Source organism: Methylophaga sp. OBS4, assembly GCF_026319305.1.
GTDB lineage: Bacteria > Pseudomonadota > Gammaproteobacteria > Nitrosococcales > Methylophagaceae > Methylophaga.
Window position 1 is genome coordinate 1 of record NZ_JAPDMV010000016.1, and the last position, 57,671, is coordinate 57,671.

Sequence of the window (57,671 nt, forward strand, 5' to 3'; positions counted from 1 at the left end):
CTGCAAGCCTGTATGAACCCCTGCGTAAATGGACCCGTGGCCATCACGCAGCCACACTGGCTGCGGATCGAAAAGCTTTGGGTGAACTCGCATCACGCTTTGATACGTTGGTTAGTAATTTGTTGGCGGAACGCCGTGCGGCCGGTACCAAGAGAGTGGAAGATGTAACCTCACGATTAATGGCCGAAACAGTTGAGGGCAGAAATTTAACGGATGAAGAAATTACCAGCATATTGCGTAATTGGACCGTGGGCGAATTAGGAACGATCTCCGCCTGTGTGGGTATTTTGCTGCATTATCTGGCGGAACATACAGCACTCCAGCAACGCTTACGGGCTGAACCCGAACTGTTGCCTGCGGCAATTGATGAAATACTTCGCATGGACGCACCGTTGTTGGCGAATCGCCGGGTAACGACGTGCCCCACTAAAATAGGCGATCGAGAATTGGATGCCGGTGAACGTCTGACGATTATGTGGGGGTCCGCTAATAGAGATGAGAAGGTTTTTGGTGATCCGGACGAATTCCGGCTGGATCGGAATCCTCAGGACAATCTGCTTTATGGTGCTGGTATACATGTTTGCCCCGGTGCCCCATTGGCAAGAATGGAGCTTCTCTTTTTCGTGGAAGCGTTGCTATCGCAGACGACAGATTTTCAGGCAGTCGCTGATAAACCGGCTGTCCGGGCACACTACCCGACGGGTGGATATTCTACTGTTCCTTTATATGTCAAATGTTAAAGATGTAGAAAGAAATGGACCTTTTCTCAGATGAATACCTGTCCCTCAATGAGAAAATCCTTTCATGCCACCAGTTTTGCAAAAGCAAAAGGCGGCAGATAATTGAACGATCTGTGTGGCCGCTCATGGTTTGATAATGCGGTAATTTCCCCCTTTTTAACTGGAGCTAAAAGTAGCGTGAGCCGCGATTCTCGGCTTTATCTCTGTCATAGCGGCTTATAGGAGGGTGCGAAGTTACAGGACTTCGGTTGATTTGACGCAAGAGTGAGTGCGGATTTGCAGGTTTTATTGTTTTCTATCTTATCAGTATTGCCATTACCTGGTTATCGTATGCAGGACGACACTCACAAGGGTTAAGTACGGATGCTTTATTTAACAGAATCCGGGGAGGAATGCGTCAGCAGTTCCAGCTGGGGAATTAGTTCACATTTATTTAATACGTGAAAGATGTAACGTGGTGAGTCTTGATGAGTGTTGTAACTCATAAAGGGGTCACCCCAAAAGCTCAGCAGTGCTTCGCAGTTGGCCGAGGTCATATTCTCTGCCATGATAAATGAGATCGTGAGGGGCAATGACCGCCATTTTGGCTCGCGCACAATCAGACGTTTATCGACGTTTTTAATTCGCTGGGCGAGATCTTCAGTCCACAGTGATTTTTGCCCCACATCCAGAATGAATTGAATCGAGCTGACATGCCCATTATTGATCGCCGGTAATAACAAGGCATCAAACATCGCCTCTGACTGATACATTCTAAGGCAGATGTTGTAAAAAACGACATCACCACTCATGTTCTTGAGAAACTGCTCATTCACCGAGCGCAGCCGTCGTGGCCCTATGAGAATAATGTCGGGACTATGCAGTGTCGATTGTATTTGTTCGACCTTGCCTCGAATTTCATTGACTACCTCAGCACTGGTTTCATTATTTTTACTGTGTCTGAGAAAGTTGATAAACAGTAGCCCCATTAAAGCCAATATTATCGGTAGTAACACATCGGCATTGGCAATATGCAAAAAATGCAAAATGATCGCAATGATTGCAGCAATGATACCTGCGATTGCATCCCACTCATATTTGAGAAAAAGTTTAGGTCTGACTGACATAGATGAGACTCATGTGTCGAAATTCTCTCAACCCGGCTTCCCGTCAGGCCTTGGCTTGATAAGGATAGGGGAAAACGAGACAAGAAATAGCCCATAGGCGAGAACCCACAGCACAATACTGATCCACAATAGCAGTTGCGTGTCTTCTGGCCAGATGAGTGCGAACAAGACACGGGTGATCGCCGCGGCTAAAATCAAAACAAAACTAACAGTCATGAGAGGCTTGGCAACAATGGGTCTGCCGGTGTGACCCAGCGAAACACGTGTCATCATACTAAGTATCATTCCAGCCATTGCCCCGACGGTTAAGGCGTGAATAGCCGTGGTGATATTGAGGTTGCTCCCGGCATGATGCGCCGCAATAAGGGCCAGACCGACAGGGATGAACCAGTACGCGATATGTAATGACCATAACAGCGGATGCCGAAATGTCAGCCATATCTTCCATTGCAGGGCTCTTGCCAGTAACAGGAGTGCGGCCAGCGCATATAAGCTTGCCAGAAGTGCTTGCGGAATAAGGTTGTTGATGAAAAACAGCTGAAAAATAAAGACCAGCCACAATGTTCCCAAGGCTGTTCTATCTAACCAGCGTATTCGCGGCGCAGCTTTAGATTGGGTCGCATTGGCGGTAAACATTGGTATTACACGACCGCCAATTATCGTCATCATCAACGTGATCAGAAGAACAGCACTATGGAAAGCGTTGGTCTGCAATGCAGGGTTTTCTGTCATAACGCCCGCGTAACTCATAAGGTTACAGATACTGAGAAGTATCAGGACAGCTATCGTGAACAGGTTTCTATATTGCCTTTTCTCAAGCAGTGGCCGGGACAGCAGCCATGCGCTGATGAGCAAAAAACTTAGATCGATCAGGGCCACCAGCCATATGGGCAACGGTGAGCCAAAGAAAACGGCGATCCGCCCAAGCAGCCACAGTGCGACCAAAAAAACCAGTTGCACGCCATGCGGTGCCCTAATCCCTGTCCAGTTTTGCACCGCTGTCAGTAAAAAGCCGACAAGTACAGCGCCCACAAAGCCAAAAATCATCTCATGGCTATGCCAGAAAAGGGTATCGCCAAATGGGGCGAAGCTGAGCAATCCACCAAGGAACAGGCCCCAGATAAGCAAGACAACGATGCTGGTGGCGGCGGCAATCAGAAACAGAGGCCTGAAAGCCAATCCGAATAACGCAAAAGATGGAATCTGTTCTCTCGCCTTCTCTGTCATGAATGCCATGTCCTTACAGCCAGCCTGAGTCTGTCAAGAGATCACCATAATTAAGACTCTAAAACATCCGTTTACACTGGCTGTTTAATTCGATCAAATCAGCTTTCTGGTCACAATAAGCTATAGTTATGAATATGGCAAAGTCAACCGGTGGCGTTGAGTGCAAGGCGGAGCCGTCTGGCCATCATCTCCGTACCGATGGCCAGACAACACCAAAAGCAAAATGCCGGACTTATTTGTCCCGCCAGTAATCATTGGCAATAGCAATAGTTTTGAATTCAATGGCAACCAATTCGGCCGCGTTCATCAGTAGTAAGGGCTCTTCTGCATATTTAGCACGAACACGATGCTTGGCAGCACTGTCAGTTTGAATCGAGCCAATGGTTTTTCGAACAATTTTGATAGCCAGTTGCCGGCCTTCATAAGGTGTTTCTGTGATGAGGCTGGGCATGTAATCCTCGGATGCTTGCATTTCACCGGCTGGCAGGCTGATTGGAGTGAGAAAGAGCGTCATTACAATGCTGGGCAGGATTTTTTTCATGACATGTCTCCGTATTATGTTTGTGTACAAAATGTTCGTATACAAATATAATGTCTGCAAATCAGGTATGTCAAGTGTTATCGGAGTGCGATTATTCTAATGGGGCCAATACTTAAAGATCAGGTGTGTTATGCGTTGTATTCAACGAGTGGTATTGTCACGCAGGCGTACAGTAGCTTATTGAAACGTTTGAAGCTGACCTATCCTCAATTTGTGGTCATGATGGCGCTGTGGCAAAAGGATGGTGTTTCAGTTACCACACTGGCTCACCAGGTGGGAATCAGTAAAGCAACATTGAGCCCTATGCTCAAAAACCTTGAAGCAAGTGGCTTCCTTTACCGAAATACTGTTCCCGGCAATGACAGAGTGAAATCGATAGTTTTGACTGAGTTAGGGACAAAGTCCGTTACAGAGGGGGAAACAATCGCTAAAGCTGCTTTGTGCGCGACAGGGCTGAGTGATGAAGAAGCCGCTACCTTGATTGGATTGTGTAACAAGATAAAAAATAACCTCAGATAACGGTTTTCCCGAAGCAATGTATCTGATTTTTTATACTGTTTCAGACGATCAGACAGGCTTCATTGGCATAGTTCATCAGAGTAGGGCTGTTATCAGCCAATTGGATTAGTACCATTGAAGCATGGCCAAAAAGTTAAAAAGCCTTGGGGTTTATGCCGGGTTGAATGGTGAAAAGTGGCGCACAGTGAGGCAAGACTGTAATGGAGGTTACGATAAATATATAATAAAAACAATAAGATAAACCCAGGCTTCAAGTGCAAAACCCCTTGGCCCCTGGTTCGGTTCCTGCTGGACCCACCAATAAAATCAAAGCCTTAGCATCCAAAAAGATACTAAGGCTTTTTGCTTTTATGGCATGCCAATTCAAATTCATCAGCACAATAATAAGCTACACCTTGCTAGACGCACATATTTTTCAGGATACCGTTACTCCTTAAGTGGTAATTACTAGGAGTAATAGACACCCCTGTTCGTCAGTACTAGAGTCGTTCTTGCCCGGTTGAATTTCACATTCACAATAAATTAAGGAACTTTCCATGGCATTAGATCTCGCAACTCAATTTGCTGAGCAGGTCACACTGAACCAGCTCGTACAAAACCTTACCTATGCTCACGGCACCGTCGGGGCAATATTCGTCGTTATCGGCTTGCTTTTGATTGACGTTGGCGGCGTCCGACGACGAAACGCATTCAACGCAACAGTAGAAAAAATGATCGGCTTCTTTATAGGCTTTGCAGCCTATTTCTTAATCGGGTTCGCATTCTGGGCCTCGCAATATTATATCATGGAAGGTTACACTCTGACCGATACTATCAAGGACTGGTGGGCTGGCGGTGCACTGTCCAACTCGCTTGCCCAAAATGTAGATCCGGCAGTGTTTCCGGGCCTGAATAACTTCCAGATCTTCATTTTCTTCCTGGCCTGCTTCGCCGGTATCATCAACGTGCTGCTGCACTTTGCGGTGTCGGAGCGCATGAAGGCGTCCGCCTATTACATCACGGCGTTCGTTGCTACCATCGTCTCTTCAGTACTCAGCTGGTGGACCTGGGGTTCTGTCGGCCCGCTCACCAATTTGGGCTTTCACGACTTCTTCGGCGCTGGCTTTGTGTATCTGTTCCCGGCTGGTATGGCAATGGTCTTTGCCCGCACGCTTTCCCCTCGCCCCGGCATGTTCTCGGCGCACCCCAAGGTGTCTGAATATCGTGTTCCCAGCCTCGGTCTTGTTACCACCGGCGTCATGATGATCTTTGCCGCGCTGCCGATGGTGATCCTGTCCTGCCTGTTCTTCTTTGATCCTGAAGCACTGGCGGTGAGTGTGACTATGGCTGATACCAGCGTCGGCATCGCCTTCAACAACTACGGTGCAGCCTGGGCTGGCGGCGCGATAATGGGTGCTATCCTCGCTTATTCAACCCGCAAGTTCAGCTATCTGCTGCTCGGCCCGCTGGCCGGTTATGTCTCAGGTGCTTCCGGTTTCGACGTCTATGTGCCTTGGCAGATGTTCCTCGTCGCGCTTGGTTCACCAATCGTAGCTTATGTCATCTATGAGTTCATGCAGAAACGCAATATTGATGAACACAAGCTGCTGCCGCTGTTTGCCGGGGTCGGTTCTTATGGCCTTATCATGGTTGGCCTGCTGCATGCCGGTACACCACGCGGTGGCTATCTGGGCATCGAGGAAGGCGCGTATGCATTCCAGCATGGTGAGATCGGCATAGTGATGCAGCTGGTCGGCATCGTGGTGTGTCTTGGTTTAGGTATTATCACGGCTATGGTGTTGTCTTTCATTCTCAAACACACAATCGGACTGAGCGTGTCGGATGAAGATCAAGCCGAAGGCCTTGATAAAGTCATCTGGGGAATTGAACCGGATGTTGATCTGAATTCTGAAAGCAATGCGCCTTCAGTATCGTCAGCCGCAGCATCGGCCACAACCGCTGCATCATCAGCATCTACCTCAACTTCGTCCTAGTCTAACTAGAACGGCCTCCTTCCAAGGCCTTGGCACAGGGTAAGGTTAACTACCCTGATGCCGGGGCCGCGGACGCGGGTCGACATCATGATACGCTTTCACCGAGTACACCCACCAATAACGTTAAGATCACAGCTTATGGCTGCAATCGTTGACATCAAGCCTGCAGCTTAGGCTCTCCTCTTCAACCTGTTATCCCTTGGCAATCCTGAATCGCCACTTTTTCTCCAGACACTTACCTACCATTCTAACTGCCTTGTATAGCAACCATTAGCTGCTAAAAGATGTGGCAGTATTAAAACCGGATTACCCTTGTTTCCCTGAGGGACTGGCACTTGGTTTTCCCGTTGCCGGCATCGCATTCAACGACAAGTATCAAGTTGCAGCTTTGGTAAGCCCCAGCCAAAAACCGGATCACGGCCCGTCGCACCCAGATCATCACTTATCTGCCGTAACGTCGCGTAGAGCAACGGGCGGGCTATTGACGGGTTGCGGTTTACATAAAATGCCGCTACAGCCAGCGCATAAGGTGCAGCATAGGACGTGCCTGAGTGGTACTGACCCGAGGTTTCCAGATCGGCGGTCCAGACATCTACGCCAGGCGCTGAAAAGTCGACATAATCACCTTGGTTAGCTGCATCATAGACTTTACCCGCGGCATCAATAGCGGTGATGGCAAACACGCCATTTATGGCGGCGGGGTAGGCGGGTTTATTGGTTAAATATTCATTACCGGTCGCGGCAAAAAGCAGCATGCCTTGCTGCAAGCTCAGTCGAACAGTGTGTTCCAGCACGCGGTTAGCTCTGCTGCCTGAGAGTGAGATATTGACCAGCCGGACCTGCTGGCTGATCAGCCAGTCCAGCGCCTGAACGATGGCGGCTGTGGTGGCGACAGGGCCGTATTCTGATTGTTCGATAACTCCTGCAGCGTAAATCGAGGCGCCGCGTATAAGTCCCTCAAGAGCGGGATGATTATTATTGCCAAGCAGGATTACAGCCAGCGCGCTTGCATGGCTGGCGTCTGTGGCCGGCAGCTGACTGACAAAGGACTGCCTTTGGATGTTTGTATCAACAAGGCTGGGGTGTTCTGCTGCCACCGGACCATCAATCAGACCGACTTTGAGCTTATCGAAAAAATGAGCCGGGCACTTGTTTAGATGTGGCCAGTTCATCTGCTTTTTAGCATAGAGTCTGGCGCCTCCCGCCCGGTGGTAATAGTCATTGCGGTCAATGGCAGCATCCGGGAATTGTTGCCGTAAAGTTTCGATAATGCGCTCAAGTGCTTGTTCCGGCCCTTGTGAAGTAATCAAGCTCAGGGAGAGGCTGGCAAGCCGCTGCTGACTGATGATCTGAAGACCCAGCTGGTTTAATGCGCTGATAACCGCATCGCTGTTTGTTTCGTCAACCAGAATGAGGACTTCGCCTGCCCGATAAGGTGTTTGAGAGTTAGCTTGTTCGATAGTTGAGCAGCTGTGGATTTGCAGCCCGGTTTTGGTTAATGGCGAGCTGGGCGTGGCCCTGAAAAACAGCGGGTAGGCCTGAAGTTGATGGAGATAGCGTTTATCCGGCATCGTTAACATGACTTTGTCCGGCACCGGCGTGTGTTGTTGCAGCGGAATAAACGTAGCCTCGCTTTGCAAATACCACTGCGAGTTGAAGAGCAAGGTTTTTTGTCTGCTCTTCACCGTGAATGTTTGTCCGGCAAACAGGCAGCCATTATCAACAAGCGTGAAAAATTGTTGTTGTTCGAGCTGTGTCGGGGCCGGTTGCACGCCAGGGGCAGTCCGTGGCGGCGTTGTTTGCCGGAAAGTCGGTTCACGGGCTTCGGATGCGCCGGTATTCTGCTCGCGGGTCTCCGCCTGTCCCAGGGACAGGATAAACAGGCCAATCAGCGCTGCTGACCGTATCATTTTACGATGTGGGCCGATTCAATAATGGGCTCGGACTTTAATGCTTCCAGGGCCTTTGAGGCCGTCATGCCCGGCGCAATTCTGTAGAGCCCCAGTGCGGAAGGACCGTCAATGATAGTGGCATCAAGCCGTATTAATAAGGCCCGTATTTCCGCTTCGGTGGCTGTCGGCGAGAATGTGACATTGATGATAAGTTCAGGTTTGTCAGCCCCGGATAGCTCATCACCGGCCGGTATAAAAATATCGGGTGTGGGTGATATCAAAGTCACCGTTGTCTGCACCAGCAGTAACAATGAAGCGGCGATGGCGGCATAGCGCCAGGTTTTAACATTGGTTTTGACTGCTTTGTGGTGTTTGAGGTGATGCTGCAGTCGTTGCAGCCCCATTTCACCGGGGCTGTTTTCTTTTTGTGGCTGTCCCTTGATGTTTTGTTGCAGCTGTTGCAGGAAAAGGATTTCATCTGCCAGTTCCGGCTTTGCAGCCAGGGCCTGTTTAACCTGCAATTTCTCTGCAGCGCTCAGCGTACCATTGACGTAAAAAGGCAGCAGTAATTCTATTTCGGCAGTTTTATCGCTCATGGCTGTTTACTCCTCCCAGTAGCCGCTGCAGGCATTTTTTCATCGCCTGTCTGGCATGAAACATTCTGGTTTTGACGGTGTTTTCCGGACATTGAACAATTTGTGCTATTTCCCGGTAGGACATGTCTTCAAAGAAGGTTAATTCCATCACTGCCCGATGATCGGGCTTGAGGGTGCCGATACAGTGATGAACCTGTTCTGACTCTTCTGCCTGAATAAGGCAGGAGATGGAGGCCGGTGAGTCATCTTCCAGAGTGGTTAAGGTTTCGTCCGATAAACTTTCCGGCCGCGTTTTTCTCATGCGGTCGACGGTTTTGAAATAGGCAATGCTGAACAGCCAGGTCGACACTTTTGCGCGTTTTTCAAACCGGGCGGCTTTCTGCCAGACCTCCATAAACACTTCGTTAACGATATCTGCCGCTTCAAACGCATCGGGCAGTTTTGCTTTGATAAAACGAAACAGGCGCGATTCGTAGCGAAGATAAAATTGGGCCAGGGCTTGTTCATCACCTGCTGCTATCAGGTCAATCATGTGGCTGTCTTCCATCGCATCAGCTCCTGATTTATGAGTCATATGCGCTGTGTCCTGACGAAAAAATGACTACAGCGATACAGCTCTTTATGGCGTATTAACACGCTGCAGCGAAGAGACGGCGATAATATTTCCTGCGTTATCAAAGGCTTTAACCTGCCAGACGTAGGAGGTGCCGGCTTCCAGCCAGTTCATCGACATGGCGGACAAGTTCAAGCTTGATTCTGATGCGGGAACAAGTTTTCCGGTGAGCGGTTTGTCCTCACCGATGAGGAATAACTCCACCTGATAGGCGTGGGCTTTTTGAACAGTCGTCCAGGAAAATACCGTCTCGGTACTGAGCATAGCGTCCTGGGCGGGTGTAAACGTCTGGAGTGGCAAAGGGGCGATTACGTGTCCGGTTTCTTCTTTGATGACAAAATAACGCAGAATGGGTACCTCAAATTCTTCTGTTGTTTGTTGAACAGAGAAAGCCAGTAGATAGAGCCCGTTCAGATCCGTGGGTAACTTGGGACTGACCACCCGCGTCCGTCCTTGCCCTGAACTGACAAGACTCTGGCGAATAACCTTGAGAATACGGCCGCTGCCCGCGCCGAGACTGACTGTGGGATCAATGATCCGCCATTCGCCCTGCAGCACGCCGCTACTGGAAAAGGAAATATCTGCAACGGCACGGATATCTTCATTAAGTGCAACAATATTGGAGCGTGAATAGTCTTCAAAGGCCAAATCGATACGTTTGATGGTGAGTGCCTGGGCATTATCGCTGCCGGCATAAACAGCCAGGCTTCCCGAACCACTGGTTTGGGTATCACTGAAGGTTCTGACCAGTTGAACACTGCCGGCGGGGCTTTCGGCTATTCTCCGTAATTGGGCGGTATTGAGGGTGATAGATTCGGTCAATGAGACGGTGCTTGTTTCACCGGAAAGCAACACGGAAGTGGTTGACAAGCTGCCACCCAAGGAAGCTATGGGCGAGCCATTAACCAGTAATGACGCAGAGGGAGAACTTACCAGCCTGGTAAAGGGCCCCGGCCCGGTGCTGTCGGTCTCTGTTCTGTTCACCCGCCAGGTGACACTGAATGAATACGTATTGTTCAGTGGCGCGGTGATGGCCGAAGGGTTACTGGTGACGGAATTAACATCCGCCCGGGCCGTTGTCAGGGCCAGTTGATTAAGCATCAGAGAGAGACTAACGACGACCAGAAAATGGCGCAGTAACCCGTAAAACTGCAAATAGTTGGTATTTGTCTTCATTTGTTGTCTGTGCTGAATTTCCATGATTTCTCTCCATCGCCCCTCGAATTGCAACAGCTATTCCCGGATTATTCTGTGAAGCTGTTATAAACGTCCACCCGATTTCTGCATTAATGAGCTGTCTATCAGGTGAGTCGTTATCACCGCCAGCAAGGTTCAAATTATAGTTAAATCCCAGATCTAATTTGTTCGGAATAAGCAGCGATAGCAGGCCAAAGTTCAAATTGGTTGTATAGGTGGTCTCGTTTTGAGTTTGACTTTCAAAAACACCATATTGCAAATCGGTGTTAACCGACAGCCGTGAAGAGGGACGCCAGCCGGCGCCAACGCTGCTGAAACGGCTGATGGTATCGCCGGAAACCCCGGCATGATCATCAAAGTCAGCGTAGGTATGAGAAGCTGACCAGAACCAGTTTTCGTAATTAGAACCGCCACCGAAGGTGGTCGAGCTAGCGGCATTGTCTGTGTCGAATCCCTGATAATTATCCGGTGTATCGGCTCTATCCAGTCTGGCGATAAAACCGGAAAGCTGAAGATAAGGAGATCCTAACCAGGATAGCTTGCCTTGTTGTGGATCAAAGGCATAACTTCCGCTCCAGGAAGCATTGCGCAGACGATCCGTCGGCAGGCCTTCAAGATCCTCTACATTGTTTGTTTCATGGCTGTATTGCAGGTTTGCCGAAAATTTATTCCAGTAAAAATTGCTGTAGGCGGATGTCATATCTCTATCAGCGGCCATGCCCGGATTCGCCAAACTGGCAAAGAAGGTATCAACCTTTTGATAGGCGATGCCCAGCATCAGATCCGCCGGTTGACTGTTGAAGCTCAGGTTTTCAAAAGGGCGGGTTTCCAGTAAAAAGTTTAAGGCATTGCTTTTGTCTTCTTCGGTCAATCCCGCCTTTCCATCAGCGTCAAAGCTTGCCCGTGCATATTCCCCCATCATTCGGAGCTTGCCGCCAAAAAAGCCTTTATCCAGCCCCAGCGACCAGCCAGAACCTTCACTTTCCACATCAGTGCCGCTGATACCTGTGCCGGCATTTGAGCCCTGTCCTTCGTAGTAGAGACTGGTCAGCTTCAGGGCCTGGGCATCACTGGCAAAAGGTTTAATGCTGGCGGAAAATCCGTCAAGTCGATTATTGTTATCCGACACACCGGTGAAATGACTATTACCCACAACGGAATCCGGCCTGAAAGCAAAAACCCGGGTTGAAACACGGTTGTTGACATCGGCCAGCTTCAAAGAGATACCGCGCCGCTGCTGGGCAGAAAAGAGCTGTGAATTCAGGCCAAGACTGTGATGGCCCATATTAAAGCCACTGTTTAGCAACGCGCCGCTATGTTTAGCGGCAATCTGGTATTCGCCGATATCAATACTTTCACCGGTCAGGCTCAGGCCTTTTTCAGATTGCAGGAAATAGTTTGTCTGCGCGTTCACCTGCCAGTTATTACCACTGAATTGCGCACTGGTATTACCGGCGCCGGATAAGATGGTGTGGCGCGGCGCGGCACCGATATTGGACTGCGCAAAACGCTGGCTCAACTCTACGGAATTGCTGGAACTGAAGGAGCTGGAACGAAGCCACTGTTCGGCAGCAAGGCGCTGCTGCTCGGTCATCGCCTGTGCTGGTTCTGTTTCCGACCGGTGTTGTTGACCATCAATATTCAGCTGCCATTGCGCTTTTTCTTCCACACGACCGTCAGCCTGGAGAATAACTAATCTGACGAGGTGAAGGCCCGGCGCGAGGGGTTCGACAGGCGTATAGGTAAAATTGCTGCCTTCAAAGTCCAGGCCTGCGGTGATATCAATGCCATCAAGCTCCACCGCCAGTCTGGTCAAGACGCTAATATCCAGATCTTCAGGCAGGTCGATAATAAATAGTTTGGATGAGGTGTCGCCGGTAATCAGTTCGGGCTGCCAGTCTTGAGCATTGGCGGCATGAGCAATGAACATCATCAACACGACTGCGCAGAGTTTGGAGGTATGAATTTTCATATTCTGTACCCGTGCATAACAAAAGGCAGAGCACCCTTAGGGTGCCCTGCTGATGAGAAAGCTATTAGTGTTTGAGGAAATATCAACATGCTGTCCTTGCACGTGCATTCACTGCGGAATAGCTCTTAATTGCAGTTGCGCTTCTGGTTCATCCTCGACCGGTTGAATCCTTGTTGGAGAAGGGGCCGGGTCAGGTTTGACAGGTGCCTGAATTTTCTTTAATTCGGGTTTGATTGCTGCCGGTATCACCCTGCTTGGGGAAGGACTAACCGGGTCAGTATTACCGTTTTGGTGCTGGAACCCGCCCACTTCACCTGGTGAATGAAACTGTACTTGTGGCTCACAACGGTGCTTGAAAATGGCGGTGTCATAATCTTGCCATTGGCTCCACTCACCTTCATTGGGTTTAACACGTGCCATAATTTTCATGTTGTGATTCCAAACTTTATTATTTGAAATCGCCATGTAGGAATATTTGTCCTGACTTAGCATCGCATTCAACGGGAAAGTAAAGTTGATATGTTTACTGTACTGGGAATTAACAGGAATGCTGCTAAATTCGTAATAGGTACCATAATCGGCGTAAGTGTTGCTGACGGGCACGACTTTAAGATCCAAGAGCGCGGTATCGTTGCCGCTGAATTGCAGATTAATCTGGATTACTGGACTCTCTTTTGGGATGCATTGACCGTAGTGATGCGGGATATTGGGCTGAAAGTCTGCTTTATCCAATTTCATGGGTAAATTGTTATTGATTTGGTTGGGCATATTGTTCGCCAACTGAGCATTTAAAGTGCCGCTAAGTTTTAATTCCGGATCACCTTCATATTTAACGACCAGGTAAACCGTTGTGCTGGCAAAACCGGCTTTGCTTGTGTTGGAACCTTTAAGCCTGCACCAGCCAGCCATGGAAACCTTCCTCTCGACACCGATGTCTTGATCGTTTTGGTAGAAAGAAAGTTTGGTGCCGCCTTGATTGATATGTTGCTGCAACTTTTTGTTGAGTTCTTCCATGGGGTTGAACCTGACAGCAGGATGGCCTTGTTTGATTTGAGCAAGCGGCACTTTGAAGGATTCGAAGTTGCCGGCCTCAGAGATTAATCTGCTTTTGCCTTTCCCATAAGTGGTCGTAGGACCATAAGTCGCGCTATAAAGCGCCTGGGGTGACTGAATGCTGTCAATAAACAAGGAAACGGGGCCAAAGTAGGCTTTGGCTGTGTCATATTGAATATCATTGTCTTCTATACAACTGACATGGCCGGCCAGGTTGATTTCAATCTCAGTTTGTTGGGGTTGGATCTGAATCGCATCAATATGCTTATTGGCGGATACATTTTTTAAGATGACCTGATGATAATTGATGCCATCGATTCCGAGAGATACAGACTTAACATATTCAGATGTTTGATTGGCAAGTGTCTGAGCGGAAATAAGCAGTGAAAAGCCTATCCCCAGAAAGGTGTGTAGAAATGCTTTTTTCTGGATGTCCATTTTTAAAGTCTCCATATTACGGTTATGAGTTAACAAAAGTGGTTCAACTCGTAAGTCGTACTCAGTCCAGGCCGGGTTCAAAAAATTTCATATTCTAAATAACGAAGGTGAACGATAACCGGGAGGACTTGCCAGTTAGTTAACTATAGTTATGCACTTCTTAATTAAAAGCAAGATATTGATCTGTATGTTTTTTTAACCAGCAACCGATGATGAATTTTGGGAGGGGGGCTTTTCAGATTCAGAAAAATCCTGATTCATAGGGAGAAAAATACGCTATTGCGTGTTGCAGCCATTCACTATCATATGAACCGTAACAGCAAAATAGTTTTTCTCACGACAATTGGAGATGGCATCATGTGGACTAAACCAGAATACTCAGATATGCGTTTTGGCTTTGAAGTAACTATGTATATCTGCAACCGTTAATACATAGCAAAGCCTTAACCACAAAAAAGCCCGGTCATCATGCCGGGCTTTTTTTATGTCTGTGATTCCGCTTTGAAATAAGTTGCTTATTTTTGGGTCATTTTCAGATAAAACAGACCGAAAATCAGAAAAAAGAGGCTGGCGATAAAAAGCCGGAACCCCAGAACCGGATCTGCATGGGCGTAAACCATTAGATAAATAAAGCCGCCCAGGAACACGATGCCGATGGCAATAAAGCTGAGACTCAGGATTAGTCCGATTTTCCGGGGTAATTTTGTATTAACAGCCATTATTTATTCCTGAATATCAGCCCTATTTAAAACTGGTTATATTGTGAAGGGTAGCCTCTGCTTTGTGAACTAATAGCGAAGATCGGTTACCCCGCCCATTTGAGGCCGTGCTTTAAAGTCTGAATTTTTTGTACAGGGTGAGCCCGACGAGGGATAAGGTTGGGGTGTTTTTCTACCTGAAATTTAAAACAGGCAGAAAATATAATGTGGTTCAGTTCACATTTTTCCGATGATCAGGTTTAATAGAAGCCAAAGCTGGCGGCCCAGCTATTTAATTGCTAAGCCGCCGGACTGAAGATCAGAAAAAATGATATCGCTTATAAAAGGTTAGCCATATCGATATCAGCAGTATAAACAAGTTGACAGACGTTTTAATGATGGTGCTGTAAATGGTTGTTAACAAATAACAAAAGTTGACTTGCTTTAAATAAAATCTGATACTTCGGGGTAAAGTTTTTTATCACGCAAGTGAGCCGGCTTTCAGGAAGATTTTTAAATGAAGGATTTGATGCACCATGCAGCCCCCATGCTGGCTCTGTCCCCAAACTCCGCCCCGGCTGTTCCAGGCCTTGCAGCAAGCGGAGTGTAGCTCTATGTGTTTGTTTGTACTCAAACTGTTCCTACAAGGAGAGGCATCAGGATGAACCGTTTATGCCGTTTATATCTGCCACTCATCGTGGCTTTTTTTGTGACGGGTTGTAGCTCTATTCACAACAGTATTGGCCCGGACAGAGCCGAGTCAGAGTTGCGTGATTCAGTAGAGGCACCTGTAGAATTGGCGGGTGGCGAATCGCCATTTTGCGCCAAGCCGGAAATGGAAATACCGGTAACGCCCGAACTGGTACGGGCACCGGAGCCTTTCAAGGTCAATTTGTATTTCTTGCTGGATAAAGTTGAGTTCACGCCGGAGTCACAAGTTGAATCGAAGAAAGTCTACAAGGAAATCATCGACCGTGACTTCAGTGAGATTATTATAGTTGGACATACTGATACGGCTGCCTCAAATGCCTATAATGATGCGCTCTCGCAGCGACGTGCCGAGCGCGTTCAACAGGATCTGATCAATATGGGTGTGCCGCGTGATGTGATCAGGATTTCTTCCGAGGGCGAATACCGGCTGCTTATCGCCACACCTGATGAAACGGTAGAAGTAAGAAATCGTCGCGTCGAAATAAACGCGCGCTGACAGACGGAGTTTAGTGATGGTATATAAAAACAAGCTGCTGACAGTTTCAGCCTCGATTCTAAGCACCACTCTAATGATGTCTCAACCGCTTCTGGCTCAGACTCTGACCGAGGCAGTTGATAAAACAATCCAGAGCAATCCGACGATTCTGGCTGAAACCAATCGCCGCCTGAGTGTCGACAAGACTGTCGATCAGGCGCGGGCCGGTTATTATCCGAAGGTCGATCTTAATCTGGGTATCGGACGGGAGCGAGCGGAGAACAATGCGACCCGCCCCGGCCATGAGACTTTGACCCGCGGAGAAGCAGGGCTGAGTGCTTCGCAAATGTTGTATGACGGCTTTGCCACTAAAAGTGCTGTCGAGCAGAGCCAGTCTTTGGCCGAGTCTGCGGGCTTTGGTGTGGCCGACACTGCCGAAACGACCAGTCTCAGAGCCATTCAGGTTTACCTTGATGTCTTACGCAGACAGGATCTGCTGTCACTGACAGAGGATAATCTTGAAAGCCATGAGAAAATCCATTCACAAATTCAACAGCGTGCGGACAGTGGTGTGGGTAATAAGGCCGATGTTGAGCAGACTAAAGCCCGTTTGGCACTCTCACAAGCTAATGTGACAGCGACCAAAGGTAACCTTGAAGATGCACAAAGCAGCTATTTGCGAGTGATCGGGAACCTGCCTGAGTCGCCTGTTGACCCTGGCGATGAGTGTTGTGATAAAGCGCCGGCCACGCTGGATGATGCGATGAAAATTGCTTATAACCAGCATCCGGCATTGCGCTCAGCAATAGCCGGGCACGAAGCTGCGCTGGCCCAGGAACAAGGTGCTGAAGCGCCGTTCCATCCTCGTGTGGACTTGGAGTTGGGTACCCGTGCCGACAACAATCTGGACGGTGAAAGAGGGCACGAGAAAGAAGCACTGGCCATGGTCCGTATGCGCTACAACCTGCTTAACGGCGGTGCAGACAAAGCACGTATTGAAGAAACCGGCTTCCTCAGTGAGCAGGCGAAAGAAACCGCTAATATCGCCAAACGTGAAATAGAAAATGATGTTCGTCTGGCCTGGAATGCGTTGGATACTATTTCCAGTCGCCTGCCGATTCTGGCGCAGCGTGTTAAGTCTGCGGAAAAAACACGGGATGCTTATCAACAGCAATTCAATCTGGGTCAGAGAACTCTGCTGGATCTGCTGGATACAGAAAATGAAGTTCTGACGGCACGAACTGATTACACCAATGCATACTACGATCAGATTTATGCTTGTTACTGGTTGTCAGAAACCATGGGTAAATTGCTGGAAGTTCTGGAACTGAAAGCACCGGAACAGGCGATTACCGTGGCCGGACCTGATAAGCGGAGCAAAGAGGAGACCGCGGTTACTACCGATATGTAGTCCTTTACAGAACCATAACCTCCTCACAAAAAAGCCCCAACAGTTTTGCTGTTGGGGCTTTTTTGCTTATTAGTTGTTTCGGTATATGCTGATTTGGGTGGCTATCTATATTGCCATGATTGAAGACAAACGTGTCAAAATAGACAAGTGCAATCTTGCCGATGCCCGGCAGGTCTACCAGCATCCTAGCCGGTATATGCAGCACCACAGCACAACCGTTGAAAGAGCACTAGTTGACGGTGCGAACGCCGGATGTAAGGCTCGTAGAACATCATTATTCTTGTAACAAAATCACCAAGAGGATTTAATTATGGCGACAGTAACGTTAAAAGGACAACCGTTTAAAACAGCAGGCGAGTTGCCGGCTGTTGGCAGCAAAGCCCCCGGTTTCACCCTGACGAAACAGGACTTATCCGATCTCTCACTGGCTGATTTGTCCGGGCGGGTGGTGTTGAATATTTTTCCTTCTATTGACACGCCCACTTGTGCGGCCTCCGTACGCCAGTTCAACAGTAAAGCGGCAGCGCTGGCGAACACCACAGTGGTGTGTGTATCGAAAGATCTGCCTTTCGCCCTGGGGCGTTTTTGTGGCGCAGAGGGTATTGAAAATGTGGAAGCGGTATCAGCATTCCGCTCCAATTTTGCCGAGGACTATGGCTTGACTATTAAAGAAGGTCCGCTGGCAGAGCTGTGCTCACGTGCTGTTGTGGTCATCGGTGAAGACGGCAATGTGCTATACACTGAGCAAGTGGCCGAAATTGCTGACGAGCCGGATTACGACAAAGCTTTGGCTGTATTGGCTTAATTATTTCTACCGGTTAAAAAAGCCCCGCGAACCAGCGGGGCTTTTTTATGCCTGTTATGATGAAACTATGTTGTACTGAATGCAGGTTGCGGCTTGAATAAGGATATGATGCGCTAGTGCTCTTCCAATATCACATTGAAAGAGCGCTAAGAACGTTATAAGCCCATAACAGGTTTTATGACTGACCACGCTTTTTTATTTTCATCGGTCGCAGTGATGGCAGAGTTTCATCCACGCGCCAAAGCATTACGTTTCTGGCGTGATGAAGGCAGTGGTCTGCTGCGATCAAGCATTGTGTTTTACGACACACCGTTGCAATCACTGGAACAGCTGGAAGCGGATATTGCCGTGGTGTCGAGTATGCTGGCGGATGCTGCGCTGCCCGATTTTCATGCCTTTTGCACCGATATAGAAACTATTTTTGAAGGTGGTCAGCCTTCAGGTCCGGTGGCTTCACTCCAGGAACTGGACTGGCCCAGATTCCGCCGGATATCAGCCTATGCCCAGCACTGGAAACAACGTAACCCGCGCGAAGTGAATAAATTACTGACTTTTGTGATGGGTATACCCTTATACAGCTGTCTGCTTGGGCAGTTCATTACGCTGCGCCACAATGATACCGAGCAGGAAATTCTGGCGCAGATTCACGAACCGGGCGTGGTGTATATGATGGGGGTGAATCGGTTTAAACAGTTATTTCGCGAAGAAATAGACACAGCGTTTAATCAGGCAAAAATGCTGGTGTCGACTTTCCGGGGCACACGAACAGAGGATGCTGCCCGCATCGTAAACGGCATGGTCAACTCAATGGTCAAAAGATCCTAAAAAGCTGGATTATGTCTGGCACAATCCGGCTTTGGGTGGATGAAGTGAAATGAAGATCAGTTCATCATTTCCATTACACACTCACGCAATGCGGGATCATCGCGTACTGCCTGTGCAATCTGGCTGTAGGTTTCAACATCCAAACCGGCACTTTGTACAGCTTGAACCATGGTTTGGCTGGCTTCCTGCTGCAGCGCTGTTGCCTGGTCAGGATCGTCGGCTTTTTCCAGTTTAGCTGCGTACTCTTCGCGGATAGATTCCAGATCGGCCTGATTCAGTGGTGACACATTTGCTGATTGACCTGCACTTGTCCCCAGCCATAGCGAGTGTCAAAGCCACGGCTTCCCAGATCCACGGCATTGAATCGCAGGGTTTCAAATAATCTGTCGCGAGAATACCCCGGCTGTTGGCTGAGATACAAAGCTGCGATGCTGACTGCATGCGGCACGGCTAGAGAGGTGCCTGAACGATACTGTCCGCTGTGTGTTTTCGAGGCCGTCCAGATATCGACACCGGGTGCTGCAAAATCAATGTAATCACCCTGATTGGCGGAAGCTAATATTTCACCTCTGGCATCAATCGCGGTAATGGTGATAACGCCGGGTAAAGCAGCGGGATAAGCGGACTTTTGCCGATTTCCGTCGTTACCTGCTGCGGCGAAAATAATTAAACCTTTGTTAATGGCTTGGGCAAACAAGGTGTTGGTGACTTTGTTGACATTGGGGCTGGTTAAGGACACATTGACCAGCTGGACCTGTTGTTTGATAAACCAGTCCATCGCCCGGGCAATCGCTTCTGCAGTGGCGACAGAGTCCTGCCCACGCACCTGAACTACATTAGCGGCTTTCAAGTTGATAAACGGCACCAAACCCTGAAAACCATGATCCGGCTGACTGCCAACCAGCAAAACCGCGATCGCTGTAGCATGATCTTGATCCGGTTTTTGCGAAGGCAGTAAAAAGTTTCTTGTTTTGATGTTTTTTGCCATCAGAGCCGGATGAGTCATATCAATATCGCCGTCGAGCATGCCAACGCTGACTTTTATGGTTGATCTCGGTGAACATTCTGCCTGCTCGGGCCAATGCATTTGAGCTGCGGCATGCAATTGTGGTGACCCGCCACTGGTGTAAAAATGATGGTTAAAATCAATAGCGGCATCGGCAAAAGTTGCCCGCAGTTTTTTGAGTGCTTTATTAAGGTTTCTGTCTGAGCCGCCTAATACCAGCAATGTCTGGTTGATACTGTTGAGTTGGTGCCGGCGTAACAGCAGATAACCCAATTTCGAACCTTCCTTGATGATTTGATCGACAAGCCCTGAATGGACCAGTACCAGGATCTCGCCACTTTCATGGGCTTCTTGCACAGGTAACAGGTGGTGTTTGGCGATCGATGGACACAGTCGCAGTGACATACCGGTATTCTGGCTTACATCCGCACCCTCGGCAGCCAGTAATACCAGTGAATATTGCTGCCCGGGTTTGAGCGTGGTGTCACGTGGGATCTGTATAAGAATTTGCTGTTTGCTGATGCTCAGCAATTTCAATGCAATAAACTGTTTTTCTGCTCTCAACACCAGTCGGTACTTGGATAAGTCCATTAATTGCTCACCGGTCAGTTTGAGTACTTCTCCCGGTAAAACACAGCCATGGCGGTCTAGGTTAAACAGCAAAGATTTGCCAGCGACTAAGCGTTTAGACGAAGAGGTGGCAGTGCCAGGTGAAAATACAGCGCGGGTATCCGTTTCTGCCCCGCGATTCAGCGCCTGAATCGGGGCAACAATCAGAGTCAGGCCGAGCCATAAAGTCAGCAACGACAAGATGGTCTGCGAAAATTGCATGGTTGCCCGATCCTGATATGGAGCCTGTTGTTATGCTGTGGGGAATATTGCATTTCACAGCAGTGCTCAGGCTTTTCAATGTTTATTAGATACACGCCTGTAAGCCTCCGTACTTTGTGACAATCGTCGGAGCGCAACCTAATCCCTGTTGCCTCACTGTATTTGTTCAGGGCTATATGCTCTGTATTTTTTTCCGCTATGTCAGTGTTAAGTTTTGTTGAACAAATGCTCATTTACTAGGTGTTAACAGCCCTGGCTGAGCAAGTGACAGTTTCTGTCAATCATTTCAGCTTCAGGAAATGCCTTTGGATTTGATCACAATCATTTTTTCAATCTGCATATCTCCCATGGTATAAGGGATGCCGCCGGTGCCAAGCCCTGAGTGTTTCAGACCGGCAAACGGCATCCAGTCAACGCGGAATGCGGTATGTTCGTTAATCATCACGGCTGAAGCAGCGAGTTGTTCTGACACATACATCGCGGTATCAATATTCTGGCTATAGACGGATGATTGGAATGCGAACTCCAGTGAGTTGGCCGCGCTGATGGCCTGATCAATATCCTTAAACGGATAAACACAAACAACCGGGCCGAATATTTCAGCTGTAGAGACCTTGGCCTGCGCTGGTGGATTAAACAACACCGTGGGTGAATAACAGTTAAAGGGCAAACTCTGACCGCCACACAGCAACTCACTACCCATATCCACCGCTTCCTGAACCCATGAAGCAACACGGGTTAATTCACCTTTGCGGATAATCGGACCGACCTCGGTTTTAGCTGACAGCGGATCACCGACCACCATTTTTTCGGCAGCGGCAGCTAATTTCTCCGCCAGTTCACGGGCAATCGAGTTGTGGGCATAAATACGCTGTACCGATACACACACTTGGCCGGCATGATAAAAACTGCCTTTGGCCAGACCGGGGATCGCCGCATCGATATCCGCATCCGCCGCGACAATGACCGGAGCGACGCCACCATGTTCCAGTGCACAACGCGCACCTGGTGCAAGTTTTGAGCGCAGATACCAGCCGACTTTAGCGCTGCCGATAAAGCTGAGAAAAGCCACTCTGGGGTCTGTTGCCAGCTGTTCGGCAATATGGTGATTTTCTGTCAATAAAGCCTGACACCACTCGGCAGGCAAGCCTGCTTTGTAAAAGATCTCTATCAGGCGGAAACATGACAATGGGGTGTTTTCGGCCGGTTTGACAATAACCGGGCAACCACTGGCGATGGCCGGGCCGACCTGATGGGCGATCAGGTTAAGCGGGTGGTTGAACGCGCTGATCGCCACCACCACGCCGATCGGTTCTTTACGGACCGTTGTCAGGTGATGTTGAGAAGCGGGATTGATGCCCATCGGAATGGTGTGTGGGGCATCATTACGCAGCACATCAATACATATGCGAATGCTGTCAATGCAGCGCGCCATCTCCACATTGGAATCTGGCAGCGGTTTGCCGCCTTCTTCTGCCGCGCCCGCTGCCAGCAGGTCAGCTTGATCTTTCATCATAATGACGGCCCGTTCCAGAATAGCAATACGTTCAACCACGGACAGCCATTTGTTACGGTTGTGAAATAAGGCCTGTGCTGTTGCGAGGGCATGATTGACATCGTCGGCATTGGCTTTATCGACCGTGGCGATCAATCGGTCATCATAAGGTGAATACACTTCGGCGGTGGCCGCTTGTGTTTTGGAAAGACCGGCGATCATCACGGGAAAATGAGGAATGGCGTTCATATCGTGGCTCTCCTTAAAGAATGCAGATTTTTTGTTTCAGACCTTCGCTGAGAATGGAATGATTCAGGGAATAATCGACTTCGAGGTCAATCAAATGAACGCCTTTTGAATTCAGCGCGGTTTCCAGAATCTTGGCAAACTCAGTATAGCTGGCGGGCCGGTGGCCCGTGGCGCCATACGCATCAGCATATTTAACAAAATCAGGATTGTTAAAACTAAGGCCATAATCTTTAAAGCCCATGCTTTCCTGTTTCCATCTGACCATACCATAAGCGTTATCGTTGAAGATCAATACCACCAGATCCAGGTTCAGGCGGACAGCAGTTTCCAGTTCCTGAGAATTCATCATAAAACCACCATCGCCACAGACAGCCATGACCCGTTGTTCAGGGTGCAGTAATTTAGCCATCATCGCAGTAGGCAAGCCGGCCCCCATGGTCGCGAGTGCGTTATCAAGCAGAATAGAGTGGTAATAATAACTCTGATAATTACGGGCGAACCAGATTTTATACACCCCATTATCCAACGCCAGAATGTCTTCTTCACCCATCAGCTCGCGAATAACTTTGACTGCGCTTTGCGGTAAAACCGGAAAGCGTTCGTCATCACTGTATGCGGACAGGCGTTCATGAACTTCCTGTTTTACCCGATAAAAATAAGAAAAGTCCCAGTGTTGTTGCAAGGTCAGGCCGGCCCGCAAGCGATTGATAGACGTGGCGATATCACCGACTACATCCAGTTGCGGGAAATAAACCGGGTCAATTTCGGCGGCATGGAAGTTGATATGAATCACTTGTGCACCGCCGTCTTTCATAAAGAAAGGCGGTTTTTCTACCTCATCATGACCCACATTAATAATCAGATCAGCGCGATCGATCGCACAGTGAAGAAAGTCTGATTCGGACAGCGCTGCGGTGCCCAGATAGCTGTCGTGACGTTCATCAATCACGCCTTTGCCCAGCTGAGTGTTGAAAAACGGTATGCCAGTGTGTTCGACGAACTTGGTCAAGGCCACACTGGCTCGTTTACGGTTGGCACCGGCCCCGATCAGTAGCAATGGCATGGTGGCTTCTTCAATCATTTTCACCGCGTGCTGGATCGTACGGTTGTCCGCATCAGGACGACGAATGGCCTCAACCGTGTAGATGCGTTCATGGGCTTCTTCTGCCGCGATATCTTCGGGTAACTCGATATGCACGGCACCGGGACGCTCTTCTATCGCGATGCGGAAAGCCTCACGCACAATGGCGGCTACCGTGTTGCCATGCACGACCTGTTTGGTGAACTTGGTGATGGGACGCATCATATTGACCACATCGACAATCTGGAATAAAGCCTGTTTGCTGGTTTTGATCGGTTTCTGGCCAGTGATGATCAGCATCGGCATGCCACCAAGCTGGGCATAAGCCGCTGGTGTGACCAAATTGGTGGCGCCGGGACCGAGTGTGGAAAGGCAGACACCGGGTTTGCCGGTCAGCCTGCCGTAGTTGGCGGCCATGAATCCGGCACCTTGCTCATGTCGGGTAATAATGAGTTTAATTGATGAATGTTGCAGTGAATCGATAAAATCCAGGTTTTCTTCGCCCGGTATACCGAAAATGTATTCGACCCCTTCGTTTTCCAGCGCTTTGACGAGTAGGTCTGATGTTTTCATGATGTGTCCTTCTCGGTTTGGTACAAGGTGTCTCATCGATGCTTGTTGTGATTGATTATATAGTGATAAAACAGCTCACGGCTATCAGTTTATGATGCCGATTTCCACCCGGCGGTTCATAGCCCGCTCTGCATCGGTGTTATTAGCTACCAGTGGTTGGGTGTCGGCATAACCTTCAATTCTGAACTGTTCCGGCCGCAGTGCCGGGTGATCCAGTAAAGCATGTACAACCGAGGTGGCCCGGGCCGCAGACAGTTCCCAGTTAGATCGATATTGTGCCGAATGCAGCGGGACATTATCCGTGTGGCCAGCTACTACAAACTCGGCATCGATATCTGACAGCGCTTTTGCAATTCGCCTGAGCACCGGTGAAAAAGCTGATTTCAGTGTAGCCCGCGCAGAGGGAAATGAAGCCTGTTCATTGATACGTATCAGCACTCGGCCTGACAGGCTCTCAAGGCTGAGTAAGCCTTCACTTATTTCTGCTGACAAGGCTTGTTGCAACTGGTTTTGCAGTGTTTTCAGTTTTGCTGCCTGATAAAAAGCAGCATCGTCCACTTTCAGTGCCTGTTTGTCATCTACAGTAGTTTGCCGGACTTCTGCCCACGGTGTCGACGCAGGCTTTGCAGCCGAAAATGTCTGCTTGATGACACTGGTGCCTTTGAGGATGTCATCAACAGACTCGGGGCGTTGAACGCCAAAAGCATTGTCCATGGAACGCACTACCATTTTGTATTTGAGCGCGTCGATTTCTGCCATTGTTACCAGCATCACAAAAAAACATAACAGTAACGTCATCAAATCGGCAAAAGTCGCCACATAACGGGGTATGCCGGAATCCTGACTTTTCTCTCGTCTGTTATTTTGATCTGAATCAGTATCGTGTTCGCTCATCGGGCTTTGTCTGCAAGGAGTATAAGCAGGCTATGCAGTCATTTTTTGTTTGTCAAAAAGTTCATTTTTACAGATTAGATTTTTGTGAACTGGCTCACATAACAATCAAGGTTGTTCACGTTCGTTAAAAACAGGCAGAAAACAAAACGGGCTGTGCTATGCTGAGCCAAAAAAGGGGGGAGTATGCTGGAGTTCCTTGATGCTAAAACGATTTTTGTGCTGACAGCGCTGTTCTCCGCCTTGATCACCGTTGTGTTTTTTTCTATTCATCGTGGCGTATACGGTGTTGTCAATGGTGTACTCTCATTTGCCTGGGGATACGGCTTTTTTTCCTTGTTTGCGCTGTTATTGTTTATGCGGGGACTCATTCATCCCCTACTAAGTGTAGTACTCGCGGATACGGCTTTGATTCTGGCTTTATTGATGATGGCCGACGGTATCTGCCGAATAAAGAACTACCCGATCCATACCCTTTTTTACCGCTGGTATTTGACGTTGTGTTTGCTGATATTCAGCTGGTTTACGTTTATCGATCCAAGTTTTACCGTCAGGGTGCTGGTGGTTATTTTATGTGTCGTGGTTATCTTCAGCTGGATACTGCTAATGCTGGTACGGCAGTCGTTAAATAGCTGGCGTCTCGGTGAATGGATTTTGTCAGTTGCCTTGCTGGTTTCGATTGTGGCGGGGGTGCTTTGGGCAATGTTCATGCTTACCGGGCTGGATGATACTACTGCGTTGTCTATTCTTGCCTATCAAGGGACTCAGGCGCACTATTTGACCATTAACCTGCTGGCAACAGTATTTATTGCGTTGGGACTCATTGTCATTACCCAGGATGATTTGCGCCGGGATCTGGAAAGATTGGCGTCTTATGATGCTTTAACCGGGGTGTTGACGCGGAGGGTGATTCTGAATCTGCTGGATAAAGCCATGGCCACAGTTGCACGCTATGGTCAGCCCATGGCATTGATGATTCTGGATTTGGATCATTTTAAACATATTAACGACAATTTCGGCCATCGGGTGGGGGATGCCGTACTGGTGCAGGTTATGAAGGCGATTGAGGGAGCTTTGCGTAAAGATACCTTCATTGGCCGTTATGGCGGCGAAGAGTTTCTGGTGATCATGCCGGATACCAATCAAGCACAGCTGAGAGAAGTCAGCGAGCGTATTCGCCGGGTAACAGCAGAAACCCGAATCAGACACCAGGATCAGACAATACACTGTACCATCAGTATCGGTGGCCTCATTATTGACGCTGATAATGTTCACTTACTTTATGATCCGGTCACATATGCTGATCGGGCGCTGTATCAGGCGAAAGTTCAGGGGCGGAATCAAGTGGTCATTGCTGATGCAGAGTACCTGTCTACTGCTGTCCTGTCTGAGCCGACATAAGTGCTGTGATGGCGGGTATAATACGAGGCCATACGCAGAAGGGCTATCAATGAACTGCGATCAACATGGCCCAAACGCCTTCGATTAGTACCGACTGTCAGGATATGCACTCCAACATCTCTACCAAACTTGCCTTTTACAGTATCCTGACCGTTCTGACGTTACTGCTGTTTATTGCCGCGGCCTATGTCAACTACAGTATGGTGCAGCGGCACCAAAACCAAGTTTACAACGATACGCAGAAACACCTCAGCCTTTATCACCACCGGCTTTTCACTAATTTGCAGAGCCATATGCAAATAGTCCGAGGATTACCCGGTCTGTTTGCAGTGAACCCCGACTTGACACAGGAACAATTCACCCGCGCGGTCAAACACTTGGTTAACAGCGAATCGGAAATTCGGAATATTGCTGCTGCGCCCGGCATGGTCATTCGTTATATGTACCCCGTTGCCGGCAATGAAAAAGCGATAGGACTGGATTATCGACAAACCCCTTTGCAGTTTGAAGCCGCCGATCGTGCCAGACGCACCCGTGAGCTGGTGCTGGCAGGGCCTTTGGAGCTGAAGCAGGGAGGTGTTGGTTTAATCAGCCGTATTCCCGTTTTCCTGCAAAATGAAACGGGGAAAGAATACTTCTGGGGGCTGATTTCTGCGGTGATTGATGTCAACCGGTTTTTCGAGAAAAGCGGTCTGCTGGTCGACGATATGCCAATTAAGATTGCCATACGGGGTGCTGACAGCCTTGGCAGGCAAGGTGCCGTTTTCTTCGGTGACGCAGCGTTGTTCGAAAATCCACGACTGGCGCAGACACTCAAATTACCCGAAGGAGAATGGCTGTTGACCGCCGCACCGCTGGGTGGTTGGTCGCAGTTACCTGAGAATATCTGGCAAAAACGTATTCTGGTTTATGGTACGGCCATGGCTTTATTTCTGCTGCTGGCGATGTTTGTTCGTTTTATTTTTGCGGCGTCGCTTGCTAACCATAAATTCCGCAACCTGATTGAGAGTTCCCCCGTTCCTTATGTGCTGTTGGATGGTAAAAAACAGATCAGTTTTATAAACCGTGCTTTTACTGAAACCTATGGCTATCGCCTTGATCAAATCCGGGCGATGAAAAGCTGGTGGGATGTGACTGCGGCACCGCTGCGTTACCAGGAAGAATTCAAGGCCTATTTAAGACGGTTCAGCCGTCAGGCGAATAGCAGTAATAAGCCATCGATGCCGATGGAGGTTGAGTTACACACCAAGCAGGGGCAACGCAAAGTGGCGCTGCTGAGCACTTCAGTTATGCAAGACACCTTTGAAGATGAAATGCTGCTGGTGATCTATGACATCACTGCGCGTAAGGAAGCTGAAGAACAGTTACGTTTCTCATCGAGGGTATTCAATCAGGCACAGGAAGGCATCATTATTACCGATACCAGCGGTGCTATCACCGATGTGAACCCGGCGTTTTGTGATATTACCGGCTACAGCCGGGAGGAAGTGATAGGTCAGGGACCTGAAATCCTCAATTCCGGCAAACACTCTCCGGAGTTCTTCAGCAAAATGTGGCAGTCGATCATCGAACACGGCTACTGGCAGGGAGAAGTCTGGAACCGGCGTAAAAATGGTGAGTTGTATGCTGAATTATTGACGATATCAGCATTGAGTGATGATGATGGCCTCTGCCGTCATTTTGTCGGACTGTTTTCAGATATTACTCAAACCAAACAACAGCAGGAAACACTGGAATTGATGGCACATTATGATGTGCTGACCAAACTGCCTAACCGGGTACTGTTTGCAGATCGTTTTTCCCAGGCGGTGGCACATAGCAAACGGACGGAAACCTTGTTGGCCGTGTGTTTTCTGGATTTGGATAATTTCAAGCCGGTCAATGACACTTATGGGCATGAAGTAGGGGATCAGCTGTTGATTGAGGTGGCACAGCGATTGAAAGCCAATGTCCGTGATGAAGATACCATCTCGCGTTTCGGCGGTGATGAATTTGCCATTCTGTTTCGCGATGTCGGGTCGCAATCAGAGTGTGAGTTTATGCTGCAGCGTATCCATGAATCACTGGCCCGACCATACAGTGTTAACGATCTCAATGTCGAAATAAGCGCTTCCAGTGGTGTGACTTTCTATCCGACGGATAACGCAGATCTGGATACTTTATTGCGCCATGCCGATCAAACCATGTATCAGGCCAAGTTGTCCGGTCGCAATACCTACAAACTGTTTAATCCGGCGCACAATCGCCAGACCATGGAAAAACAGCAATGGTTGCAACAGATTCGACAAGGCCTGGAACAAGGGCAATTCCGGCTGTTTTACCAGCCTAAAGTCAATATGAGAACCGGCCAGGTATTTGGTATGGAAGCGCTTATCCGTTGGCAACATCCGGACAACGGCCTGCTCTCACCCGTGCAGTTTCTGCCATTGGTGGAAGGCTCGGATCTGGAAATTGATATAGGCAACTGGGTTATTCATACAGCCCTATCTCAACTGCAGAGCTGGCATGATGACGGTCATATATTGGAAGTGAGTGTTAACGTAGCATCCTCACATCTACAGTCGGCGGACTTTATTGACGATGTGGAGGCCGCACTGGCCGCCCATCCGGGTTTGGACTCCCGCTACCTGCAACTGGAAATTGTTGAAACCAGTGCACTGGGAGATATTGGTGCGATTACCAAGGCCATCAAACTGTGCCGTGAAGTGCTGGGGGTTTCCGTTGCTCTGGATGATTTCGGTACCGGTTATTCGTCCCTGACGCATTTACGTCATCTGACAGCCAGTACTATTAAAATCGATCAGAGTTTTGTCCGCGATATGCTTGATGACCCTCAGGATTACACTATTGTTGACGGGGTCAGCGGTCTGGCTGATGCGTTCAACCGGCAAGTGATTGCGGAAGGTGTTGAGACTAATGAACATGGTCTGATGCTGTTAATGATCGGCTGTGATCTGGCACAAGGCTTTGGCATAGCCAAACCGATGCCGGCAGAGGATGTGCCTGGCTGGCTGGAGGCATATCAGCCGAACCGGTACTGGATGACATGTGCAGCCCAACCGCTTTCTTTACGTCAACGTGCTCTGAAATTGTTCAGCCTGATATCAAACCGCTGGTATCAGAGCTTTATTAGCAGTATTCAGCAGCAGCCGGAAACAGTTGAACACTGGCCGATCATGGCGCCCAGGAAATGCCACTGCGGCAGCTGGATACAACGGGTTCGGTCACAGGGATGGTTCGATGTCTTGTGGCTGGACAAACTTGAAGCAAGTCATGATCGCTGGCATGCATTGGCTTATGAGTTACGCGAGACCTTCCTGGCCGGCAATGATGAAGCCGCCCGCGAAGCACTAGCCGAGCTGGAGCGATTGTTTGACGATATGCAAAGACTGGTGGAAGCGGCGATGCAACCGGCAACAAACCTTGCAAAACGTAGCCTTCAGCCGGATAATCAAACCCAGTAAAAAGCGAGGTAATGGACTGATGTTAGCGAACATGGAAGCTGGCGCACAGCAAATTATTCAAGAATTTCGTATTCCCCCCAAACCCGCTATTTTGATTGCTTTGCAACAGGAACTCGCCAAAGATGACGCGGATCCGGTGGATTTTGCTGATGTCATTGCCCGCGATGTCGCGTTGTCAGCAGTCGTTCTGAAAACGGTGAATTCGCCGCTGTTCGGGCTCAGCCGTGAGTTGTCCGATATCCGCCAGGCTGTGATTTTACTGGGTGGCGACAAGCTTAAGCATGTGGTGACTTTTTTCACTTTGCGCCAGTCTCTGAGCGGCCGGGCCGCGATCTCTCTGGAAAAATTCTGGGACAACGCAATGGAAGTTGCAAACATATCAGGAATCGTAGCCAGGCATCTTGCGTCCCAAATTACCTGTCAGGCTGACATGCTCTATGCGTTTGGGTTATTCAGGGATTGTGGTATTCCACTGATGGCGATGAAGTATGCGGATTACAAAACGGTGCTGTTTGAGGCCAATCATGCGCCTCATCATGTGTTTACTGACATTGAAGACGACCATTATCAAACCAATCATGCTGTGGTGGGGTATTTTGTGGCCTCATCCTGGAACCTGCCGAAATCTCTTTGTGAATTGGTTTTGAGGCATCACGATCCCGAATTTATGCAAGATACCCAAGTGAGTCACAGCCAGAAGGATTTGTATGCGCTGATTAAAATTGCATCTGATGTCCTGACTCAATACAAATACGGCAAACTTGACTCTGAATGGCCTATGGTTGAGGACTCGGTGCTGGCCCATTTTCAGCTCAGCGAACTGGATCATTGTGATCTGCTGGCAGATATCAAGGACGAATACGACTCTCAATTTGGCGCGCTCTGACAGGCTTTTTGCAGAGCGACACAGACCGTTTCCACCTCTTTCAGATTGATTTTTGCCTGCGCCACCCGTTTGCTGTCGATAATCATCATCAATCCGCTGATACCGATCAGGCTCGCTACCACGCCGGCAACGCCGCCAATCAACCAGGCACAAACAACAGCCAGCAGCATTAAGGTACAAAGTTGAATGATCATAAATTGGGCGGAGAATTTTTCCTTTTTTGCCCGGCTTAACCGGGTTTGCCAGGCCTGTTTCAGCGTAGCAAGCTGCTGGGCGGTGAGCTTATCATTATCAAGCTCATGGCAGAACTCAACGCCGATAAGTTCATTATTGTGATTGCGTGAGACCAGCGACACGGCTTCAGCTGTGGTGAGCCGTTCATTAAAGATGGCTTGTGCTCGATCTACCATGTAACGCTCCCTGAACAGGTAGTATGAGGCCTTTATTTTTACAGGTTTTGAGGGCCGTCATAAGGGTGGCTTTTCCTGACTTGGCAGGGCATAACAGGAAACTAAATTTGTAGCTGAATAGTCCATAAAGTTAGTTAATTTGCTGGCTTTTGGAGGCAATATGAGAATTCTCCTACCCATGGTTTTGCTGATGCTGACCGCCGCCTGCAGCACCGTGCCCGAGTCGATTAAAAATGCCCCTGAGCCTGATATACAGCTTACTCAGGTATTCAACCAGGCGAGTAACTATCAAGGTGGAAAAGTACGTTGGGGCGGACAAGTGGTTAAGGTTGAAAATGACGATGAGGGCGCCATTATTCACATTGCCCAGTTCCCGCTTAACAGTTATGGCAGACCGATCACAGATAAAGACAGTGCCGGCAGATTTCTGGCCCGCAGCCAGGTTTTTGTTGACCCGTATATTTACAAACGCGGTACGCTGGTGACCGTGGCGGGACATGTTTCATCTGAGAGAACCGTGACAATCGACAAAAAACAGCTCAATCTGCCGCTAGTTAGTATCACGGAAATTTATCGTTGGACGGTGGCGCAATACCGTGATCCCTATTACGGCTACGGGCACCCGTATTATTATGATTCCTTCGGTTACGGGAGGTATTATTATCCGTACCGGCATTATCACCACGGCTACTACTGGTGGTAAAGCCTGAAGCAGCTGATTTCGATCAAGATCCCGGAGAGACCCGGGGGCCAGAATCGTCCATAATGGTATGGTATTGATCGAACCGGACGGTTTTTATAACCTTTAGATTCCGGTATAAACAGGCTCCCATCTTGCTGTTGTTTAAGCGGCAAATAAACACGGCTGCCAAAACAGGGGAATACTGATAACCATGCCAACAGAATTCCAATGTGAATTGATTTCCTGGGCCCGGATCGTCGATCTGGTCACCAAACTCGCCGTTCAAATCCGTCATCAGGGTTTTCAGCCCGATATTATCATTGCTATCGGTCGTGGCGGCTATGTGCCTGCACGATTGTTGGCTGATTATCTGGATGTAATGGATCTGACTGACATCAAGATTGTGCATTACCACGCTGCCGATAAATTGCCGTTAACCACGGTCAAATTCGGACTCAGTGCCGATGTCAGTAACAGGAAAGTGCTGGTGATCGATGATGTGAGTGATAGCGGTGATACCTTTACGGTTGCCATCGAGCATATTCTGCAAAGATCAACGCCGACATGCATCTGTACCGCGGTATTGCATCATAAAACCACATCCCGCTTTGTGCCTGACTTTTATGCGGCGAAACTGGCCAAATGGCGCTGGCTGATCTATCCCTGGGCCCGAGTCGAAGATATCAGCAGTTTTGTTGCTAAACTGGCACCGTGTCCGGATAATCGGCAGGATGTGGCTGCATACCTGAAACAGGCTTATGGCATTCAGGTACCGGATAAGCTGCTTAATTATGTATTGCAGCAGCAAGCAGAGGATAATCGGGAGAAAAGCGCAACAGGCTAATACGCCTGTGTTTGATAAACAGACGGGGCCGTTAGATCCTAACGGCATCAGAACGATAAAATTCATTTTCCTGGGAGGCCGACATGGATACAACAGATATGCTGGAAGCCACCATCAACGATATTGTGCAAAAAGGGCGCGGCATTCTGGCCGCCGATGAAAGCACACCTACCATTACCAAGCGCTTCAATGCGCTCAATATCGAATCTACCGAGCAAAGCCGTTGTGCCTGGCGCAGTCTGCTGGTCACCACACCAGGTGTGGGCGACTACCTCAGTGGTGTCATCTTCTACGAGGAGACATTGCAGCAAAAAACGGCCAATGGCTGCACGGTTGGCGAGGCGGCCTGGCGACAGAAAATCGTGCCCGGCATCAAGGCCGACAAAGGCGTAATCGATTTGGCCTTATCGCCTGGCGATAAGATCACGCAGGGGCTGGACGGACTGGCGGAGCGTTTGCAGTCATATAAAAAACTGGGCGCACGTTTTGCCAAATGGCGCGAAGTTTACCCTGTCGGACCATCTACGCCGACCCAGCATGCCATCGAAGCCAAGGCCGAAATGCTGGCGCGTTATGCCGCGGTCTGCCAGTCCGAAGGGGTGGTGCCGATAGTCGAGCCGGAAGTGCTGATGGATGGCGATCATGATATTGATCGCCATGCCAGGGTGACCGAAGCAGTTTTGCATGCCGTTTTTCATGCCTTGCATCGCCACCATGTGGTACTGGAGCTGATCATTTTGAAGCCGAACATGGTGCTGCCGGGTAAAGACTGTTTGCAGCAAGCCCCGCCGGATGAGGTCGCAGCGGCAACCTTGAAAGTACTTAAACATACGGTGCCGGCTGCTGTGCCGACGATTAATTTCCTGTCCGGCGGCCAGGAAGCGGAAGAAGCGACGGTCAATCTCAATGAAATCAACCGGCAGGGAGCAGGATTGCCGTGGCACCTGAGTATTTCCTATGGCCGTGCATTGCAGCAGCCCGCCATGCAGATCTGGCAGGGCAAAGACGAAAATGTGCCTGCCGCCCAGCAGGCACTGTTTAAGCGTGCACAACTTAATCATTTAGCCATGCTGGGCAGATATGAACCGGCAATGGAGGACGTGTCATGGGCGCATCTATAAGCCTTTGAACTTATTCGATTTCGATTAAGACTTCTCCTGGCGTTACCCGGCCACCTTTTGTGACATGCAGGGCCTGCACCGTGCCAGAGATATTAGCCAGCAATTCGGTTTCCATTTTCATGGCTTCCATGATTAGCAGCGCCTGCCCGGCTTCGACGTGATCACCTTCGCTGACCAGTATCTCGACCACGTTGCCGGGTAATGGCGCGGTGACATGGCCGGGCAAGGTGGCTTTTTTACGGCCACCACCGCCTTCACTGACATATTCATTAAGCGCTTCAAAAGTGACTTCTTCCGGCATGCCGTCAATAGAGATGTAGAACTTGCGTTTACCGCCTCCGACATCACCGACACCGGTAATGGCGATATCATAACTTTCGCCATGAACATCCACTTTGAATTCGGTAGCGATGGTTTCCCTGCTTTGATTACCGTCCGTAACGGGCAACAAGGGTTCGGGGTTTAAGCTGCCATTTGCACGTTGCTGTAAAAATTCACGGCCCAGATCCGGGAACATGGCATAGGTCAGCACATCTTCTTCGGATTGTGCCAGCTCACCGATTTCAGCACGCAATTTATTTAATTCGGGGGACAGGGCGTCGGCCGGGCGGGAGTCGATGATTTGTTCATTACCGATGGCTTTTTTCTGTAATTGCTCGTTAACCGGTGCCGGGGGACGACCATATCCGCCCTGCAAATAACGTTTCACCTCATTGGTGATGGTTTTGTAGCGTTCGCCGGCCAGCACGTTATACACCGCCTGAGTACCGACAATTTGTGAAGTGGGGGTGACCAATGGCGGATAACCCAGATCTTCACGTACGCGCGGGATTTCGGCAAACACTTCACGAATGCGATCTAAAGCATTCTGTTCTTTCAACTGGTTGGCCAGATTCGACATCATGCCACCCGGAACCTGGTTGATTTGTACCGAGACATCTTCGCGGGTGAACTCACTTTCAAATTGATGGTATTTTTTGCGAACTTCGCCGAAATAGTCAGCAATTTCGGCTAATAGTTTGAGATCGAGCCCTGTATCCCATTCAGTATTTATCAATGCCGCCACCTGCGATTCGGTGGCCGGATGGCTGGTGCCCCAGGCAAAGGAAGAAATGGCGGTATCGATCCGATCCGCGCCGGCTTCAATGGCTTTCAGCTGGCATTGTGCTGCCAGCCCGGAGGTGGCATGACTGTGAATCACCAGCGGCAAGTCAACTTCTGCTTTGATAGCTTTGACCAGGTCATAAGTCGGATACGGCGCCAGCAGACCGGCCATATCTTTAATGGCAATGGAATCCGCACCCATATCACGTAGATCTTTGGCCTGTGTCACAAACAGTTCTGCGGTGTGCACCGGGCTAGTGGTGTAACAAATGGTGCCTTGAGCATGTTTGCCGGTGTTTTTCACCGCCGTGATGGCGGTTTCCAGGTTGCGCAGATCATTGAGGGCATCAAAGATCCGGAAGACATCAATACCGTTGTCGGCGGCACGTTCGACAAAAGCACTGACCACATCGTCGGCATAATGGCGATAACCCAGCAGGTTCTGTCCGCGCAGCAACATTTGCAGCCGAGTGTTGGGTAAGGCCTGTTTGAGCTGACGCAGTCTTTGCCAGGGATCTTCTTTAAGAAAACGCACACAGGCATCAAACGTCGCGCCGCCCCAGACCTCCAGCGACCAGTAACCCACTTTATCCAGCTTGTCACAAATCGGCAGCATATCGTCAGTATGCATGCGGGTCGCGATCAGCGACTGATGGGCATCACGCAGAATAACGTCGGTAATTTGTATCGGTTTCATTGTTTTCTCCAGCTTGGTGCTCTTTCAAGTTGATATTGCTGTATTTCGTTGGTTCTGTCAGCGTTCATGGGTAGGCGCAGCTCGCCGTGAATGGCTGTCCCTTTGTAAGAGCTACCAGCCTGTATGGGCTGCAATGGCAGTGGCCAAAGCCAGCGCAACCGCGCTGGGACGTCGTTTATCGGAATAGTTCAGCAGTTCGGGATGGGCCGGTACAAAACTGGTGTTGAACTGGCCGCTACGGAAATCCGGATGGTTAAGGATTTGTTTATAGTAATTGGCCGTAGTTTTAATACCGTGCAGACGCATATCATCCAGCGCCCTCTGACCGCGGTTTAGCGCGTCTTCCCAGTCCAAGGCCCAGACCACCAGTTTCAGACACATGGAATCAAAATAAGGCGGGATGTCATAGCCGGTGTAAATGGCGGTATCCACCCGTACGCCCGGCCCCCCCGGTGCATAATAATGGGTGATGCGGCCAAAGCTGGGTAAAAAGTCGTTTTTCGGATCTTCGGCGTTAATACGAAACTGTAAAGCAAAGCCGCGGTACTGTATGTCCTGCTGGCGATAACTCAAGGTTTGTCCGGCAGCAATGCGAAGCTGCTCGCGCACGATGTCCACGCCGGTGATTTGCTCGGTAATGGTGTGTTCGACTTGCACCCGGGTGTTCATTTCCATGAAATACACTTCATTGCCGGTGAGCAGAAATTCAACGGTACCGGCATTTTCATAACCTACGGCTTTGGCGGCACGCACGGCCAGATCACCGACATAATCACGTTGTTCCGGCGTCAGTTGGGGGCTGGGCGCAATTTCAATCAGCTTTTGATTGCGCCGCTGGATAGAGCAGTCACGTTCGTACAAATGGATAACATTACCCTGGCTGTCGCCCAGGATCTGCACTTCAATATGGCGCGGGTTGATGATGCACTTTTCCAGAAAGACTTCTGCCGAGCCGAAAGCCTTAGTGGCCTCGGAAATAACCCGCGGATATTGTTGGCGCAGCTCGGCCGCACTGTCACAGCGGCGAATACCACGGCCGCCGCCGCCGGAAGTGGCTTTAATCATCACCGGATAGCCGACTTCCTCGGCTAAAACCAAAGCCTCTTCCAGGCTGGCCAGGTTGCCATCCGAGCCGGGTGTAATCGGCACACCGGCGGCGCGCATGCTGTCGCGAGCGGCGGTTTTATCACCCATACGTTCGATAACCGTCGACTTGGGGCCGATAAAGGTGATGTTGTTTTTTTCACAAAGGCGGGCGAATTCTGCATTCTCAGACAGAAAACCATAGCCCGGATGAATCGCATCACAACCCGTTTCCACGGCCAGATTCACGATGCGCAGCGGATCCAGATAACCCGCCAGGGGATCTTCACCGAGCGAAAAGGATTCATCGGCACGTTTGACGTGCAAGCCATAACGATCCGGTTCGGTATAGATCGCTACTGAACGAATACCCGCTTCGGCACAGGCACGTATGATTCGTACGGCAATTTCGCCCCGGTTGGCGATTAACACTTTTTTCAACATGGGCTGGCTCCCGATTTGGTCTGTTATCAAGCGTAGAGTAAAGGGAGTATAAAGAAAAATTGATATAATTTTTATCAGTGATAAGTTTTAGCTTATATATAGATATAAAGGTGAGTTATGTCGCTATCTCTTCAACAATTAATTAGTCGACTGTCCTTTCGCCAATTACAGGTTTTTCAGGCGGTTTATCAGCAGCAGGGTTATCGAAAAGCGGCAGAATCGCTGGGGCTCACCCAGCCCGCGGTCAGTTCGCAAATTCGTAAACTTGAAGATGTGCTGGGACAGCCTTTGTTCGAATATGTGGGCAGGAAGCTCTATTGCACGCGTGCCGGTGAGCGGGTGGCGGAGTGTATCAATGCCGTTTTTGACCAGGTGCAGCATTTGCAAAGTGATCTGCACAGTCTGCAAGGCAGATTGTCCGGTGATTTGAGATTAAGCGTGGTCAATACCGTGCAATATGTGGTGCCGTATTTACTGAAAGGTTTCCTGCAAATGCACCCGGCGGTTAACGTCAATGTCCGTGTTGTGAATCGTGCCAGAGCTCTTGAACAACTGAACAGCAACACGGATGACCTGGTGATGATGGGGCTGGTGCCTAATGATCGATCATTATCATCGTTACCGTTTTTGGATAATGAGTTAATCCCGGTAATGTCGGCAGAACACCCGCTTGCGGGGAGAAAGCAACTGCCCGCCCAGCAGTTTCTCAATGCTAATCTCTTGCTGCGTGAGCAGGGATCCGGCAGCAGGCTGGCTTTGGAACAACATTGCCAACATTATCGGCTCAGCCTGCAACCTTATATGGAGTTGGGTTCGAACGATGCGATTAAATATGCGGTGCTGGCGGGATTGGGCGTCGCTGTTTTACCTAAACTGAGCGTATTGTCGGAACTGAAGCTGGGTACGCTCAAAACCGTCTCGATAAAAGGTTTTCCGCTACGCCGCTCATGGTGTCTGGTTTATCCTTCAGGCAAACATCCTACCCCGGTAACACAAGCTTTTCTGGATTATGTGCAGCAGAACCTGAAAGAAATCAACGATTACTTTAAACAGCTGGGTGAATCGTGATCAAGGGGCTGTGAGCGGTTAAGCCGGAAGGCATATATCAATACTATCGGCGGTTAAAAAAACCGGAATATAAAATCTCTGCACGGTTTTACTGTCGCGGCAAGTGACGAATGCAGAACCTGGATTTAAGAAAGGTAAAGAGGGATAACCATCTGCCGATAAAGAAAAAAACGGCTTGCCGATAATGTTTTAGAGGCGTTTTTAATTCCGTTACGAAAGGAACGATTTGCAAAAGGCGGAAAATTCATCTATTGATAAGCTTAACAGAAAAAAGCCACCGGCAAGAGTGGTCAGCAGTTATGTAGTTAGCGGGCGAAAATGTTAATTACCAAAGGAGAGAGAGATGTCTACAGTAAATGTTAAACAGATCGTTATGCAGTTTCTTCGCAATGAAGAAGGGGCCAGCGGTATTGAATATGCACTTGTGGCCGCAATGGTCGCGGTGGCTCTGGTTGCTTTTGTTCCAGGAATTAACACAGCAATAAAAGGTATATTCCAACAAATCCAGGATGCGATTTCTACTTCTACTGAAACAACCCCGTAATTTTTAGTCTGTTAATTAGCTATTAGTTATCGACTTAACACTATGGTAGTGCCATGGTTAATTGGCTTGTGGGCGTTTTGCTGTGGTTTCTTTGACCTTACTCAACGCCGGCTGCCGAATATGCTGACTTTAGGGATGCATGTGCCTGCCCTGTTGATTCTGTTAATCACTGGACAAGGGGCGCTGGGTGCTTCGTGGTTTTCCTGTCTGTCAGCCTGGGGGGTAGCAATTATTTTAACTTTACCTGCCTATGCTATGAAATGGCTGGGCGCCGGCGATGTAAAGCTGCTGGCGGCAATAGGATTGTTATGCGGGTTACCGGTACTACTGTTTTGTTTTGCCATCGCCGGCCTGCTGGCCGGTACGCTGGTGCTGGCCTGGAGGTCCGCTGAATACTTAGTGCCGTACCTGAACCTGTATTTGGCAAGGTTCCAACTCAATGTGCCGCCTGCGCCTGTTATGCAGGGCCGGATATTGCCGTTTGGCAGTTTATTGGCAATAGGTCTGGTATCAAGCCTATTGTTGAATGTTCATATGAGGACAGGCTGGTGATGCGTTGCCGGACAATACCTCATAGACCCTGTTTACCGGCACAGCAGTCAGGTGCGGCGGCGATTGAGGCGGCGCTAATGTTTGTGATTTTCTTCGTCTTGTTCTACGCCATTGTCAGTTATTCGCTGCCCATGCTGATGAGCCAGGCGTTTCATCATGCTGCCGCTTCAGGCGCGCGGGCTGCGGTAGCTGTGGAACCTGATGGTTTTGCCACAACCAGTGATTATATCGAGCAAGGTGTGACGCCGCGGGTGCGGACGGTGGTCGGCGAAACGCTGAGTTGGTTACCGTCCATCGCGCAGGCGGCGGTGTTGGGTGAGGCCAATCAGAACGTCGGAATAAACTTTGTGCCAGCGACAGGAGCGCTGACGGTGACGGTCATTTATTCGAATTACCGCAGCGCGCCGATGATTCCTGTATTAACGCTGCCCGGTATTGGTGATGTGCCCCGGCTGCCTGAGCACTTGAGCGGACAGGCGGTGGTGATGTTGTGAGGCGTATTGATAGGTAGTTTCAAGTAGTTGATTAACAACGCAGGCTGATGGTGGAAGTCCGGCCTGATGACAGGGAAAGGAGAACAGGATGAGCAGTTCGACTTTACGTATGGTGGCAATTTTACTGGCTTTGGGCGCTGCGGTTCTTGGCTATCTGGGATATCAGGCGGGTCGGACACCGGCAGCCGCAGTCGCGCCGGTATCGGCAACTGTCCAACAGGAACCGGAGCGTGTAGCTGTGCTCATTGCTGCCCGCGATATTGATGCCGGAAAAACGATAGGGCAGGACGATGTCACCACCCAGTTTGTCAGCAAGGCTGTGATAGGCGTTTATCAACAGAGTGGCGACGTGATCGGCCGCGAACCGCGGATGACGATCGCCGCCGGAGAAGTGCTCATCGAGGATCACTTTCACAATGACAGTCCGTTGGTACAGAGTATCCGCCCCGGAGAGCGCGCTGTTGCGGTCAGGGTGGATGAGGTGATTGGCACCGGGGGCTTCATTCAGCCGGGTGATATTGTTGACGTGCTGTTCTATCTGCAAGCCGGGCGGGAAACCGGCAAAAACAGTTCGGCGCAGTTACTGCTGCCGGACATCCGGGTACTCGCTTTTGGCAACACTGTCGATATGCTTGATCGGGATGCCATCCGCAAAAAATCCCGCGCCCATCTCGCTAAGGCAGAAGAGGGAAAAACTTTGCTGCCGGAGGGCAGCAAAGCCCCTGATCAGGATGACCCAACCGGTAAAAAAAGCAAAACAGCTGTGCTGGCGGTAGCGCGGGATGCGGTATCAAAACTGTTGCTAGCGGAATCGAGCGGTCGGATCAGACTGGCTCTGCATGGAGCTGACTCGCCTGCAAAACAACCTGACAACCCTGCTTTTTTACCCGCAACCGCAGCGAAATCCCAGGGTAATCCGCACTACCTGGTGACCTTGAAAACCCTGACCGCAACGCCGGTGGTGCCAAGCCAGACGACCGCGCGCCGGGTTGCTGCGCCAGCCGCCAAGCCAAAAGTTTTAGTTCACAGAGGCAGTGCCGCCACTGCCGTTACCGTAGAGCAGGAGAATTAACATGCGCAAACCCTGTTGCAGTCAGCGCCATTGGCCAAGGATTGGGCTGGCCACGGTCTGCTTCTGGTTTGTATTTGCTTTTACCTCTCTGGCGGTACGCGCCGAGATACCGCTATTGAAGCTGGAGGCGGGCAGCCAGCACAGTTATCTATATGGCCAGCGTATTGCCCGTGTGGCAGTGGGTGACCCCGAGATTGCCGATGTCACGGTGATAGATAAAAGCCAGTTATTGATCACGCCCAAAAAGCCGGGAGCGACCAGTCTTAAAATATGGGCAGACGGCAACAGCAAACAACCGGAGGAAGTCAGCCTGCTGGTAACGGTGTCAGACGGACTTGCCGCCCATGGTCTGGACACGCTCGGCGACTCTGATCTGGCGATTGAGGCAGCCGGCGGCGAACTTAGGTTATCAGGGGAAAGTGCATCGCTGGAACAGCACGCCGGTGTGCGGGGTATGCTGGGTTTTGATGCCGATAATGGGGTCGATGCTACGACCTTGAATTATGACGCGCAGGTGCAAATCGATATCAAGATTGTTGAAATCAGCAAGAACCGGCTGCAGTCGGCAGGTTTTTTTCTGGGTAAGAATAATGACAGCCGTACCCGTGCGCTATCGTCACCGGGTAATATCAGTGGTGTCGAGACCGGTCAGAATGGCAATTTCTCCTTGCTGAGCAGCAGTGGTTTTCTGCCCAACAGCGATGCGTTTAATTTTATCTATGGTCGGGCGACGGATGGTTTGTTGGGGGTGATTTCCGTGCTGGAGGGCAATGGCTTTGCCTATACGCTGGCAGAACCGTCGCTGATGGCGATGAGCGGTCAGAGTGCGAATTTCCTGGCCGGGGGTGAGTTTCCGGTGCCGGTGCGCGGTGCTAGCGGTACCGATAACAGTGTGACGATCGAATACAAGGAGTTTGGGGTGCGCCTGTCTTTGACGCCGACGGTGCTGGATCCAAACCGTATTGCCCTGAAAGTGGCGCCGGAAGTCAGTGAACTCGACTTTAATGCCGGTATCCAGAGCGGCGGCGTGGCGGTACCGGCCTTGCGGGTGCGGCGTACCGATACCAGCGTGGCGCTGGGTGATGGTGAAAGCTTTGTTATCAGCGGCCTTATCAGCCAGAACACGCTGGCCAGCGTCGATAAGGTCCCCGGCCTTGGAGACATCCCGATTATCGGTGCGTTTTTCCAATCCAAGCAGATTGATCGCAATGATCGGGAACTGCTGATGATCGTGACGCCGCACTTGGTCAGACCTTTGGCGCGTGATGCTGCGTTGCCGGCATTGCCGGGCGAAAAATACCGTAATTATGAACGCAATTTCTTTGAGTTTCTGTTCATGGAAGATGGCAGCTTTGCCGACAGACAACCCGTTTCAACTGGATTTTCAAAGTAGCCGCCATGAGTAAATCAGCTAAACGTTCTTATATCGTCATCCCCGATAACGAGGCACAGCTCAGCTGGCTCCAAGACGTATTGTCTGGAGAGGGAGAGGTGATCGAGTCCGATATTTCGTCAATCGAGCGGGTCAGACAGTTGCTGGATCTCACCGGATCCCAGGTGGTGTTTGTCGGTTTATCGGAAGCAAAACTGCGAGAGAGCACGGCTTTTATTGAAGATCTGGTGACACTGAAAACCATGTTGCTGGTAATAGCCGTTGCCGACAAGGCCGATAATGAGCTGTTGCTGAATGCGATGCGGGCCGGGGCGCGGGAGTTTATTACCACCGGCACCCGCCATAATGAAGTGATGCGGCTGATACAACGGCTGCAACTTCGGGCACCGGTGTCGCAACACAGCACCCTGGAGCGAGGCAAAGTGACTTCGTTGATCAGCGCCCGGCCGGGCTCTGATTCACCGATGCTGGCCTTGCACCTGGCGCTGGCGCTGCAACAAGAAGACGAGAAAGCGCTGTTATTGGATCTGGGCACACCGGCCGCCGACACCCTTATCTATCTGGGCATCAATGCGCCATACAGTTTCATTGACGCGGTGCGCAGTTTGCGCCGGCTGGATGCCACCCTGATCGACAGCGCGTTTGCCAAGCATGAAAGTGGCTTGAAGCTGTTGGCGCTGCCGGAGGAACATACTGGCATGGGTGAGGTGACCTCAGCCGATATTTATGTGCTGCTCGGTGTGCTGAAGCAGTATTTTACTCATATCATCATCAATCTTGGCGGCGTGCCTTACTCCGATTTCCTGCATTTGCTGGTCAGTAACTCCGAAACCACGCTGGTGGTGCTGGAACAGAGCGTGCCCAGCTGCAAACAGAATATGCAGCTCATTCGCAAGTTGTCTCAGGCTCAGATTGAGATGTCCAAGGTGAAACTGGTGGTCGATCATTACCTGCCCAGTCTGCCGCCCGATGCGGAAAACCTGGCACGAGGGCTGGATATCAGCCTGCTGACCACCTTGCCTTCATCCGGTATGGCCAGACTCAAGATGATGAATTCGGCCGAAAGCCTGTTCGAGTGTGCACCGCGCGACCCCTACACGATTTCAGTGAAAAAAATGGCCCGCCGGATTAATTCCGGCGAGTTGAATGCCACGACAGAAAGCAGCAGGAAAGGATGGTTTTCCTGGCTCAGGTTACGCAAAAAAACGGCATAGGAGCCGGTTATGACATTCCAGTATCCGCACTACGACTTCAGTCTGAAAAACAGCCAGACTTATCAGGACATCAAGTATGCCTTGCATCGTTATCTGATTGCCCGGGTTGAAGAAGACAAAGTGCCGGTTGGTGACTGGTCGGAGCAGCAGCTGACCAATTATGTTTACGACCATGTCACGGAGTATGCCAATCAAAGCCAGCTGGCGGTCAGCGGTCAGGATCTGGATGATCTGACCGAGGAAATGGTCAATGAACTGGTCGGCTACGGCCCGCTGCAAACATTGCTGGCCGATGACACTATCAGCGATATCATGGTCAACGGCGCTTACCATATTTTCTATGAGAAAAACGGCCAGGTTCAGGAGTCTTCGCTGCGTTTTATCGATGACGAACATGTGTTGCGGGTCATTCGGCGGATTATTGCGCCGATGGGGCGGCGACTGGATGAGTCCAGTCCGATGGTTGATGCGCGGCTGCCCGACGGCAGCCGGGTTAACGCAATTATTCCGCCGTTGGCTTTGGATGGTCCTTGCGTGTCGATACGTAAATTCCGCCGTGAAATGCTGCGCGAAACTGATCTGCTCGTCTACGGTTCGGTCAGTCAGGAGCTGCTGGACTTTCTGGTTCAGGCCGTCAGGGTGCGTTGCAATATCATGGTCAGCGGTGGCACCGGTACCGGTAAAACCACGCTGCTCAATGTATTAAGCCGGTTTATTGACCCGGCCGAGCGCCTTGTCACTATCGAGGATGCCGCGGAGCTGCAGCTGGGGCACAAACATGTGGTGCGGCTGGAAACCCGTCCCCCGAATGTTGAGGGCCATGGCGAAGTGCGGGCCCGCGACCTGGTTCGAAATGCCCTGCGGATGCGGCCTGATCGCATCATTCTGGGTGAGGTGCGCGGCGAGGAAGTGCTGGATATGCTGCAGGCGATGAATACCGGTCATGACGGCTCGATGAGTACCATTCATGCCAACAATACCCGTGATGCACTGATCCGACTGGAAATGCTGGCTTCGCTGGCCAACTTCCGCGGCGGGCCGGAGGTAGTCAAGGGCATGATTGCCAGCGCGGTGGATGTGCTGGTGCATATTTCACGTTTTTCTGACGGTACCCGCCGCATCACTTCGGTCACCGAAATTACCGGTCATCGTGACGGGCAGTTCATGATGAACGAGCTGTTTAGTTATGATGCCGGGCAACATAATCATGTCCGTGCCGGATTGCGGCCGGCAAATCAGAAGTTTTCATCAACTTCGCTGCATCGCCAAAGCGAGGTTAACGGCTTGGAGGGCGGTGGTTTTGTCTGACTTGGTCGTGCTTATCTATCTGGCCGCGATAGTGCTGGTGTCACTGGCCTTGCTGGCGGTGTATAAAAGCGGCGCGCAAGAATTGAGCGAAAAAACCACACGGCATTTCGCGGAATCAGCCAATATCGCGATTGGCGGTCACGAAAGCCGGGGAAAACGCCAGCGCGCCAACCGCATTCAGCAATTGTTCTGGCGTGCCGGGGTCGAGCCCTCGCAGTGGCATATTGTCAGCTTGACCATGCTGGCCTGTTTACTGACCCTCATTGTCGCCGCGATGCAGGGCATACTGGCTGCCTTGCTGATGCCGTTGCTGTTGGCGGCCCTTGTCTATTTCTGGCTCTGGCACAAGGGGCAAAGCCGCATCAAGGCGATTATTTTTCAACTGCCGTTGTTTCTGGATCAGGTGTTGCGGGCGCTGAGTACCGGCCGCAGCATGGAAAGTGCCCTTGGCCTGGCGACGCAGGAAGCCGCGCAACCGCTCAAGGATATTTTTGAACGCGTACTGCGGGCCAATCAACTGGGTAAGGATCTCGGGCAAGCCATCCAGGAAACGGCGGAGCTGTACCGGGTTCAGGAGTTGTACCTGATCTCGTTGGCCATTCGTGTCAATCGCAGTTACGGCAGCAGTGTGCGGGAATTGCTAAATAATATCGTCAAAATGATCCATGATCGCGAAGCGACCCGTCGTGAATTACGTACATTGACCGGCGAAACCCGGGTCACCGCCTGGGTGCTGGGTCTGCTGCCAATTATGATTGCCGGTTACATCGTCATGATGAATCCGGGTTATATGGAAACTATGTGGGAAGACAGTGCCGGCCGGATTATGCTGGTGGCGGCCCTGCTATTTCAGGCCATTGGGGCATTTGCCTTGTGGCGGATGATCAAGAGTATATAGGTGAAGTCATGCCGGGATGGATCCTCGTGTTAGTTATTGTCACTTTGCTGCTGTCGGCATTGTTGCTGGTGATGGCGCAATATTACGCCCGCAGCATTGACAACAGGGCCCAGCGCCGCTTTTATCAATTGTTGGAGAAGAATTCCGGTGATGGCGCGATAGAAAACAGCTGGGTAAACGGCGTTGTGCGTCGGATGGGACAGGGCCGGCTGGTTCGCTGGTTGCCGAAAATAGAGCATCCGGAAACCATTCAATTGCTGAAACAAGCGGGCTGGTACAGCTATAGAGGCCGGGTGTTGTTTCATCTGGCTGGTCTGGTCGTACCGGCTTTAATCATGTTCATCATTATTGTCTACGCCTTGCTGACACAGGGCGGGTTTAATGCAGAGAGCTGGGCGCAACTGTTTATTGCCGGCGTGCTGGGCTATCTGTTGCCCAAGCACCTGTTACGCCGGGCGGCCAAGTCCCGCCGCAACCGCCTGTCACGGGAAATGCCTACCGCCATACATTTGTTACGCATGTTGTTTGACGCCGGCTTGTCGACGGAGCATGCACTGCGCGTGTTGCAAAAAGAGGGGCGGCTGCTGACGCCGGATCTGTCCGGAGAACTCATCGCCGTACTCAGGCAGATTGATGCCGGCCTCGATCCGGCCGATGCCTTGAGCGAAATGGCGGCACCGCTGGAAGTCAATGAACTGAGCGATACCGTTGCTATTCTCAAGCAGGTCAGCCGTCATGGCGGCAATATCCGCGAAACGCTGGTCAAATTTGCCCAGCTGATGGAGGAGCGCCAGCTGTCAGCCTTGCGGGAATACGTCAATGTGCTGTCCGGCAAAATGTCGGTGGTGATGATGGTGTTTTTGTTCCCGGCATTATTGATTTTTCTGGCGGGGCCGGGGTTCATAGCGCTGGCTAAGGGGTTGATGACTTTATGAACAAGCTGCGGAATTTTAGTTTACTTATCACGTTGTTGCTCAGCGCCTGCGGACATTCACAACATAGTCCCTACACGCAGACAGAGCCCGATACTCAGCGCCAGCTCTGCGGCGGCCGGTTGGATGCCGGTACCTCTATCAAGCTGGATTTGATAACGCAGTTGATGGATGAGGGAAGATTGCACGCGGCGCTCGCGCATCTCGACAATTTGGACTCCGACTCGCTGCATAGCCGCTATCTGCGCGCCGAAATTCTGCGCCGGTCAGGCAGGGATCAGGAGGCCAAACCTTATTACCAGGGTCTGCTCGATACCTGCATGGTGGGCAGCGGTTATCACGGTCTGGGCCTGATTGCCGGCAGGGATGGTCAACTGCAAACGGCTTTGGACTATTTGCAGTCAGCAGCCGAACGGTTGCCGGTCGATGCCAGGGTCAGAAATGACTTTGGCTACGCCTTGCTGCTGGACGGGCAGTTCGAGCGGGCACGCCGGGAATTTCTGACCGCAATGGAACTGGATGAAAAAGCGAATCTCGCGCGGGCCAACATGGTGATGTTGTTATATGTGTCGGACGACGGCAAAAAAGCGGAAGCCTTTGCCAGCCGAATCAGCATGGATGCCGATACGCTGGCGCAGTTACGTGAGCAATCGGCAATCATCAAAACATCGATAGCGGTAGCCAATTAGACCAATATTCCGAGGGACAGGGGAGCCAATCATGTTGACTAGATATTCGATTATTCTCGCCTTGCTGCTGGCCAGTGCTGCGATACTGGCTGAACAAACGGCGGACACTACACTTTCTGGCGAACAAACCCGGAGCTGGCTGCAATTACAGTCGAGCGGTGCCGCTGCCTCGCGGCAGCGGCAGACAGTTTCCGGACCGGCAGCCGCCAAAATTTATCAGCGTTACCTCGACAGTTTCAGCTACCCAATCCCGCAGTATTACACCGGCGATGAAGCCGGCTCGGCCCGGCGTTAAGTTGACGGCCGGCTTGTTGGGAAGGCATATGGCTTTACAGTTAACCATACCGCCGCCAGACAAGCAGCGCGGGGCGTTGGGCATGATGGGCGTTTTGACTCTGCTGTTGGGAATTTTATTCGCGGCACTTGCCATCGACACCGGCAGATTGATGCTTGAGCAACGCCATTTGCAGACCGTTGCCGATATGGCGGCGCTGGACGCATCAGCCCAAGCGGGGCACTGCGGCGAAGGTAATATCACTGCCGTGGAAGCACTGGCGCAGGCCAGCTCCATGCGCAACGGGCATCTGACGGGAGCTGGTGAGACGCTGGATGTCAGTCTGGGTAATATCGATACCGGCAGTGCCGGTCTCAGACAATTCACCATTGTCGCACCGGAGCAGGCGACGGCCGTGTGGGTGATGGCCGGTAAAAGCGTTGCGGCCAGTTTTTTTGCCGGTGGCCTGATGGGAAACCAGGTCAATCTGCAGGCCACCGCCGTGGCAGAGCGGCAGGGTCTGGCGGGATTTTCTGCCGGTAGCCTGACGGCTTCGATCAGCTCTGAAGATTCGGCGCTGCTGAATAGCCTGCTCGGCGATATTCTCGGTTCTTCAGTCAATCTCGATTTGATTGCTTACCAGGGCATTGTCGCGACGGATGTGACCTTGTCGGATCTTGTTGAAGCGACAGCAGGCGTGGGTACCGTTGACGAATTGCTGGCGGCCGAAATGAGCCTGGCGGAATTGCTGCAAGTGTATGCCGATGCGGTCAATGCCGCTGAAGTCGCTAATGTCGACGTAATTGCGGCCATGCAGACCTTGATTGATGCCAATGTTGCGATGCCGGCGGATATCCTTGTCGGCGACATTCTGGCTGTAACTTCGCTCGATGAGGAAGCCGCGCTGTCGTCCAGCGTTAACCTGCTCGATTTGATTACGACTACGGCGCTGATTGCCAATGGCAACAATGCCATCACCTTGCCGCTGGCGGTCAATCTGCCGGGGGGGCTGCTTAATGTTAATACCCAACTTAAAGTGATCGAAGCGCCGCAAATCGCTATCGGCCCGCCGGGCAAGGATGCCGACGGTAACTGGCAAACGGCCATTAAGACCGCACAGATTGAACTCGACACGCAGATCCAGAGCACGATAAGTTTAGTGTTGGGACAGGCAGAGGTGTCGCTGGCTTTGCGGGTTAATATCGCCCAAGGTGAGGCCTGGTTGCAAAGCATCCGCTGCCGGACTCTGCAGAGTCCGGCCTCTCTAGTGACAATTGGCGCCCAGCCGGGCATTGCCTCCGTTGCTCTGAGTCATCCAACCGATCCTTTCGCGCCTGCTGATGCTATCAAGGTGTCGCTGTTGGGCATTCCGGTTGCCGAGGTGCCGGTGGCGCTGAATCTGCCAGTTCAGAATCCGGCTCCATCGGAGTTGGTTTATACAGTCAGTGCTGATGAGCCTCTGCCACAGATGCAGTCGGTAGCGAGCAATGCCGGCGACAGTCTGGCTAACGGCCTCAGCGGGGTGGACAGTCAGCTGGAGGTCGGGCCTGCCGAGGTATTGTCGCTGAGTACGGCAGAAATGTTGCTGCTGGGCCCGTTGCTTGGGCAACTGCTGGACGATATAGAAGGCACCTTGCTGACAGAACTGCTGTCGCCGCTGTTGACGCAGCTGTCCACGGGGACTTTCAATCCCTTGCTGAACCTGTTGGGCATTCAGGTTGGCGCCATGGATGTGCAACTGATTTCGCTGGAGATTGAGCGGCCCGAGCTGAAACGTTAGGTACCCGTTGCTTCCTCTTGCATCAGGCTTGAGCGGAACCAGACCACTTGATTGCGGCCGGCAGCCTTGGCTTCGTAAAGGGCGGTGTCCGCCAGCTTGACCGGGTTATCCACACTTTGTTCGCCGCGGGCATACAAGGTTACCCCGCCAACGCTGATGGTGACATGACCCAGCGCCGAATCCTGGTTTTCTAGCTGCAGGTTTTCCACGGCTTGCCGCATCTGCTCGGCAATATGGTAGGCATCGTCGCGAGTCGTTTGATTCAAAAGAACGACGAACTCCTCGCCACCATAACGTGCGACCAGATCGGTGGCACGCTTGGCTGATGTGCTTAAGGTCTGGGCGACCATGGCCAGACACTTGTCACCATCCTGATGCCCATAGCGGTCATTGAACTTTTTGAAATAGTCTATATCGATCATGATGATCGACACCGGGAAACCGCCGCGTCTCGCTTGGGCCCAGACTTGTTCCAGCATTAGATCAAAACGTCTGCGATTGGCGAGGTGGGTGAGCTTGTCCTCGCCGGCATCATTCTCCAGGCCGAAGCGGGCCATCAGATCATCCATCAGATCGCGCCGGCGTTGAATCGCGGAATAGTAAAGGGCCAGAATCATCAGCATGACGGCAGGGAGCAGTTTCCATCCCGGCATTTCATTTGATAACGCCAGAGTAATGATAAGCGGTAGGGTCAGACCCGCGAGAAATGCCGCATAGATCGGGGGGTAAGCACTGAGACGCAATAACTCGCTGGCGGCGATCACACTGAGCATCACGATCAGAAACAACCGTGTGGAAGAAGATAATTCCGGGATCAGTAAAGCGGTGAGACCAAAACTTAACCCGACTGCTATCGAGGCCATGGTGACGGAATCAATATTCTGCATTTTCAGGCTGTTGACGACCTGTTTGCTGAATCGCTGACCCAATCGCCACTGCCAGATGCCGGCCGTCAGCGTCAGTAACAGCCAGACAAAAAATGTGAGGCGGGGCAGTTCGAAAAAGAGGTATATCGAAAGCAACACGATAAAACCGCAGTGCTGGACAAACGTCAGCGTCGGATGGCGGTGAAGTTCACGGAACAGGTGTGTGGAGAGCTGGTGTGGATCGATCAAGCGCTGTTCTCCCTGATATTGCTATAGTTGCCGAGCAAGCTATAAGTCCCGTTATATTTGCCTCAGATGACAGGTTGCAACGTATGCCGGACCTGCCACGTGTTTTTGGCTTACGTTAACAGATAACGCATTCTCTCAACAGCATGCTTGCAGGGCAATGTTAAAAGCACCTGATTGAAAAACTTCTGAAGCTTTCTGCAGCACTTGTCTAAGGATGACACCGTCAAACTTGTGGGGTGGCTGAGCTGGGTGTGGCGATTATTGCCGAGACTCAGCCACCGGTCGCATTCATAAAGCGAACTATCTGTACAGCGCCATCGACTGAAAAATTATGTTGTGCCGGCTTGGCTTGCAGGGCTTTGAGCAGGGCTTTCTGTACCGGTGTATCCGTAGTTGGATAACGTCGGATCAGTGCACGCATATCCAGCGAATTTTCCTGCCCCAGACATAATAATAATCGCCCTTCGGCGGTCAGGCGAACGCGGTTGCAGGTGGCACAGAAGTTGTGTGAGTGAGGAGAAATAAAACCAATGCGGCTTTGTGAATAACCTTTAACCCGTACATAGCGCGCCGGGCCACCACTATTTTCAGTGCTGGCTATCAGGTGATGCCGTTGACTGATAAGTGCCCTGACCTCGTCACTGGAGCAAAAAGACTCACCTCGTGAGCGGCCAACATTTCCCAAGGGTATTTCTTCAATAAAACTGATATCCAGCCCCCGCGCCAGCACGTAGTCAACCAGATCCGGTACTTCATTGGCATTACGCCCTTTCATCACCACCACATTCAGTTTGATACGCTCAAAACCGGCCTGGCTTGCTGCATCAATACCCGCCAGTACCTGAGGCAGGCTACCCGTCCGGGTAATGGCTTTGAATTTATCCGCATCCAGACTATCCAGGCTGATATTCAGGCGTTTGACCCCAGCCGCAGCCAGCGGCCCGGCCAGCTTGGTTAACTGCGACCCATTGGTCGTCATTACCAGTTCACGAAGGCCGGGCAATGCGCTGATTCTGCCACAGAGATCGACAATTCCTCTTCGTACCAATGGCTCGCCACCGGTAAGACGAATTTTCTTTACCCCCCGGTTGACAAAAAATGCGGCTAAACGCTCAATTTCCTCAAGACTGAGTATCTGCGGCCGGGGTAGAAAAGTCATGTTTTCAGCCATACAATAGACGCAGCGAAAATCACAGCGGTCCGTTACCGATATGCGCAGATAGTCAATCCGCCGTCCCAGTCCATCTATCAATCCATCCGGCATCTGTATGTCAGCCATGGCCTCTATTCTCGTTGTTGCATTAGTAGGGATTGCCACGCATTGCAAGCGGGAATCCTCAATATCTGCAGTGCCCAGCAGCCACCTTATATGGCTTTATTTCCAGTCCGAGGCGCTTGAATCCTCTACCTGCTTCAATGCTATGAAAACCATATTGACTGACGGTTGTTTTTTTAAGCAGCAAGCCGCCTGTCACGCGCCAGAGATCGTCTTTACACCTTTTTTAAGCACCTTCTTCAGCGGTTGTACTCTGCAAGTGTTCCAGCTTCTGTTTTATCTCTGTCTCAAGATTATTAGCTTGCTCCAGGTTGCAATCCTCGCCATAGCGTTTACGCAAACCAAAATCGCTCAGGGTCAAATGTAAATCAGGTTCCACATCAATATTTTGAAGACAGGCAAGCGAGCAATGCATTTTGCAGCCATCGATTGCCACGATCAGGCGTCCGGAGCGAGCAAGTCGTACCATTTTCGGCACTTTGCCGCCTACGCCGGCGATACAGGACATTTCCGCAGCCTCTGAACGATCCAGGCGTAGCGCCAAGGTGTTAGCCAATTGAGCCACATTCGAGCAACCGGAACAGGAATACACTAAAGGTAATTGCTTGGAAGACATGCAACCCTCCTGTCTATGTTTGGATAATAAAGACCTGGGGCCTGTTGATCTTTCATATTCACCACTGCTGGGGCGGGCAAACTTTCAGCATGACCGACCATTTGCATAATAACTTTTCGAAAAAAATAACTCTGACAAATAGCCATTTTACGGTAACGATATCTTCCCATCCTTGATCAAGATCAATAACCGGCCTGATCCATCACGTTGTAATGGTGCTAATTTAGTTTGCATAGGTGTAAGCTATTTAGGGTAAAGGTTTTCTCAAAAGGCCCCTCGGTGTTAAAACTGAAAATTCGCGAAAAAATCACCGGCTTATTGGTGTTTTATTTTTTATGTGCCCTGATTGCCATCGGCTCTACACTTTTTGTTTCATGGAAACTTGAAGGTGGTGCTGCTGCTATCAATGATGCCGGCAGAGAACGAATGCGCTCATACCGTATTGCCTATCTGCTGGGGCAACAGGTGCATTACCCGTCTCCTGAGTTGCAGCAGGCTCTCGCTCAAGAAATAATCTTTTTTGAAAACACGCTGGTCGAATTGCAAAACGGTAATCCGCAACGACCGCTATTTATTCCCGAAGATCCTGTTATAAGAGAGCAGATGATCCTGCTGCGTGATGCTTGGTACAACACGATGAAACCAGGTATTCAAAAGATTCTCGATAGCCCGGCAGCAAAGCAGAAAGATACGCTTTTGACCGACTATCGGCCCATGATGGAAAATTTTGTGGAAGAGATTAATGAACTGGTCTCATTGATGGAAAAAAGCTCTGCACACTACACAACCAAGCTGCGTTACATACAGATTGCACTGATGGTTGTCGCGTTACTGGGATCCATTTTATTGGAGTATATATTTTCGTTGCTGCTGGTACGGCCGGTGCAAAGGATAAACCAGGGTTTACAGAGCATGGGAAAGGCCGATTTCAGTGTACGTCTGCCAACACTTAGTAATGATGAATTAGGTGAAGTGGCGCGGGGTTTTAATCAGATGGCGGAAAAGCTCCAGGACATATACACCACGCTGGAACAGCGAGTAGCTCAGAAAACTGACAGTATCAAAGTTAAGAATCGTGAACTTGGCGCGCTATACAAAGTAGCGGCTTTTCTGAATTCAAGTACTTCAGCAGAGCCTTTATGTGACAGTGTATTGAAGCAGATGATGGCGCTGACAGGAGCCCGTGGTGGCGTGGTGCGCTTAACCGATCCCAAGGGAGAACAACTGCATGTGGTCGCGGCCCAGGGTGTCAGCAAGACATTCCTGGAAAATGAAACTTATCTGTCGGTGGGTTCCTGTATATGTGGTGAAGTTGCACAGAATGGTGTTGCTGTAAGTTCCGATTTGAAACATTCCAGGCTTCATACTTGCAATAAGGAAAATTTCCGTGCCGTTTCGGCTATTCCTATTCGCTCTAACCAACGCATTCTTGGCTCGCTCAATTTATTATTCAATATGGAACGGATTCTGCCACCGGCAGAAATACGGCTGCTTGAATCGGTGGGATTGCATCTTGGCGTTGCTATCGAAAACCAGCGCCTGGTTGCTCGTGAACGAGAAATGGCCGTGTCTGAAGAACGTAATTTACTTGCACAGGAACTGCACGACAGTATTGCCCAGTCACTTGCTTTTCTGAACATACAAGTTCAGTTGCTACAAAATGACCTGAGTAATGAAAAAATTCCCGAAGCGCTGCAAGTGGTTGATCAAATTCGTGAAGGCGTGCAAGAAAGTTACGATGATGTGCGTGAACTGCTGGTACATTTCCGTACCCGATTAAAACATGCTGATCTGGAAGGCGCTATCGCCAGCGCATTGGAAAAATTCGAGGGACAGGTCGGAATCCGTACATCTTTTGAACATTCTGGTCCAACCCTGGACCTGCCACCGGAACATGCGTTGCAAATTCTACATATATTGCATGAATCACTTTCTAACATTCGTAAGCATTCCGGCGCATCACAAGTCAGTGTGGAGCTCCGTACGGAAGGACAATGCAGCCTTACGGTGAAGGACAATGGTAAAGGTTTTAACATCGAGGAAAAAAATGATGATACTCACGTCGGTATCTATATTATGCGAGAACGTGCCCATCGTTTCGGTGGTGAACTCGCTATCTCATCTGCAAATAATCAAGGTACCGTCGTTAGCCTCTCCTGGCGGCGGCCTGTTACTTTAACTACGGAGCAACGCAGTACAGCATGAAACCGATACGCATCCTCATTATTGACGACCACGCCCTGTTTCGTAGTGGTATCAGGTTATTGTTACAACGCCAGAATGGTTTCGAAGTCGTCGGAGAAGCCGGCAATGGTCTGGAAGGGGTTAAATTGGCCAAGCGCCTTAATCCTGATGTTGTCTTGCTTGATTTACATATGCCGGGAATGGGGGGAGTGGAAACTATTCCTCTGCTAAAAGAGGTAGCACCGCATGCCCAGGTGGTGATGCTAACGGTATCCGAAGATGCTGAAGACTTGTTGGATGCCCTTCATAGTGGCGCCCGCGGCTATCTATTGAAGAATATCGACACCGATTACCTACTTGACTCCATCCGTCGTGCCAACAACGGTGACTCGGTAATGTCTACTGAAATGGCCAATAGACTGGCAGATGCCATGCGTGCTTTATCAGCGGGAAACAATAAAAAAACAGTCATGGATACCAATAAGCTTTCACCCCGGGAGCGGGATGTGATTGTCATGTTGGCACAAGGTGCCAGCAATAAAGAAATTGCACGCAATCTGGATTTAGCTGAATCGACAGTCAAAATTCATGTGCAAGGCATACTGCGTAAGCTCAACCTTGCCAGTCGGGTTCAAGCCGCCGTATTTGCGGTAGAAAATGGTTTGGTGGATAAAAAATAATCTTTTTTCAATCCGAGTATACCGGCTCCGGCTTATTACCCGAGGTCACCTTTTTATCCCGCTGATTTTCTGACAAATGCAGTAATCGTCAACCTCTCGTGACACCGAAAGATAAATAGCTCCTAAGCTAAGCCCCTAAGTCAGAAGCGGAACATAACCGCCAAAATTCTGATGAGCTATATCCGCTGGCTAAAGATAAAAATTGAAACCGGGATTTAATTTTACTGAGTCATTTTTGGCGAAATGTAGATTAATGTTTTACTGAAGCACTCGGGGTTTCATCTCAGTTGCTCAAAGCTTGAGGGACCTCCACGAATAAAGCAGATGGTTACTGTACAAGTTGGCCTGCCCCCATACTCTGCGTGGGAACTTGGTGGAAATTTTTATAAATCCGCAGATTACGCAGAGGGACGCAGATTAAGAACAAGTCTTTTATGTTACAGACTTCCGACACCAAAGTTGAGTAACAGGGCTTTTTGAAACCCGAATGCATTGAGATGGTTGAACCTGATCCGCCTCTGAACGAGACGAAATCAGCTTTGTAGAAGGTCTTGAGCTGCTTACTCCGATAGCGGATTGGAAATGAATCGTCATTGCCGCGCCGATAATGATATAGGTTTGCTCATCTCTTGGAATAATCTGCGTAACCTGCGGATGGACCTCGCAATGACGACCTTTTGTACATTATGGGCGTTGCGGGGTTCCTACGGAGGACCGTGATAACCAGCCGGAAATTCTTTGGACTTCGTGGGGCTCCATCATGTTCAAAGCTCTGTCTCATTAAATGAAAAAGCCACCTGCCCACGAACGGACATTTTAGGTTCTCTCCGGCATAGATTGCCTCTACCCGAGTTACAGTTTGTTGCAATTTGTCGCCGCCCCTAGGCCAAAAGAACTAGTCCTTTTAATTGTTGAACCTATGCTTCTGACGAATATGCTCGGCATCTACATAAGCCTAATATTGGACCATGTTCCAATTCAGGTAATTCGTGATGGCGACACAACAATACAAAGCTTGGTCAGTAGTTATTGCAAGCACACTCTCTTTTACTGTGTGCTTCATGATCTGGATGATGTTTGCTGTTATTGGTATCCCTATTAAAGAAACACTCGGACTCAATGAAACCGAGTTCGGGATATTGATTGCCACCCCTGTTCTGACCGGCTCTTTAATGCGACTACCGCTTGGCATGTGGACTGACAAATTTGGCGGACGCATTGTTTTTTTCGTGCTGATGCTATCCACGGTCATACCAATCTGGATGCTCTCCTACTGCACACAGTTTTGGCAATATCTGGTTGTAGGTTTGTTTGTTGGCCTGGCTGGCGGATCATTTACCGTAGGGATTGCCTACTGTGCGCATTGGTTCCCTAAGAATAAACAAGGATTGGCAATGGGGATTTTCGGCGCTGGCAATACTGGCGCCGCAGTCACCAAACTGGTTGCACCGCTTATTGTAGTGGCATACGGCTGGGTTATGGTGCCACAGGTTTACGCAATTCTCATGCTGGTAACAGCAATATTATTCTGGATTTTTACCTTTTCCGACCCCGAACATAAGGTAGCCAAAACCGTCACCATACGGGAACAGTTGGCAGTACTCAAAGACCCCAAGGTCTGGAGATACAGTCAATATTATTCGATCGTTTTCGGTGGCTATGTCGCCTTGGCACTGTGGATGACCAAATATTACATTACTGAGTATGGTTTCGATCTGGAAACCGCTGCGCTGATGGCGGCCGCGTTCAGCATACCGGGTGGATTGCTGCGAGCTATGGGGGGGCATTTTTCGGATAAATTCGGTGCCCATACCGTGACCTGGTGGGTATTGTGGGTCTCGCTGATTTGCCTGTTTTTTCTATCCTATCCACAAACCCAAGTCAGCATTCTCACTGTAGATGGCTCACAGACTTTCCATGTCGGTCTGAATGCGACCTTGTTCACCATCATCATGTTCACTTTGGGTATCGCTTTTGCTATAGGCAAGGCTTCGGTGTTCAAGTACATCTCAGACGACTATCCGGGCAATATCGGCGTGGTGTCAGGCGTAGTCGGTCTTATGGGTGGCATGGGCGGCTTTCTGCTTCCCGTAATGTTTGGCGCATTGGTAGATTTTACCGGTATCCGCTCATCCGTCTTCATGTTGATGTTCGGCATCATTTGGGTGTCATTGCTGTGGATGTACTGGACCGAGGTTCGCCCTGCCAAACTCGGCAGCCCTCGACTGTCACGCCACCAGTTAGAAAGTCTAAATTAAGGAGTTCATAAAGTGACGATCAATGTTAAAGAGTGGGATGTTGAGGACCATAAATTTTGGGAATCAACGGGTAAACGGGTTGCCTACCGTAACTTGTGGATTTCAATACCTTGTCTGCTATGTGGTTTTGCCGTATGGCTGATGTGGGGAATGATCAGCGTACAGATGTTGAATCTCGGTTTCCCTTTCAGCAAAGAAGAATTATTCACGCTGACTGCGATTTCAGGTCTGGCAGGGGCGACGATGCGTATTCCGTCTTCCTTTTTCATC

The 57,671-nt window shown here is 50.3% G+C and carries 53 protein-coding genes (1 of these 53 running past the window's edge); 32 read left to right on the forward strand and 21 right to left on the reverse strand.

Features of this window, described 5'->3' with window-relative positions:
- On the forward strand, window positions 1-740 hold a 740-nt coding region (locus OMP95_RS06455), incomplete at its 5' end, for a cytochrome P450 (protein WP_266327148.1).
- Between the two features lie 368 nt (window positions 741-1,108).
- On the opposite strand, the gene OMP95_RS06460 is transcribed toward OMP95_RS06455, so the two are convergent.
- The 3 genes from OMP95_RS06460 to OMP95_RS06470 all read right to left on the reverse strand — a co-directional run bounded on the left by OMP95_RS06460 (window position 1,109) and on the right by OMP95_RS06470 (window position 3,614).
- Window positions 1,109-1,846, reverse strand: coding sequence for a hypothetical protein (locus OMP95_RS06460; RefSeq protein ID WP_266327150.1), 738 nt, complete (start codon window positions 1,844-1,846; stop codon window positions 1,109-1,111).
- A gap of 27 nt (window positions 1,847-1,873) precedes the next feature.
- Window positions 1,874-3,073: an NnrS family protein gene (locus OMP95_RS06465; RefSeq protein ID WP_266327152.1), complete on the reverse strand. Its 1,200-nt coding sequence runs from the start codon at window positions 3,071-3,073 to the stop codon at window positions 1,874-1,876.
- A gap of 232 nt (window positions 3,074-3,305) precedes the next feature.
- Window positions 3,306-3,614 carry a hexameric tyrosine-coordinated heme protein gene (locus OMP95_RS06470; RefSeq protein ID WP_266327154.1) on the reverse strand — a complete coding sequence of 103 codons (309 nt, stop codon included), beginning with the start codon at window positions 3,612-3,614 and terminating at the stop codon, window positions 3,306-3,308.
- 99 nt (window positions 3,615-3,713) lie between these two features.
- Here OMP95_RS06470 and OMP95_RS06475 point away from each other — a divergent pair, with 99 nt between their 5' ends.
- Window positions 3,714-4,133 (forward strand): MarR family winged helix-turn-helix transcriptional regulator, encoded by a 420-nt coding sequence (locus OMP95_RS06475; protein ID WP_266327156.1) that lies wholly within the window; start codon window positions 3,714-3,716, stop codon window positions 4,131-4,133.
- Between the two features lie 536 nt (window positions 4,134-4,669).
- The gene (locus OMP95_RS06480; RefSeq protein WP_266327157.1) at window positions 4,670-6,106 is read left to right on the forward strand and encodes an ammonium transporter; all 1,437 of its coding nucleotides are present in this window, start codon (window positions 4,670-4,672) and stop codon (window positions 6,104-6,106) included.
- Window positions 6,107-6,468: 362 nt separating this feature from the next.
- On the opposite strand, the gene OMP95_RS06485 is transcribed toward OMP95_RS06480, so the two are convergent.
- From OMP95_RS06485 to OMP95_RS06500, 4 genes are read right to left on the reverse strand one after another with little or no spacing between them, the layout of a single operon-like run.
- Window positions 6,469-8,016 (reverse strand): S8 family serine peptidase, encoded by a 1,548-nt coding sequence (locus OMP95_RS06485; RefSeq protein ID WP_266327158.1) that lies wholly within the window; start codon window positions 8,014-8,016, stop codon window positions 6,469-6,471.
- Window positions 8,013-8,594, reverse strand: coding sequence for a hypothetical protein (locus OMP95_RS06490; protein ID WP_266327160.1), 582 nt, complete (start codon window positions 8,592-8,594; stop codon window positions 8,013-8,015). The genes OMP95_RS06485 and OMP95_RS06490 overlap by 4 nt, the downstream gene beginning before the upstream one ends.
- Window positions 8,584-9,168, reverse strand: a complete 585-nt coding sequence (locus OMP95_RS06495; protein WP_266327162.1) for an RNA polymerase sigma factor — start codon at window positions 9,166-9,168, stop codon at window positions 8,584-8,586. The genes OMP95_RS06490 and OMP95_RS06495 overlap by 11 nt, the downstream gene beginning before the upstream one ends.
- Window positions 9,169-9,213: 45 nt before the next feature.
- Window positions 9,214-10,029 (reverse strand): hypothetical protein, encoded by an 816-nt coding sequence (locus tag OMP95_RS06500; protein ID WP_266327163.1) that lies wholly within the window; start codon window positions 10,027-10,029, stop codon window positions 9,214-9,216.
- On the opposite strand from OMP95_RS06500, the gene OMP95_RS06505 reads away from it, so the two are divergent.
- Window positions 10,013-10,300 carry a hypothetical protein gene (locus OMP95_RS06505; RefSeq protein WP_266327165.1) on the forward strand — a complete coding sequence of 96 codons (288 nt, stop codon included), beginning with the start codon at window positions 10,013-10,015 and terminating at the stop codon, window positions 10,298-10,300. The two genes, OMP95_RS06500 and OMP95_RS06505, sit on opposite strands and share 17 nt — an antisense overlap.
- A gap of 18 nt (window positions 10,301-10,318) precedes the next feature.
- Here the strand turns inward: OMP95_RS06505 and OMP95_RS06510 are convergent, their stop codons facing one another.
- Window positions 10,319-12,376 (reverse strand): hypothetical protein, encoded by a 2,058-nt coding sequence (locus OMP95_RS06510; protein WP_266327167.1) that lies wholly within the window; start codon window positions 12,374-12,376, stop codon window positions 10,319-10,321.
- A gap of 108 nt (window positions 12,377-12,484) precedes the next feature.
- Window positions 12,485-13,867, reverse strand: coding sequence for a hypothetical protein (locus OMP95_RS06515; RefSeq protein WP_266327169.1), 1,383 nt, complete (start codon window positions 13,865-13,867; stop codon window positions 12,485-12,487).
- Window positions 13,868-14,224: 357 nt separating this feature from the next.
- Between OMP95_RS06515 and pqqA the strand changes: the two genes are divergently transcribed.
- The gene (pqqA, locus tag OMP95_RS06520) at window positions 14,225-14,296 is read left to right on the forward strand and encodes a pyrroloquinoline quinone precursor peptide PqqA (RefSeq protein ID WP_081443609.1); all 72 of its coding nucleotides are present in this window, start codon (window positions 14,225-14,227) and stop codon (window positions 14,294-14,296) included.
- An 86-nt stretch (window positions 14,297-14,382) separates the two neighbouring features.
- On the opposite strand, the gene OMP95_RS06525 is transcribed toward pqqA, so the two are convergent.
- Entirely contained in the window at window positions 14,383-14,586 is a 204-nt protein-coding gene (locus tag OMP95_RS06525; protein WP_266327171.1) for a hypothetical protein, read from the reverse strand.
- 640 nt (window positions 14,587-15,226) lie between these two features.
- Here OMP95_RS06525 and OMP95_RS06530 point away from each other — a divergent pair.
- The 4 genes from OMP95_RS06530 (at window position 15,227) to OMP95_RS06545 (ending at window position 18,792) form a co-directional block, all read left to right on the forward strand.
- Window positions 15,227-15,772 (forward strand): OmpA family protein, encoded by a 546-nt coding sequence (locus tag OMP95_RS06530; protein ID WP_266327173.1) that lies wholly within the window; start codon window positions 15,227-15,229, stop codon window positions 15,770-15,772.
- A 16-nt stretch (window positions 15,773-15,788) separates the two neighbouring features.
- Entirely contained in the window at window positions 15,789-17,162 is a 1,374-nt protein-coding gene (locus OMP95_RS06535; protein WP_266327175.1) for a TolC family outer membrane protein, read from the forward strand.
- Window positions 17,163-17,472: 310 nt separating this feature from the next.
- The gene (tpx, locus tag OMP95_RS06540; RefSeq protein ID WP_266327176.1) at window positions 17,473-17,967 is read left to right on the forward strand and encodes a thiol peroxidase; all 495 of its coding nucleotides are present in this window, start codon (window positions 17,473-17,475) and stop codon (window positions 17,965-17,967) included.
- A gap of 177 nt (window positions 17,968-18,144) precedes the next feature.
- On the forward strand, window positions 18,145-18,792 hold the full coding sequence (locus tag OMP95_RS06545) for a hypothetical protein (RefSeq protein WP_266327178.1): 648 nt from the start codon (window positions 18,145-18,147) through the stop codon (window positions 18,790-18,792).
- 56 nt (window positions 18,793-18,848) lie between these two features.
- On the opposite strand, the gene OMP95_RS06550 is transcribed toward OMP95_RS06545, so the two are convergent.
- The 5 genes from OMP95_RS06550 to OMP95_RS06570 form a co-directional block, all read right to left on the reverse strand.
- On the reverse strand, window positions 18,849-19,079 hold the full coding sequence (locus tag OMP95_RS06550) for a DUF4168 domain-containing protein (RefSeq protein WP_266327180.1): 231 nt from the start codon (window positions 19,077-19,079) through the stop codon (window positions 18,849-18,851).
- Window positions 19,067-20,629, reverse strand: coding sequence for a S8 family serine peptidase (locus tag OMP95_RS06555; protein ID WP_266327182.1), 1,563 nt, complete (start codon window positions 20,627-20,629; stop codon window positions 19,067-19,069). Before OMP95_RS06555 ends, OMP95_RS06550 begins: the two co-directional genes overlap by 13 nt.
- A gap of 292 nt (window positions 20,630-20,921) precedes the next feature.
- Entirely contained in the window at window positions 20,922-22,373 is a 1,452-nt protein-coding gene (locus tag OMP95_RS06560; protein ID WP_266327184.1) for an aldehyde dehydrogenase family protein, read from the reverse strand.
- Window positions 22,374-22,386: 13 nt separating this feature from the next.
- Window positions 22,387-24,027 (reverse strand): acetolactate synthase large subunit, encoded by a 1,641-nt coding sequence (locus OMP95_RS06565; RefSeq protein ID WP_266327186.1) that lies wholly within the window; start codon window positions 24,025-24,027, stop codon window positions 22,387-22,389.
- A gap of 84 nt (window positions 24,028-24,111) precedes the next feature.
- Window positions 24,112-24,921 (reverse strand): flagellar motor protein MotB, encoded by an 810-nt coding sequence (locus tag OMP95_RS06570; RefSeq protein WP_266327188.1) that lies wholly within the window; start codon window positions 24,919-24,921, stop codon window positions 24,112-24,114.
- 183 nt (window positions 24,922-25,104) lie between these two features.
- On the opposite strand from OMP95_RS06570, the gene OMP95_RS06575 reads away from it, so the two are divergent.
- From OMP95_RS06575 to OMP95_RS06585, 3 genes are all read left to right on the forward strand, one after another.
- Window positions 25,105-26,319: a GGDEF domain-containing protein gene (locus OMP95_RS06575; RefSeq protein ID WP_266327190.1), complete on the forward strand. Its 1,215-nt coding sequence runs from the start codon at window positions 25,105-25,107 to the stop codon at window positions 26,317-26,319.
- A 65-nt stretch (window positions 26,320-26,384) separates the two neighbouring features.
- Window positions 26,385-29,783, forward strand: coding sequence for an EAL domain-containing protein (locus OMP95_RS06580; protein WP_266327192.1), 3,399 nt, complete (start codon window positions 26,385-26,387; stop codon window positions 29,781-29,783).
- A gap of 19 nt (window positions 29,784-29,802) precedes the next feature.
- The gene (locus OMP95_RS06585) at window positions 29,803-30,669 is read left to right on the forward strand and encodes an HDOD domain-containing protein (protein WP_266327194.1); all 867 of its coding nucleotides are present in this window, start codon (window positions 29,803-29,805) and stop codon (window positions 30,667-30,669) included.
- On the opposite strand, the gene OMP95_RS06590 is transcribed toward OMP95_RS06585, so the two are convergent.
- Window positions 30,651-31,079, reverse strand: coding sequence for a hypothetical protein (locus OMP95_RS06590; RefSeq protein ID WP_266327196.1), 429 nt, complete (start codon window positions 31,077-31,079; stop codon window positions 30,651-30,653). The genes OMP95_RS06585 and OMP95_RS06590 overlap by 19 nt on opposite strands.
- A 160-nt stretch (window positions 31,080-31,239) precedes the next feature.
- Between OMP95_RS06590 and OMP95_RS06595 the strand changes: the two genes are divergently transcribed.
- From OMP95_RS06595 to OMP95_RS06605, 3 genes are all read left to right on the forward strand, one after another.
- Window positions 31,240-31,782, forward strand: a complete 543-nt coding sequence (locus OMP95_RS06595; protein ID WP_266327198.1) for a Slp family lipoprotein — start codon at window positions 31,240-31,242, stop codon at window positions 31,780-31,782.
- A gap of 190 nt (window positions 31,783-31,972) precedes the next feature.
- Window positions 31,973-32,605: a phosphoribosyltransferase gene (locus OMP95_RS06600; RefSeq protein ID WP_266327200.1), complete on the forward strand. Its 633-nt coding sequence runs from the start codon at window positions 31,973-31,975 to the stop codon at window positions 32,603-32,605.
- Between the two features lie 83 nt (window positions 32,606-32,688).
- A complete protein-coding gene (locus OMP95_RS06605) occupies window positions 32,689-33,726 on the forward strand; it encodes a class I fructose-bisphosphate aldolase (protein ID WP_266327202.1) in 1,038 nt (345 codons plus the stop codon).
- Between the two features lie 10 nt (window positions 33,727-33,736).
- Here the strand turns inward: OMP95_RS06605 and oadA are convergent, their stop codons facing one another.
- A complete protein-coding gene (gene oadA / locus OMP95_RS06610) occupies window positions 33,737-35,527 on the reverse strand; it encodes a sodium-extruding oxaloacetate decarboxylase subunit alpha (protein WP_266327204.1) in 1,791 nt (596 codons plus the stop codon).
- 111 nt (window positions 35,528-35,638) lie between these two features.
- A complete protein-coding gene (locus OMP95_RS06615; RefSeq protein WP_266327206.1) occupies window positions 35,639-37,054 on the reverse strand; it encodes an acetyl-CoA carboxylase biotin carboxylase subunit in 1,416 nt (471 codons plus the stop codon).
- Window positions 37,055-37,171: 117 nt separating this feature from the next.
- On the opposite strand from OMP95_RS06615, the gene OMP95_RS06620 reads away from it, so the two are divergent.
- The 13 genes from OMP95_RS06620 (at window position 37,172) to OMP95_RS06685 (ending at window position 49,272) form a co-directional block, all read left to right on the forward strand.
- A complete protein-coding gene (locus OMP95_RS06620; protein ID WP_266327209.1) occupies window positions 37,172-38,122 on the forward strand; it encodes a LysR family transcriptional regulator in 951 nt (316 codons plus the stop codon).
- A 343-nt stretch (window positions 38,123-38,465) separates the two neighbouring features.
- Complete coding sequence (locus tag OMP95_RS06625) at window positions 38,466-38,666, forward strand: Flp family type IVb pilin (protein ID WP_266327211.1); 201 nt, start codon at window positions 38,466-38,468, stop codon at window positions 38,664-38,666.
- A gap of 42 nt (window positions 38,667-38,708) precedes the next feature.
- Window positions 38,709-39,218 carry a prepilin peptidase gene (locus tag OMP95_RS06630; protein WP_266327213.1) on the forward strand — a complete coding sequence of 170 codons (510 nt, stop codon included), beginning with the start codon at window positions 38,709-38,711 and terminating at the stop codon, window positions 39,216-39,218.
- On the forward strand, window positions 39,218-39,712 hold the full coding sequence (locus OMP95_RS06635; protein ID WP_266327252.1) for a TadE/TadG family type IV pilus assembly protein: 495 nt from the start codon (window positions 39,218-39,220) through the stop codon (window positions 39,710-39,712). Before OMP95_RS06630 ends, OMP95_RS06635 begins: the two co-directional genes overlap by 1 nt.
- 88 nt (window positions 39,713-39,800) lie before the next feature.
- Window positions 39,801-40,784, forward strand: a complete 984-nt coding sequence (gene cpaB, locus OMP95_RS06640; RefSeq protein ID WP_266327215.1) for a Flp pilus assembly protein CpaB — start codon at window positions 39,801-39,803, stop codon at window positions 40,782-40,784.
- Between the two features lies 1 nt (window position 40,785).
- The gene (locus tag OMP95_RS12500) at window positions 40,786-42,177 is read left to right on the forward strand and encodes a type II and III secretion system protein family protein (RefSeq protein WP_323135113.1); all 1,392 of its coding nucleotides are present in this window, start codon (window positions 40,786-40,788) and stop codon (window positions 42,175-42,177) included.
- A gap of 5 nt (window positions 42,178-42,182) precedes the next feature.
- A complete protein-coding gene (locus OMP95_RS06655; RefSeq protein ID WP_266327217.1) occupies window positions 42,183-43,391 on the forward strand; it encodes a hypothetical protein in 1,209 nt (402 codons plus the stop codon).
- A 9-nt stretch (window positions 43,392-43,400) separates the two neighbouring features.
- Window positions 43,401-44,699 carry a CpaF family protein gene (locus OMP95_RS06660; RefSeq protein WP_323135114.1) on the forward strand — a complete coding sequence of 433 codons (1,299 nt, stop codon included), beginning with the start codon at window positions 43,401-43,403 and terminating at the stop codon, window positions 44,697-44,699.
- On the forward strand, window positions 44,686-45,597 hold the full coding sequence (locus OMP95_RS06665) for a type II secretion system F family protein (RefSeq protein ID WP_416234635.1): 912 nt from the start codon (window positions 44,686-44,688) through the stop codon (window positions 45,595-45,597). The genes OMP95_RS06660 and OMP95_RS06665 overlap by 14 nt, the downstream gene beginning before the upstream one ends.
- Window positions 45,598-45,623: 26 nt before the next feature.
- Window positions 45,624-46,532 carry a type II secretion system F family protein gene (locus OMP95_RS06670; RefSeq protein ID WP_266327221.1) on the forward strand — a complete coding sequence of 303 codons (909 nt, stop codon included), beginning with the start codon at window positions 45,624-45,626 and terminating at the stop codon, window positions 46,530-46,532.
- Window positions 46,529-47,218, forward strand: coding sequence for a hypothetical protein (locus OMP95_RS06675; protein WP_266327223.1), 690 nt, complete (start codon window positions 46,529-46,531; stop codon window positions 47,216-47,218). The genes OMP95_RS06670 and OMP95_RS06675 overlap by 4 nt, the downstream gene beginning before the upstream one ends.
- Window positions 47,219-47,249: 31 nt before the next feature.
- Window positions 47,250-47,513 carry a DUF3613 domain-containing protein gene (locus OMP95_RS06680; protein ID WP_266327225.1) on the forward strand — a complete coding sequence of 88 codons (264 nt, stop codon included), beginning with the start codon at window positions 47,250-47,252 and terminating at the stop codon, window positions 47,511-47,513.
- Between the two features lie 28 nt (window positions 47,514-47,541).
- The gene (locus tag OMP95_RS06685) at window positions 47,542-49,272 is read left to right on the forward strand and encodes a TadG family pilus assembly protein (protein ID WP_266327227.1); all 1,731 of its coding nucleotides are present in this window, start codon (window positions 47,542-47,544) and stop codon (window positions 49,270-49,272) included.
- Here OMP95_RS06685 and OMP95_RS06690 read toward each other — a convergent pair.
- The 3 genes from OMP95_RS06690 to OMP95_RS06700 all read right to left on the reverse strand — a co-directional run bounded on the left by OMP95_RS06690 (window position 49,269) and on the right by OMP95_RS06700 (window position 52,279).
- The gene (locus OMP95_RS06690) at window positions 49,269-50,387 is read right to left on the reverse strand and encodes a sensor domain-containing diguanylate cyclase (protein ID WP_266327228.1); all 1,119 of its coding nucleotides are present in this window, start codon (window positions 50,385-50,387) and stop codon (window positions 49,269-49,271) included. The genes OMP95_RS06685 and OMP95_RS06690 overlap by 4 nt on opposite strands.
- Before the next feature lie 271 nt (window positions 50,388-50,658).
- The gene (gene moaA / locus OMP95_RS06695) at window positions 50,659-51,666 is read right to left on the reverse strand and encodes a GTP 3',8-cyclase MoaA (RefSeq protein WP_266327230.1); all 1,008 of its coding nucleotides are present in this window, start codon (window positions 51,664-51,666) and stop codon (window positions 50,659-50,661) included.
- 223 nt (window positions 51,667-51,889) lie between these two features.
- Window positions 51,890-52,279: a putative zinc-binding protein gene (locus OMP95_RS06700; RefSeq protein WP_266327232.1), complete on the reverse strand. Its 390-nt coding sequence runs from the start codon at window positions 52,277-52,279 to the stop codon at window positions 51,890-51,892.
- A 279-nt stretch (window positions 52,280-52,558) separates the two neighbouring features.
- Here OMP95_RS06700 and OMP95_RS06705 point away from each other — a divergent pair, with 279 nt between their 5' ends.
- The 4 genes from OMP95_RS06705 to OMP95_RS06720 form a co-directional block, all read left to right on the forward strand.
- Complete coding sequence (locus OMP95_RS06705; RefSeq protein ID WP_266327234.1) at window positions 52,559-54,484, forward strand: type IV pili methyl-accepting chemotaxis transducer N-terminal domain-containing protein; 1,926 nt, start codon at window positions 52,559-52,561, stop codon at window positions 54,482-54,484.
- On the forward strand, window positions 54,481-55,143 hold the full coding sequence (locus tag OMP95_RS06710; protein WP_266327236.1) for a response regulator: 663 nt from the start codon (window positions 54,481-54,483) through the stop codon (window positions 55,141-55,143). Before OMP95_RS06705 ends, OMP95_RS06710 begins: the two co-directional genes overlap by 4 nt.
- 992 nt (window positions 55,144-56,135) lie before the next feature.
- The gene (locus OMP95_RS06715; RefSeq protein WP_266327238.1) at window positions 56,136-57,401 is read left to right on the forward strand and encodes an MFS transporter; all 1,266 of its coding nucleotides are present in this window, start codon (window positions 56,136-56,138) and stop codon (window positions 57,399-57,401) included.
- Window positions 57,402-57,413: 12 nt separating this feature from the next.
- Window positions 57,414-57,671, forward strand: partial view of an MFS transporter gene (locus OMP95_RS06720; protein WP_266327240.1) — the beginning only. The gene runs 1,353 nt beyond the window's last position; only the first 258 of its 1,611 coding nucleotides appear in the window; the start codon lies at window positions 57,414-57,416; the stop codon falls past the right edge of the window.

Bases quoted from the DNA above. Each gene is read 5' to 3' on its own strand.
- OMP95_RS06460 (WP_266327150.1), bottom strand. From the start codon at position 1,846: ATGTCAGTCAGACCTAAACTTTTTCTCAAATATGAGTGGGATGCAATC.
- OMP95_RS06465 (WP_266327152.1), bottom strand. From the start codon at position 3,073: ATGACAGAGAAGGCGAGAGAACAGATTCCATCTTTTGCGTTATTCGGA.
- OMP95_RS06470 (WP_266327154.1), bottom strand. From the start codon at position 3,614: ATGAAAAAAATCCTGCCCAGCATTGTAATGACGCTCTTTCTCACTCCA.
- OMP95_RS06475 (WP_266327156.1), top strand. From the start codon at position 3,714: ATGGGGCCAATACTTAAAGATCAGGTGTGTTATGCGTTGTATTCAACG.
- OMP95_RS06480 (WP_266327157.1), top strand. From the start codon at position 4,670: ATGGCATTAGATCTCGCAACTCAATTTGCTGAGCAGGTCACACTGAAC.
- OMP95_RS06485 (WP_266327158.1), bottom strand. From the start codon at position 8,016: ATGATACGGTCAGCAGCGCTGATTGGCCTGTTTATCCTGTCCCTGGGA.
- OMP95_RS06490 (WP_266327160.1), bottom strand. From the start codon at position 8,594: ATGAGCGATAAAACTGCCGAAATAGAATTACTGCTGCCTTTTTACGTC.
- OMP95_RS06495 (WP_266327162.1), bottom strand. From the start codon at position 9,168: ATGACTCATAAATCAGGAGCTGATGCGATGGAAGACAGCCACATGATT.
- OMP95_RS06510 (WP_266327167.1), bottom strand. From the start codon at position 12,376: ATGAAAATTCATACCTCCAAACTCTGCGCAGTCGTGTTGATGATGTTC.
- OMP95_RS06515 (WP_266327169.1), bottom strand. From the start codon at position 13,867: ATGGACATCCAGAAAAAAGCATTTCTACACACCTTTCTGGGGATAGGC.
- OMP95_RS06525 (WP_266327171.1), bottom strand. From the start codon at position 14,586: ATGGCTGTTAATACAAAATTACCCCGGAAAATCGGACTAATCCTGAGT.
- OMP95_RS06530 (WP_266327173.1), top strand. From the start codon at position 15,227: ATGAACCGTTTATGCCGTTTATATCTGCCACTCATCGTGGCTTTTTTT.
- OMP95_RS06535 (WP_266327175.1), top strand. From the start codon at position 15,789: ATGGTATATAAAAACAAGCTGCTGACAGTTTCAGCCTCGATTCTAAGC.
- tpx (WP_266327176.1), top strand. From the start codon at position 17,473: ATGGCGACAGTAACGTTAAAAGGACAACCGTTTAAAACAGCAGGCGAG.
- OMP95_RS06545 (WP_266327178.1), top strand. From the start codon at position 18,145: ATGACTGACCACGCTTTTTTATTTTCATCGGTCGCAGTGATGGCAGAG.
- OMP95_RS06555 (WP_266327182.1), bottom strand. From the start codon at position 20,629: ATGCAATTTTCGCAGACCATCTTGTCGTTGCTGACTTTATGGCTCGGC.
- OMP95_RS06560 (WP_266327184.1), bottom strand. From the start codon at position 22,373: ATGAACGCCATTCCTCATTTTCCCGTGATGATCGCCGGTCTTTCCAAA.
- OMP95_RS06565 (WP_266327186.1), bottom strand. From the start codon at position 24,027: ATGAAAACATCAGACCTACTCGTCAAAGCGCTGGAAAACGAAGGGGTC.
- OMP95_RS06570 (WP_266327188.1), bottom strand. From the start codon at position 24,921: ATGAGCGAACACGATACTGATTCAGATCAAAATAACAGACGAGAGAAA.
- OMP95_RS06575 (WP_266327190.1), top strand. From the start codon at position 25,105: ATGCTGGAGTTCCTTGATGCTAAAACGATTTTTGTGCTGACAGCGCTG.
- OMP95_RS06580 (WP_266327192.1), top strand. From the start codon at position 26,385: ATGGCCCAAACGCCTTCGATTAGTACCGACTGTCAGGATATGCACTCC.
- OMP95_RS06585 (WP_266327194.1), top strand. From the start codon at position 29,803: ATGTTAGCGAACATGGAAGCTGGCGCACAGCAAATTATTCAAGAATTT.
- OMP95_RS06590 (WP_266327196.1), bottom strand. From the start codon at position 31,079: ATGGTAGATCGAGCACAAGCCATCTTTAATGAACGGCTCACCACAGCT.
- OMP95_RS06595 (WP_266327198.1), top strand. From the start codon at position 31,240: ATGAGAATTCTCCTACCCATGGTTTTGCTGATGCTGACCGCCGCCTGC.
- OMP95_RS06600 (WP_266327200.1), top strand. From the start codon at position 31,973: ATGCCAACAGAATTCCAATGTGAATTGATTTCCTGGGCCCGGATCGTC.
- OMP95_RS06605 (WP_266327202.1), top strand. From the start codon at position 32,689: ATGGATACAACAGATATGCTGGAAGCCACCATCAACGATATTGTGCAA.
- oadA (WP_266327204.1), bottom strand. From the start codon at position 35,527: ATGAAACCGATACAAATTACCGACGTTATTCTGCGTGATGCCCATCAG.
- OMP95_RS06615 (WP_266327206.1), bottom strand. From the start codon at position 37,054: ATGTTGAAAAAAGTGTTAATCGCCAACCGGGGCGAAATTGCCGTACGA.
- OMP95_RS06620 (WP_266327209.1), top strand. From the start codon at position 37,172: ATGTCGCTATCTCTTCAACAATTAATTAGTCGACTGTCCTTTCGCCAA.
- OMP95_RS06625 (WP_266327211.1), top strand. From the start codon at position 38,466: ATGTCTACAGTAAATGTTAAACAGATCGTTATGCAGTTTCTTCGCAAT.
- OMP95_RS06630 (WP_266327213.1), top strand. From the start codon at position 38,709: ATGGTAGTGCCATGGTTAATTGGCTTGTGGGCGTTTTGCTGTGGTTTC.
- OMP95_RS06635 (WP_266327252.1), top strand. From the start codon at position 39,218: ATGCGTTGCCGGACAATACCTCATAGACCCTGTTTACCGGCACAGCAG.
- cpaB (WP_266327215.1), top strand. From the start codon at position 39,801: ATGAGCAGTTCGACTTTACGTATGGTGGCAATTTTACTGGCTTTGGGC.
- OMP95_RS12500 (WP_323135113.1), top strand. From the start codon at position 40,786: ATGCGCAAACCCTGTTGCAGTCAGCGCCATTGGCCAAGGATTGGGCTG.
- OMP95_RS06655 (WP_266327217.1), top strand. From the start codon at position 42,183: ATGAGTAAATCAGCTAAACGTTCTTATATCGTCATCCCCGATAACGAG.
- OMP95_RS06660 (WP_323135114.1), top strand. From the start codon at position 43,401: ATGACATTCCAGTATCCGCACTACGACTTCAGTCTGAAAAACAGCCAG.
- OMP95_RS06675 (WP_266327223.1), top strand. From the start codon at position 46,529: ATGAACAAGCTGCGGAATTTTAGTTTACTTATCACGTTGTTGCTCAGC.
- OMP95_RS06680 (WP_266327225.1), top strand. From the start codon at position 47,250: ATGTTGACTAGATATTCGATTATTCTCGCCTTGCTGCTGGCCAGTGCT.
- OMP95_RS06685 (WP_266327227.1), top strand. From the start codon at position 47,542: ATGGCTTTACAGTTAACCATACCGCCGCCAGACAAGCAGCGCGGGGCG.
- moaA (WP_266327230.1), bottom strand. From the start codon at position 51,666: ATGGCTGACATACAGATGCCGGATGGATTGATAGATGGACTGGGACGG.
- OMP95_RS06700 (WP_266327232.1), bottom strand. From the start codon at position 52,279: ATGTCTTCCAAGCAATTACCTTTAGTGTATTCCTGTTCCGGTTGCTCG.
- OMP95_RS06710 (WP_266327236.1), top strand. From the start codon at position 54,481: ATGAAACCGATACGCATCCTCATTATTGACGACCACGCCCTGTTTCGT.
- OMP95_RS06715 (WP_266327238.1), top strand. From the start codon at position 56,136: ATGGCGACACAACAATACAAAGCTTGGTCAGTAGTTATTGCAAGCACA.